This window comes from Rhodoferax sp. ZS1R25 (genome assembly GCF_056521335.1).
The window spans coordinates 561,858-618,848 of record NZ_JBWMAZ010000001.1 but is presented as its reverse complement, the minus strand read 5'-3'; the positions used below and the strand labels follow the sequence as shown (position 1 = coordinate 618,848).

Sequence of the window (56,991 nt, the reverse complement as noted above, 5' to 3'; positions counted from 1 at the left end):
GTTGTATCTCGGCAAGAACCGGGCAAGTATTTTGGATTAACACCGGCCGTACCTGTTGCACTAACGGCAGTTGCGACAGTGGCGGAAGCAGGGCCACACAACCAAGCCGTCACATTTGTACCAATCGCCGTGAGCGGCGTACTTGGGGCCAGAATGATAGCGCCCGGACCCGTCGCCAGGTTGCTATTCACCCGAATGGCGCCAGTGGCGCTGGTCTGAATACGCGCCACATTGCCGGCCGCGGTAGATGTCTCACAGCCCCAATTTCCGGCAACAAATTGCGACGCAGCGCTGGTAGCAGTTTGAGCAATTTCAGAAATACTGGTCCGGCATTGCGATGCCGCCAAGATAACCTCAGAAAGCTTGGCTCGCACTGTGTAATCTTGGTACGCAGGCAAGGCCACAGCAGCCAAAATACCAATGATTGCAACCACAATCATCAATTCGATCAGGGTGAAACCCTTTTGCAATGCACGTTTCATATTGAACTCCAAAGGTAAGAATAGAGTTAAGCATGAGCATACTTCATGCCAATCTAAAAAGCCGACCCAAACAAGAAAACAGGAACAATATTGTCAATTAAAATCTAGCCTCAAAGGCATGAGAAGCCTGAATCGACCTCAACACGACATTTTTGTCTCCATTTGTGTGGCAATTACTTGATGCAGACCTGTCGAACCATCTTCAAGTCCGTCAGACCCATCATGATCTTCTCCATGCCATCCATCTTGAGGGTGCGCATGCCGCCCTCTACCGCTGCGGAGAACAGTTCTGCCACGCGCGAGCGCTCCTGGATGAGCTTTTTCACCAAATCGTCTGCCACCATCAACTCATGCAGGCCCACGCGCCCCTTGTACCCGGTCTTGTTGCATTTGTCGCACCCTACGGCTTTGTAGAGTTTGAGCTGACCGCCTTCGCCATAGGTTTGCAGCCACTTATCGACCATTTTCTTGCTCTCACCCGCGTAGTCCTGTTTCCAAGTTTGCGTGTGGCGTAACTCTTCGGCGTACTCAGCAGCGAAAAGGCGCATCTCTTCGGCATCCGGCACATAGGCAACTTTGCAATCACAGAGTTTCTTGGCCAAGCGCTGCGCCAAAATTCCCAATAGGGCATCTGCAAAGTTGAACGGGTCCATACCCATATCCAGTAAGCGGGTAATGGACTCGGGTGCAGAGTTAGTGTGCAGTGTAGAAAACACCATGTGGCCTGTGAGCGAGGCCTCCACGCCCATTGACACCGTTTCCTTGTCACGCGACTCGCCAACCATGATGATGTCTGGGTCGGCGCGCAAAAAGGCGCGCATCACTAGCGCGAAGTCAATTCCGGCTTTCTTGTTGATCTGAACCTGCCGCAAACCTTTTTGGGTAATTTCCACAGGGTCTTCAGCTGTCCAGATTTTGGTATCCGGTGTATTGAGAAACTTCAGGATGGAATGCAGTGTGGTCGTTTTACCTGAGCCTGTAGGCCCGCAGACATAAAACAAGCCGTAGGGTTTGCTCACGGTGGCTTCCAATCGAGACTTGTTGTGCGGCGTGAGGCCCAGCTTTTCCAGCGGAATCGGCTCGCCCGCGGCCAAAATCCGCATGACCACGTCTTCTACGCCACCGGAAGAGGGAATGGTCGCGACGCGCAACTCAATGTCTAGTGGCCCGTATTTCTTGAACTTGATTTTCCCGTCCTGCGGCTTGCGGCGCTCGGAGATATCCAGATCACACATGATCTTCAGACGGGTCACCATGGCCTGTCTGAAATGTGCAGGTACTTCCACGTAGGGCACTAGACTCCCGTCAATACGAAAACGTATGCCGGTCTTGAACTTGCCTGGCATGGGTTCGATGTGAATATCCGACACCTTTTGGTTGTACGCGTCGATAATGACCTTGTTAACAAACTTCACCAGCTCGTTATCCGCCGCGGCCGACTCCAGGGACTCATCATTGCTCCCATCGTCTATGGGCGCGCCGTCCATGTCGGCAAGCAACTGGTCAATCGTGCTGCTGTCAGACGCGGCACCAAACAACTGCGCCAACGTTTCGCGAAACTCGACAAGTGTCGTCACCCGGTAGGCAAACTTGGTAACGCGTGGAAACACCTGCGGAACGACCCGGGAGCCTTTGACCGCCTCTGGGTCCACACACATGATGACCAAACCATCCGGGGACTCCTCCAGCGGCATCCATTCTTGCTCTTCGATGAACTCACGCTTGAGAGCCCCTTGCAACATCTCCGATCGAATGCGCCCAGGATTGAAAGGCTCGTAGGGAACACCAAAGAATTTGGCAAGTGCACTCCCCAGTTGCGCTGGTTTGATGCTGTAGTCCGCCATCAGCCGTTGTTCCACTGACTGACCTTCGTGGCGGGCATCTTGCACGCACTGGGCGAGCTCATCTTCCGTGAGAATGCCGTCGGAAATTAAGCCGTCGTATTTGGTAGTCTTGCGCCGCACAGCACTCTCTGCGCCTTTGACACGCTGGCGAATCGCTGTGGCTAGCGTTTTGCACAACTCAGTAACACCGTCTACCTCAAGCTCTCCAAAGGGCTCATCACTTTTGTTGTTAATGACCTGCAAAACCCCATGCAGGGTTCCACCGTCCATGATCGGAGCCACCAACATTTGTTTCGTGCGATAGCCAGAGCGTTTGTCGACCTCCTTCAAGAACGTCAACGAAGGATGGATTCGCTTAAGCGCATCCTCGTCATAAACGTCAGGTAGGTTCAGCGCGGTTCGGCTGTATGCGGCGTAGCCTGCTAGGCTTTGCGGGGAGATAGGCAGCTTCAAATCACGGCTGCTGTTCAATCCCGTTTTGATTTTGGAAATAATCGCAGTTTGATCTTCTGTGACCGCGTACAAGGTCAATCGATCGGCGTTGAGCAGCTTGCAAATTTCCTGGCTGGTTTCCAGCATGATTTGCTCAAGCTGCTCTGTATCGTGAATGCGTGCTGTGACCTGGTGCAGTTGCCGGTAAAAAAGCGCCTCAAAGGTCATGCCTCTTTTTTTGGAAGGCAGCTTCTGCGACTCAAAAAAAGCCTGTTCGGACGATCGCTCGGCTCCACTGGGCTGAATAACCACGCTCATATCTCAAACTCCTGCCCCGCACGCAACCACCGTATGTCATGCGTCACATCCGGGCCGAAAGGCAGGGTCTGGTCGAATCGCTGTATCTCAGCCATGATCAATTCGGTTTCTGCTGGCTTGGTGTGGGTGATGTAAATGGGGAAACTTTTGCCCTTGCGAATGCAGTCCAGCTCCTTCGCCAGTGCACTCGGCGACAAATGCAGACTCTTGCGAGCCAATTCTTTTTCGCGGTTGCTGAAGGCCGTTTCAATGACCAACATGGCCACGTCCAGTTGGTTGATGCGCGTCCACAGGGCCGGGTTGCGCTCTGTGTCCCCCGTAAAGACCCAATGTCCAGCCCCCGCGGAGACTGCGAACCCCACCGCTGGCACCGTGTGCACGGCTGGCAGCACCTCAATGCGGCTCCCCGCTAACTCTAAAACCTGACCTACCTGTATTTCCACGAACCGAACAAACGGCGCTTGTACTGTTGGAATCCGTGAAAAATCGGGCCAAATCACATCGTTAAAAATGTGCGCTTTAAGGGCAGCAATCGTGCCAGGCAATGCGTAGATGGCAATTGGTGATTGCCGTTGCGATGCTACGGCATCGACCATCAACGGCAATGCCGCAATGTGATCCAAGTGAGAATGGGTCAAGAACACATGGTCAACCTGCCCCATTTCCTCCAGCGTCAGATCGCCCACACCGGTTCCTGCGTCCACCAAAATTTGGCGGCCCACAAGGAACGAGGTGGTCCGGCACTCTTGGGCGATGGCGCCCGAGCAGCCAAGTACGCGTACTTTCACAAAACGAGGCCCTATTTGGTTTCGAAGTTGGTGGCGCCGTCCCATTCAGGATCGAATGGGAGCAACCGCATAGAGGCTACTCGCTCAGAGTACAACTGGTAAAGGTATTTTTTGGCATTCATGCGCATCAGATTGATGAGCAGCACATCTGCCTGATCCCAATTTTGCGCCCTGTAGGCCTTCAGGAATTGCGCCCAAGTCTTGACCTCTTCCGCCACCTCGGCACTTACCCGCGCCAGCGGTGCCAGAGGCCAAAAGATCGCCACGGCTTGTTCCTTGCCCTTCACCCGAACCCGGTCCAGTTCCTGCCACGCGAAATCTGGCGCCAGTTTGCGCGTGGCTTCGCTCACCACGATATCCACACCATAAGCCTTGGACAGGCCCTCCAGCCGAGACCCCAGATTGACCGCATCACCAATCACGGTGTAGCTACGACGGATGTTGGATCCCATGTCTCCGACACACATGGTGCCTGTGTTCAAGCCAATGCCGATCCCAATCTCCGGCAGGCCCTTGGCCCGGTGTTCCAAGTTGATTTCCCGAATGGCGTTGGCCATTTCCATGGAAGACTTGACTGCCAAATGGGCGTGCTCAGCAGTTTCCACCGGAGCGCCCCAAAACGCCATGACGCAATCGCCCATGTATTTGTCGATCGTTCCGCGGTTTGCGCGAATCAAGCTCGTCAGCCGGCTGAATACCCCCGTGAGCAGCTCTTGCAGTTGTGTGGGCTCCATCCGCTCAGACATTTTGGTGAAGCCTCGCATATCGCAAAACATCACCGTGAGCTCACGGTTTGTCGCCTTCATGCTGTAACTGTCGGGGTCCTTCACCATTTCATCCACCAGCTCGGGCGGAACATAAGTACCAAACAAGTTGGCCAACTCGCGCTTGGAACGGCTCTCTACAAAGTAGCCGTAGCTCATATTGAGACCAAAAGCAGTGATGGCCATGGTCAACGCAGAGGCCAACGGCAGCACCAACCCATACGACAGGTAGAGCCATAGGTTGGTGAGCACCAGTACGCTCACCACCGCCACGCTTAACAGCACCGCACGGGGCGCCGACAACAACGGAAGTCCTATGGACAACAACAAACCAGCCAAAGTGAGAATGACAACCTCGTAGCCCACTGCATAGTCCGGCTTCACCAATACGCTGCCATCCAACAGTGCAGAAATGATGTTCGCATGGGTCTCCACCCCTGGGTAGGTCTCCCCCACAGGGGTGACACGTAAATCCAACAGGCCCGGAGCCGTTGTCCCCAGCAAAATGATTTTGTCCTTCAGGCTATGCAGCGGCAGCTTCTTAGACAACACATCGGATGCGGACACATACCGGAACGACCCGCCTTGCACACCACCCCGCCCCCGATAAGGCACCAGCGTAGCCACACGCTCATCCACCGGAATAGCCAGCGCCTTTTCTCCCTGTTTTAGCAATACACGGTCCATGCCTTGGTAGCTGCGGGCCAAGAATTTCTCATTGGAAAACCCCGGTGCGACTTTGGGCATGCCTGCAATGGCGCGAAACATCGCCAAAGAGATGGACTCGTAATACTGCCCCTTGTATTCAGCCAGCAAGGGCAAGGACCGAACAACCCCATCCCCGTCGGTAATCGAATTGAAGAATCCCGCCAATGGCGCCGCCTTGGCAAGTTGATCAATATTCGAACCGAATCCATTCCAAGAGGTAGCCTTGATGGGGCGCCCCTGTAACACGTCTGGAGTCAATACCGGGGCCGGCAAAGTCCCGTTAGATCGACCCTCGCCATCGCTCGTCAGGTAGTACCCCATGACGACCGGGCGGTTGGCGATAGCGCGCGCAAAGGCCGCGTCGAAGTCGAGTTCGGGTTGCAGTTGGCGCAGGCGCTCGGAGAACCCGGCTTGGTCGCGAAATTCGTTGCGCGCCAGCTCATTGAGCCGCGTGAGCCCAGAGCTCTCGTCCGCCTCGGCAAAAACAACGTCAAAGCCGATGAGTGCGATCTGCTGCTCATCGAATAACGTGGTAATCAGCTGAGCGAGCTTGTTTCTGCCCCAAGGCCAGCGCCCCACCTCGGCCAGGCTTTTTTCGTCAATATTGACGACGACAATCCGGTCATCCTGTGTATTGGGCATGGTTGCCCGCAGACGAGCGTCATAAATGATGTCGTCCAGACGCTGCAAAACACCAATACGCACCGCACCAACCGCATGCAGCAGTGCCAAAATCACGGGGATCAAGGTCACCGCAATGCGGGGCCAATGCCTAGTTAGCGACCGCATTTCAAACCAGGCTGAATTCCAATCTGCATGTGATCAGGCCAGATTTTGGCCAGCTCAGGTTTGGACAAATTGCATTTGTGTGCCCGCCAACTCCACCAAATCGCCATTCTTCAGCGAAATGGGGTCAGAACCTATTGGGGAACCATTCAAAGTAGGGTTACCCGCACCCTCGACATGGTGCACCACATAGCCATGCTGTCGCCGCGTGATGGCAGCCACCGCAACACCGGGCTTGCCGATGGTGGTCACAACCTTGGTCAAAGGCACTTCACGCCCCGAAGCGGCGCCCGAAAGCACTTTGATCGCGGCATGGAATGCACCGATACCGGTGGAGTCACCCGCCGACGTGGGATAGCCGGAAGCAGGAGCTGCTTGTGGTGTCACTGCAGGACGCGCGCGAACGACCATGGTTTTGTCAAAGTTGTCGGCAACACCGTCACCCACGAACTTGATTTTGTATTTCCCAATCTCGATACCGTCACCGTTGTGCAGCTGCTGCTTTTTCACAGCCTTGCCGTTCACATAAGTTCCGTTGGTGCTGTTCAAGTCTTCCAGGAAAACTTCGCTGCCAGTCATTTGGAGCACTGCGTGCTCACCGCTGACCGCCAAGTTGTCTATCACGATGTCGTTGTAAGGGCGGCGTCCCAACGTTGTGCGCTCTTTGGTGAGCTGAACTTCCTTGATCACGACCTCATCGATCGAAACGATCATTTTCGGCATGATCGACTCCTTTTCCTGTAATTGGTTTTTGGAAAATGTAACAACTCTACTTCCCTAGCAGCCGAGCGATCAAACCACGCTTTTCTGCTGCTTCACTAGCAGAGACTATCAGCACAGAAATATTGTCTCGCCCACCATTGTCGTTGGCCGCGTCGATCAACAAACCCGCCTTTTGATCCAGACTGGAGTCGCCAATGGCAATTCTAGCGATTAGTTCATCGTCAACCATATCGGACAAGCCGTCCGAACACATCAAATACAGGTCGCCGGGTTCGACCACGTGCTCGTTGACATCCAGCATCACCACCTCTTCAACCCCCAAAGCCCGTGTCACCAGGTTTTTGATGGATGAGGTGGCTGCCTGCTCCTGGGTAATCAAGCCCGCATCAATTTGCTCTTGCAACAGGGAATGGTCTTTGGTGATTTGGGTCAATTGCCCTCCCCGCAGCCGGTAGCAACGGGAGTCGCCGATATGGCCCAACAACAGACGGTCGTCGCGAAAAACGCCCACCACCAGGGTGGTTCCCATGCCCGAGTACGCCGCATTGGAATTGGCAGAATTGAAAATTGCCAGGTTAGCGTTGTCCACGCAAATCTCCATGGCCCGGCGCACCTCCTTGGCCTGCGCGGTAGCACCTGCCTCCAGCACCCACCGGCTCAATTCTGATTTGATGAAAGCGGTGGCCATACCGCTGGCAATTTCGCCCGCGTTGTACCCGCCCATGCCGTCCGCCAGAACCGCTACCCGGGCAGACTCCTCGAAAGCGACAGAGTCTTCGTTGTTATCGCGAGCGCGGCCAGGGTCAGTTTGCGCACAAAAGTGGTACATCATTGTTGTTTTAGATCTGAATATCCGTGTCAGCACCCGAGGCCGTTGGCCCGGATGCTCCCGTTGCAGGCTGCGCAACCGTCTGATCGAAATTGGTTTGAGCCTTGGGATTGGCGGCGACAAACGCTTGCGTTTTTTCTTCCGCCCCTGCCGCCACAACAGGTCCTGTAGGCCGCGCCACCTCTGCGCTGGAGGAAGTATCCAACCCTCCAATCGCTCCACGCAAATCGGCAGCAAATTGATCGCCATCCTGGTAACGCAACTCAGGACGCTTGCTCAGAGACAGGGTCACCACATTCGCCAGAGACACTGGCAAGTCTGGCCGCACGATGCGTATATCTGGCGCCTCTTCGTTGGCAATCTTGAACATCAATTCGGCCATGGAATCACCGCGGAAGGGCAACACACCCGTCAGCAATTGAAACAGCATGACGCCCAACGAATACAAGTCAGAGCGTCCATCCACTTTTTTACCGGCCAACTGCTCGGGCGACATGAAACTAGGCGTGCCCAACACCAACCCGGTTTTGGTCTTGCTGGAGTCGGTAATGCGCGCAATCCCGAAATCGGTGACCTTGACCGTATCGGTCTCGCGCTCATACATGATGTTGGCGGGCTTGATGTCGCGGTGCACCACCGACTGCTTGTGCGCATACGCCAGCGCCTCAGCGACTCGAGCCACCAGACTCAGCACCAACGGAACGGGCAACAAGTTGTCGCCTTTGCAGAACTCAACCAGATCTCGCCCCTTGAGAAACTCCATGGCGATGTATGCCAAGTCATGCTCTTCACCTGCATCGAAAATGGTCACGATGTTTTGGTGCTGCAGGCGGCCGGCGGTCTCGGCCTCTCGGAAGAAACGCTCCCGCGCATCCGTCAGCTCTTCGCCGGCAAACTCTTGGCTCAACGCCATGGTTTTAATGGCCACAACCCGACCAATCTTGGGATCTTTGCCCAAATACACCACGCCCATCGCGCCCTTGCCAAGCTCTTTTTCCACCTGGTAGCGACCCAACATGGGTTTTTCGACAGCGCCACCATCCAACAGCATGGTGCCACCGGGATGTCCACCCCCACCGCCCAAGATCACGGTTTCTGAGAGGTTTTTGGCACGGCTCAGTTTGGTCTGAATGTCTTTGTAGTTCTTGTCGAACGCAGCCATGTGCTCATAGACGGACTCAGCCTTGTTGAACTGACGCTTGCGCTCAAAGTCCAGTGCCAAACTGTACAAATTGCCCATCACCGCTTCGGCCAAAGGCACCCGACGGAAACGGTCAAAAGCCATGTCCAACTGCCCTTGGCCTTGTAAGGCCAGGCCCATCATGCGGTTGGTCTCTGCGGACTCTTCATCGGCCTTGACCTTGCCCGCTTCGGTAACAAGGAAGCGCTTGGTGGTCAATGCCAAGTGACCCAAGACCAGCACCGTGGCAGGAAACACCAGCTTCAACCAGGTGGCAGCAGCCGACAGTAAGCCAAACTCCACTACCAGCAGGGCGACGAACAATCCCAAAGTCACCGCCGCGGCCGTAGCGGCGGACAAACGCGGCAAGCCGGCTACAACGTAGGCAACCACCACCAGGAAGGCCAGCAGGCTAACCCACACGCCCCAACTTGGTTGCACGATAAAGTGCTCGTTCAAAATGCTGGATGTGATGTGGGCAATGGTTTCCGCCGGAGACAGCGCTGCGTTGCCAGGAACCGGAAATTGAACTCCCACGCCTGCAGCCGTGGCCCCAATGATGACAATCTTGTCCGCATATTTGCTGGCAGGGATTTTCCCGGTCAGCACATCGTAAAAAGAATCCACTGCGAAAGCTGGTTTGCCGTCGCGGGCTTTGTAAAACTGCGGCAGCATCAATGCCGCCTCATCGGTTTTGACCTTCAGCTTGCCAATCTGGACCGAATCGCCAGGGTTGAGCTTCACGTCCGCAGGGGACAGATTCAAGCTCTTGAAGGCGGCCAACAAGGCCATCGAGGGAACAGCTTTGCCGTAGTAGTTCACTAGCAAGGGCTCCAGCCGCACGGCGCCGTCCACATCCGGAAACTGGTTCAAGTGCCCGATCCCGGCCGCAGCGTTACCTATGCTTTCAATGGGCTGCTGCCCCCGGACGGCAGGAATGGAAAATCCGTTGGCATCATCCAGAGCGCTTTTCAGCGCGTAAGAGGGAAGGGGGTTGTCGGGTCGGCCTTGGGGTTCACCCAAGGTGAACACTGATGGGATCAGCACGTTTCCGGCATTCTGCAGGCTGGTGGCCAATTTGGCATCGGTATCCAGTGCGGTCTCTGCCTCCGCAATGAGCTTCACCACCGACTCATTGGCCCCAGCGCCATCGGCAGGCGCCTCCAACGCGGCCTTCATCTTGCGAATGAAAACCAAGCCTGGATCCACCTGTGGTTCAAAGAAGAACGCGGTATGCACGATGGTCTTGGCTTTGGCCGCAGCCAGCGTGTCGATCAGCTTGGCATGGATGTCTCTGGGCCAGGGCCAGCGCCCCAGGTTGGCGACGCTTTGGTCATCAATGGCAATGACCGCGATGCGGTCGGAGGGCTGCCGCGAGGTGCTGGTGCTTGCAAAATCGTAAAAACGGCGCTCCAAAGTTCCAATGAAGTCGGTGGACAGGTGCAGCACCACGGCCGCCACCACGATCGCCAAACCGGCAAGCCAGTCCGCACGCCAGAATGATTGCGTCTTTGAAGAAGATTTCGCCAATTGCTACCCCCAACACCATGCCTTATCGGCGCCCATTGATCTGCCCACACCCATACCCGCCTCACGAGAGGAGGAGTCAAGGTAGGGACGTTAGCAGACGATCCCCCGGCCGACAAGCGACTTCTTCACTGGACTTCCCGCTTTTGCGACAAGTGGGGGCCCTTGGCGACAGGCGGAGTCTGGCCTAGCCCGCTGCGCGCGCCTTGCGCTTCTCCAGTGCCATACCCAAGCCCAGCACCAAACCGGCGCCCATGACCGCCGCTGCATAGTGCACCCAGCCATGGGTCACCATCCAACCGCTGAACGCGCCATCGCTGGCAATGGTTTCGCCCCCCACCCAGCCAATCAATGCCGCGCCCAGAGTGACGATCACCGGGAAGCGCTCCATCAGGCGAATCATCAGAGTGCTGCCGAAGATGACCAGCGGAATGCTAATAGCCAGCCCCAGGATCAGCAGCAACATGCTGCCCTTGGCGGCGGCAGCCACCGCGATGACGTTGTCCAGACTCATGACCAGATCGGCGATCAGGATGGTTCGCACCGCGGCCATCATGCTTCCTGTGTTCTTGCCATGGCCCTCTTCACCGTCATCGTCGCTCATCAGCTGCACACCGATCCACAGCAGCAAGATGCCCCCGATGACCTGCAAGAAGGAGATCTCCAGCAACTTGGCAGCCACCACCGTCAAGGCAATCCGCAGCACCACCGCCGCACCGGAACCGAAAAGCACGGCTTTTCTTTGCTGCTCCGGCGGCAGGGAACGCGCCGCGAGGGCGATCACTACGGCGTTGTCCCCGGACAAAATGATGTTGATCCAGACGATCTTGATCAGACCAATCCAGAAGTCAGCGCTTTGAAGAATTTCCATGATTGCACTCCACACTACAAACGAAAAAGTGCCCAGACACGATGTGTGGGCACTTTGCTCTGAGAGGAAAACCCCTCGTTCCGGCTATCGAACCAACGCTGAAATTACAGCATGGCCTTGAGCAGCTTCGCCATTTCGGACGGATTGCGTGTGACTTTGAAGCCGCACTCTTCCATCACCGCCAGCTTGGCATCGGCGGTATCTGCACCACCAGAAATCAAAGCACCGGCGTGGCCCATGCGTTTTCCGGGAGGGGCGGTCACGCCAGCGATGAAGCCGACGATGGGTTTCTTCATGTTCAGCTTGCACCAGCGTGCGGCTTCGGCTTCGTCGGGTCCGCCGATTTCGCCGATCATGATGACCGCGTCGGTATCCGGATCGTCATTGAACGCCTGCATCACGTCGATGTGCTTCAAGCCGTTGATGGGGTCCCCACCGATACCGACGGCGCTGGATTGACCCAGACCGATTTCGGTCAGTTGTGCCACTGCTTCGTACGTCAGCGTACCGGAGCGGCTCACCACACCGATGCGACCCTTGCGGTGGATGTGGCCGGGCATGATGCCGATCTTGATTTCGTCAGGTGTGATCAGGCCCGGGCAGTTGGGGCCCAGCAGCAGGGTCCTCTTGCCGCCAGCAGCTTCCTTGGCCTTCATGCGGTTGCGCACTTCCAGCATGTCGCGCACAGGAATGCCTTCGGTAATGCAGATCGCCAGGTCCAGGTCAGCTTCCACGGCTTCCCAGATGGCAGCAGCAGCGCCAGATGGAGGCACATAGATCACCGACACCGTGGCACCAGTTTCCGATGCAGCTTCCTTCACGGAGGCATAAATTGGAATGTTGAAGATCGACTCACCGGCCTTCTTGGGGTTCACACCCGCCACAAACGCGTTTTTGCCGTTTGCGTATTCCTGGCACTTTTCCGTGTGGAATTGGCCGGTCTTGCCGGTGATACCCTGGGTGATGACTTTGGTGTCTTTGTTGATAAAGATCGACATATTGGTTCCTTAGCGGGCGGTCTTTAACGTGCTTTTACGGCTGCAACAACTTTTTCGGCCGCTTCGGCCATGCTGTCGGCGCTGATGATAGGCAAGCCGGACTCGGCCAGCATCTTTTTACCCAGGTCTTCGTTGGTGCCCTTCATGCGCACCACCAATGGCACGGACAGGTTCACGGCCTTGCAGGCGGTGATCACGCCGGTAGCGATGGTGTCGCACTTCATGATGCCGCCGAAGATGTTGACCATGATGGCCTCGACCTTGGGGTTCTTCAGCATGATCTTGAAGGCTTCGGTGACCTTCTCGGGGGTAGCACCGCCGCCCACGTCCAGGAAGTTGGCTGGCTCAGCGCCATACAACTTGATGGTGTCCATGGTGGCCATGGCCAAGCCAGCGCCATTCACCAGGCAGCCGATGTTGCCGTCCAGGCTGATGTAGGCCAGGTCGAACTTGGAGGCTTCCACTTCGGCCGCGTCTTCTTCGTCCAGATCGCGGTAAGCCACGATTTCGGGGTGACGGAACAGCGCGTTGGGGTCAAAGTTGAACTTGGCGTCCAGGGCAATCACGTTACCCTTGCCGTCGCGGTTCAGGGGGTTGATTTCCACCAGGGACGCGTCGGTGTCCATGTAGCACTTGTAGAGCTTCTGGAAGATGTCCACGGCTTGGGCAGTGGAGCCAGCGGGCATGCCGATGGCATCCGCAATCTTCTTGGCTTGGGGTTCCAGCAGTCCGGTCAAAGGATCGATGAACTCGGTGACGATCTTCTCGGGGGTGGAGTGGGCCACTTCCTCGATATCCATGCCGCCTTCGCTGGAGGCAATGAAGGCCAGCTTTTGCGTCGCACGGTCGGTCACGATGGACACGTAGTATTCTTTTTGGATGTCGGCGCCATCTTCGATGTAGAGGCGGCGGACTTTTTGGCCTTCAGGGCCGGTTTGGTGTGTTTTGAGCTGCATGCCCAGAATTTCACCGGCCAGACGTTTGACGTCGTCGATGGACTTGGCCACCTTCACGCCACCGCCCTTGCCGCGGCCACCTGCGTGAATCTGCGCCTTGACAACCCAGACAGGGCCACCAAGCTTCTGGGCGGCTTCCACCGCTTCTTGCACTGTGAAAGCGGGGATGCCGCGAGGCACCGGCACACCGAATTGGCGCAAGATTTCCTTGCCTTGGTACTCGTGAATCTTCATGACGTCTCTCTCTGGACTGGACAATTTTCACCATGCCGCAACATGAAATTGCAAGCGCATGGCACTGGACACATCAGCCTCCGACTGTATCATGGTGCGATGCACAATCCTTGTGCGAGGCTTACGGCTGCTGTATACAGCCCCGGTTTTGGCCTCTGCCAATGCACTGATTTTCTGACCTCTCTGACCATGAAAAAAATCTTTATCGACGGCGAAGCCGGTACCACCGGGCTGCAAATTCGTGAGCGCCTGCAAGCCATGCCCCAGGTCGAACTCATCAGCATTGACCCCGCCCTGCGCAAAGACCCACAGGCCAAACGCGCACTGGTCGCGCAAGCCGACATGGTCGTGCTGTGTCTGCATGACGATGCCGCGCTGGAAACCGTGGCCATGGTCGATGGACTGGAAAAAGAGACGGGACGCCCCGGCCCCCGGATCATCGACGCTTCCACCGCGCACCGCACCGCGCCAGGTTGGGTCTACGGCTTTCCCGAATTGGCAGCGGGCCAACGCGACGCGGTCGCCAACGCCCGCCGTGTCAGCAACCCGGGTTGCTACGCGACCGGTGCCATTGCGCTGATCCGCCCCTTGGTGGATGCTGGCCTGCTGCCGGCCGACTTCCCCGTGTGCCTGCCGTCGGTAAGCGGTTACTCGGGTGGCGGACGCACCATGATCGAGGCCTATGAGCAAGGCACTGCTGCCCCCTATGAGCTGTACGCTCTGGGCCTTAAGCACAAGCACATCCCCGAAATCATGAAGTACACGGGCCTGACACGCCGCCCGCTGTTTGTGCCTTCGGTGGGCAACTTCAAGCAGGGCATGCTGGTCCAGTTGCCGCTGCACCTGGACACTTTACCGGGCAAGCCATCGGCACAGGACCTCCACAACGCGCTGGCCAAGCACTACGCAGGCAGCGCTTGGGTGACCGTAGAGCCGGTCACACCTGACCTCAAACTGGATGCCGTGGCGTTGGTCGACACCAACAAGCTGGAGTTGCGCGTATTTGGGAATGACGCTACCAAAGACGGCTTTGCCCATGCGGTGCTCGTTGCCCGCCTGGACAACCTGGGCAAGGGTGCCAGCGGCGCAGCGGTGCAAAACCTGGAACTGATGCTAGGGCTGTAAGCCCTAATCTTCGTCCGCGCCCGACACCACCTTGTGGATGGTGTCGCCGCCAAAACCGCGGCTGGCCAGAAAGCGCATTTGCTTGCCGCGCTCGGCCGCATCCGCGGGCTGGCGGCCAAACTTCTTGCGCCAGATGTCCCGAGCACGGTCCAGTTCGCTGGCACGCAAGGCCTGGACCGCCTCGGCCACCGCCTCCGGCTCCAGCCCCTTGGCCTGCAGTTCTTGCTTGATACGCGAGGCGCCCAGCTTGCTGGCCCGCCGGTGCACCACCGATTCCAGCACCCGCGCCTCGTTGATAAAGCCCTTGGCTTGCAAGGCGTCCAGCACCTTGGCCAAGGTGCCTGGCTCTTCCTCGTACTGCGCCAGCTTGCGCTCCAGCTCCGCCCGGGAATGCTCCCGGGCACTGAGCAGGCGCAAGGCCCGGCCGGTCAATGACAACGCCGGTTTTGCTCCTGTATTCATAGCTGCTTGCGCAATATCCATGGGGGCTAGAGGCTGATTTACTCTATTTTCTCGGCTTTATCGGCCTTGTCCGCCTTCTTGGCCTTGGCCTTGACCTCAGGCTCGGCCACGGGCAGCAAAGGGATGCCCAGAGATTCGCGCACCTTGTTTTCGATCTCCACCGACAGCACAGGGTTCTCGCGCAGGAACTCACGCGCGTTGTCACGGCCTTGGCCGATCTTCTCGCCCTGGTAGGCATACCAAGCACCAGACTTCTCCAGAATGCCGGCGGTCACGCCCATATCGATGATTTCACCGTGGCGGCTGATGCCCTCGCCAAACAGAATGTCGAATTCCGCCGTCTTGAACGGGGGGCTGACCTTGTTCTTCACCACCTTCACTTTGGTTTCGTTGCCAATCGCGTCGTCACCCTTCTTGATGGTGCCGGTGCGGCGAATGTCCAGGCGCACGGAGGCGTAGAACTTCAGCGCGTTACCGCCGGTGGTGGTCTCGGGGCTGCCGAACATCACGCCAATCTTCATGCGGATCTGGTTGATGAAGATGACCATGCAATTGGTCTTCTTGATGTGGGCAGTGAGCTTACGCAAGGCCTGGCTCATCAGACGGGCTTGCAGGCCGGGCAATGAATCGCCCATTTCGCCTTCCAGCTCGGCCTTGGGGGTCAGCGCCGCTACCGAGTCGACCACGATCAGGTCGACCGCGCCGGAACGCACCAGGCTGTCGACAATTTCCAGGGCCTGTTCGCCGGTGTCGGGCTGGCTGATCAGCAGGTCTTGCAGGTTGACGCCCAGTTTTTGCGCGTACTGGATGTCCAACGCGTGCTCGGCATCGACAAAGGCGCATTGGCCGCCTTGCTTTTGCATCTCGGCAATGACTTGCAGCGTCAGCGTCGTTTTACCGGACGACTCTGGGCCGTAGATTTCAACCACGCGGCCACGGGGCAGGCCGCCCACGCCCAGCGCAATGTCCAGCCCCAGGGAACCGGTGGAGACCACCTGGATGTCTTCAATCACCTCGCCTTCGCCCAGACGCATGATGGTGCCCTTGCCGAACTGCTTTTCGATCTGGGCCAGCGCCACTTGCAAAGCTTTGGCTTTTTCAGCGTTGCCGCCATTCGTGTTGTTAGGGTTCTTGACGGGTGCGTCCATGAGAAATCTCCTTGAAAATCAATGGGTTGGCGCACCACAGCAATCTGGTTTTAACAACAGGCTGGATGCTTGAACAGTAGTTTAATCGGGCTTGTTGCATTGCGTAAATACATTTTTTAGTCAGTTTGCATTACCATTTGATGGTGCTTGATTTCCCCCCTGCCCGCAACGACACCTGGCGCCAGAACCACCTGGGCCACTGGCTGCGCCTGGCGCTGGAGCGCTTTGATGCGCGGGTAATGGAACTCATGGCCGACCACCCCGGTGTGCCCCTGGGCCTGTCCAACCTGGCCGAACGCGGACAGGTGGGGGCCGCGCACATCCACATCACACGGCACCTGGCGGTGGAGGGCTTGCGCCTGACGGAGCTGGCCCAGCGCGCCGGCATGACCAAACAGGCCATGGGCACGCTGGTGAACCAGTGCGAGGCCTGGGGCATGGTGCGCCGCGAAGACGACCCCGCCGACGCACGTGCGCGCCGCGTGCACTTCACTGCCACCGGCCTGGCCTGGCTGGGCGCCTACCAGGACGCCGTGGCCCAGGCCGAAGACGAATTGCGCCAGGCCGTCAGCCCCGAGGTGGCCACCGTGGTGGCGCTGGGCCTGGAGGCCTACAGCGGACAGTAAGCATCCCCCACGCTCCGCCGCTACGCGGTTCGCAGGCAAGCCAGGCGCAAGGGTCGCCGCCTAGAATGGCACGCAGAACAGAACGCGCGCCGCCCCAAGCGAGGAGACACCCCATGCGAATACTCATAGCCGAAGACGACCAGGTGCTGGCCGATGGCCTGTTGCGCGCCCTGCGCAGCGCGGGCGCCGCGGTGGACCACGTGGCCAGCGGCACCGAAGCCGATGCCGCGCTGATGACCAACACCGAGTTCGACCTGCTGATCCTGGACCTGGGTCTGCCCAAGATGCACGGGCTGGAGGTGCTGAAAAAACTGCGCGCCCGCGGCTCCTCGCTGCCCGTGCTCATCCTCACGGCTGCCGACAGCGTGGACGAGCGCGTCAAAGGCCTGGACTACGGCGCCGACGACTACATGGCCAAGCCCTTCAGCCTGCAGGAGCTGGAAGCCCGCGTGCGCGCCCTGGTGCGCCGCGGCATGGGCGCCACCTCGGCCAGCATCAAGCACGGTCCGCTGACCTACGACCAGGCGGGCCGCGTAGCCACCATCGACGGCAAGATGGTCGAGCTCTCCGCCCGCGAATTGGGCCTGCTGGAGGTGCTGCTGCAGCGCGCCGGCCGCCTGGTCAGCAAGGACCAGCTGGTGGAGCGCCTGTGCGAATGGGGCGAAGAGGTGAGCAACAACGCCATCGAGGTCTACATCCACCGCCTGCGCAAGAAGATTGAGAAAGGCCCGATCCGCATTGCTACCGTGCGCGGCCTGGGCTACTGTCTGGAAAAAATAGCGCCCTAGTCAGAGCAGCGCCGCTTTGAAAATCTTTCAGCGCGAGCAACGCAGCCTGTTCGGGGAGATCCTGGACTGGATGCTCACGCCGCTGTTGCTGCTGTGGCCCGTCAGCCTGGTGCTGACCTGGTTGGTGGCCCAGGGCATTGCAGGCAAGCCGTTTGACCGCGCGCTGGAATACAACGTGGGCGCGCTGGCCCAGCTCATCACCGTCAACAAAAACCACGCCCAGTTTGTGCTGCCGCTGCCCGCGCGCGAACTGCTGCGCGCCGACGATGCCGACACCGTGTACTACCAAGTGCTGGGCGCCAATGGCGAATTTCTCAGTGGCGAAAAAGACCTGCCCCTGCCGCCCGACGACGAGCGACTGCCGCCTGGCGAAGTGCGCATGCGCGATGCCGAGTTCAAGGGCCTGGACCTCAAAGTCGCCTACATGTGGGTCAAGCTGGACGTGGCCGAAGGCCGGCCCGCGCTGGTGCAGGTGGCTGAGACCATGGAAAAGCGCTCGGTGCTGGCCACTGAAATCGTCAAAGGCGTGATGCTGCCGCAGTTCGTCATCCTGCCGCTGGCGGTACTGCTGGTCTGGTTGGCACTGGTGCAGGCCATCAAGCCGCTCAACAGCCTGGAAGAGCGCATCCGCGCGCGCAGCCCCGACGACTTGAGCCCGCTGGATGTGGAGGCCGTGCCGCTCGAGGTGGTGCCGCTGGTGTCCTCCGTGAACGACCTGCTGATGCGGCTCAAGGATTCGATCTCCACACAAAAGCGCTTTCTGGCCGATGCGGCGCACCAGCTCAAGACCCCGCTGGCAGGGCTGCGCATGCAGGCCGACCTGGCCCAACGCGAAGGTGCGAACGCCGAAGACCTGAAGCAGTCACTGCGGCAGATCGGCCGCTCCAGCATCCGCGCCACCCACACGGTGAACCAGCTGCTGGCCCTGGCGCGCGCCGAGAGCAGCGGCGCCGTGCTCAGCCACCAGCCCTGCGACCTGGCGCGCCTGACCATGGACGTGGTGCGCGACTGCGTACCGCGCGCCATGGACAAACACATCGACCTGGGCTTTGAAGGCGTGCAGCCCGGCACCGAGGGCGCCACACTGCAGGGCAACCCCACGCTACTCAAAGAGATGGTGCGCAACCTGGTGGACAACGCCATCAACTACACCCCGTCCACCGCTGAGAAACCCGGTGTGATCACAGCCCGTGTGCTGGTGGACCCGTTCAGCAAGGCGCTGGTGCTGCAGGTGGAGGATTCAGGCCCCGGCATTCCGGCCGCCGAGCGCGAGCTGGTGTTCCAGCCCTTTTACCGGGCGCTGGGCAACGAGGCCGATGGCTCAGGCCTGGGTCTGCCCATCGTGCTGGAGATTGCACGCCAGCACCATGCCACGATTTCGCTGGAAGACGCCAAGCCCGGCGCTGCCATGCCCGGTGCCAGCTTCACGCTGCGCTTCCAGCACACGCTGCACGCGGCCTAAACCGCTTCACCTGCCGGTTCAGCTGCAGGTCTTGAGTGACTTCCCGGCCAGGGCCGGTTTGACCTCGCCCAGCTTGGCCCGCACGGTGTCTGACACCGCCGGCAGCTTGAGCAGAGAGACCGTGGCCTCCTCCCGCTCCTGCACCACCTTGGCGGTGCGAATGCCCTTGGGCGCCAGCTTGGCCAGTTCGGCCTTGGCGGCGGCCTCGGTCTCAAAGCCACCCAGCGACAAGCCGATCTCCAGCGTGGGGTTGTTCACGGCTTCGGTCTTGATGTCCATACCGGCCAGTTCCGCACGCTTTTTGGTCAAGAGCTCGGGCGTGGCGTACTTGCCCATGTAGATGATCCAGCGGGCGGCTTCTTTGCCGGGCTCCAGCTGCCAACTTCCAGCGGGCAGGCTGGCGGCCTCCAGCGCCGTGCGCAGGGCGCTGGCCTGGGCCTCGTCAAACGGGCCGGCCTGCAGGCATTCCTTGGGCGCCAGATCAGCCTGCACCTGGGCCTCGACACGCTTGAGCTCGCCGGTGCTCAGCAGCTGGATGGCTTCGGGTTTGATTTGTTGCGCCACGCGCTGCGGTTCGTTGGGCGGCACCGGCGCAAACCCGTAGGCGCGCAACAGACCGTTGCTCCAAGCGAAAAACAGGCCATTGGCCAGCAGCAACATCAAAACAAGCAAGCGCAGCATAGGGTCAGGTCAGAGAGGGGCAGCGGGCGCGGGTCGCACACTGACCTCCGCGCTACTGATTTTGATCAATCCATTCTCAGTATGCACCAGCAGGGCGCCGCTGGCGTCCACCCCGCGGGCGGTGCCGGTGGTGCCATCGCTGCACACCACGGCCTGGCCGTAGAGCAGGTCGCGCGCATGGTAGGCCGTGCGCAGCGGGCCAAAGCCCTCGCCGGCAAAGCGCGGCACAGCCTGCGCCAGGGGCGCCACCACACGGCCCAATACCTCGGGCGCATCCACACCGGGCAGCAGCTCATGCAGGGCCGCGGGCGGGGTGCGCAGGTCAGCCGCGTCACGCGGGGCGATATTGATGCCAATGCCGATGACCGCGTAGCGCGTCTCTCCCACGCTGGCGGTCTCGATCAGGATACCGGCGAGCTTGCGCTGCTCCAGCCACACGTCGTTAGGCCACTTCAGGCGCAGAGCCGGGTGCAGGCTGTGGACCACCGACAAGCCCACGGCCAAGGAGAGCCCCGACCAATCGGCCGGTGCCAAGGGCACGCCCAGCGAAAACGTCAGCGTGCCGCCCAGGCCCTGGGTGTCACTCTTCCAGTCGCGGCCCAACCGGCCACGGCCGGCCGTCTGGCGCTCGGCCACCAGCAGGATGGGGTCCAGCTGGCCCGCGCGGGCGCGGCGCATAAGTTCGGTGTTGGTGGAGTCAATCTCGGGCAGGATCTCGACCGAGAAGGTCGGCCACAAGGGGCTGACCGCCTCCCAGATCGCTTCAGCCTGCCAGCGCAAGGTCAGCGCTTTCCGCGCTTGGGAGCCAGGAGCGTGCCGCGGCACTTCTTCGTGCCGCACCAGCAGGGGTATTCGGCCTTGAGCTTGGGGGTGTAGCGCTCGTCGATGATCAGGCCGTAGTCGTAGTTCAACTCTTCGCCGGCCTTGATGTTGCGCAGCGCCTTGATAAAGATGCGGCCGTCCACCTCGTCGGCTTCGCAGTTCGCGTCGCAGGCGTGGTTGATCCAGCGTGACGAGTTGCCTCCGTACAGCGCATCAATCACGCGTTCTTCGTCCACATGGAAGTAGAAGGTGTGGTTGGGGTCTTTGGGGTCGTGCGGGTGGCGGCGCTGTGCCTCGGCCCAGCTGATGATCTCGCCCACGTACTCGATGATGGTTTCACCCTCGGCAATGTCTTGCACCGCAAACACGCCCTTGCCGTGCACCCCGGAGCGACGGGTCTGGATACGTCGGTTGTCAGCGGGGACCGAGGAATTCACTGGGTTTTTTGCCACGGATCGAAAATTTGGTATGGTGAATCGTATGGGCGCGCATGTGTGCGTGCCTGCGTGTGCAAGTGCGCGCCTGCGCGCACGCGAGAACTGGATTGTAGTCAGATGAAAAACGACGTTTTCTATAAAACATTAGTTATTGCCGAAAAGCCATCGGTGGCCCAAGACATCGTGCGGGCGCTCACGCCCACGGCGGGCAAGTTCGAGAAACACGACGAATACTTCGAGAGCGACACCTACGTCGTCTCCAGCGCCGTGGGCCACCTGGTGGAGATCCAGGCGCCCGAGCAATACGACGTGAAACGCGGCAAGTGGAGCTTTGCCCACCTGCCCGTGATTCCGCCGCACTTTGACCTGAAGCCCGTGGACAAGACCAAGACTCGCCTGAACGCCGTGGTCAAGCTGGCCAAGCGCAAGGATGTGGACAAACTCGTGAACGCCTGTGACGCGGGCCGCGAGGGGGAGCTGATCTTCCGCCTGATCGAGCAGTACGCCGGGGGCGCCAAGCCGCTGGGCAAGCCGGTCAGCCGCCTGTGGCTGCAGTCGATGACGCCTCAGGCGATCCGCGATGGTTTTGACCACCTGCGCACCAATGCGCAGATGCAGCCCCTGGCGGATGCCGCGCGCTGCCGCTCCGAGGCCGATTGGCTGGTAGGCATCAACGGCACGCGCGCCATGACGGCGTTCAACAGCCGCGACGGCGGCTTCTTCCTGACCACCGTGGGCCGCGTGCAGACGCCCACGCTGTCGGTGGTGGTGGAGCGCGAAGAGCTGATCCGCAAGTTTGTGAGCCGCGACTACTGGGAAATCCACGCCAGCTTTGCAGCTGCTGCAGGCGACTACCCCGCCAAGTGGTTCAACCCCGCGCACAAGAAGGATGCCGACGACGCCGAGAAGAAGGCCGACCGCGTCTGGAGCCAGCGCGAGGCGCAAACCATTGCCGACGCCGTGCGCGGCCAGCAAGCCACGGTGACGGAAGAAAGCAAGCCCACCACGCAAGCATCGCCTTTGCTGTTCGACCTGACCAGTTTGCAGCGCGAGGCCAACGGCAAGTTTGGCTTCTCGGCCAAGACCACGTTGTCCATCGCACAAAGCCTGTACGAGCGCCACAAGGCCCTGACCTACCCGCGTACCGATTCGCGCGCCCTGCCGGAAGACTATGTGCCCGTGGTCAAGCAGACCTTCGAGATGCTGGCCGACAGCGGCATGAAGCACCTGGCACCGCACGCGCTGACCGCCCTGAACGGCAACTACATCAAGCCCACCAAGCGTGTGTTTGACAACGCCAAGGTGTCGGATCACTTTGCCATCATTCCCACGCTGCAAGCCCCCAGTGGCTTGTCGGAGGCCGAGCAAAAGGTCTACGACCTGGTGGTGCGCCGCTTCATGGCGGTGTTCTTCCCCAGCGCCGAATACCAGGTCACCACGCGCATCAGCACTGCCGCAGGCCACAGCTTCAAGACCGAGGGCAAGGTGCTGGTCAAGCCGGGCTGGCTGGCCATTTACGGCAAAGAGGCCGCGGCCGAGGTGGAAGACGCCAAGGACGGTGACAAGGGCCAGAGCCTGGTGCCGGTGGCGCCCGGTGAAAAGGTCAAGACCGACACCGTGGACCCCAAGGGCCTGAAAACCCGCCCCCCGGCCCGCTACTCCGAAGCCACGCTGCTGGGCGCCATGGAAGGCGCCGGCAAGACGGTGGAGGACGACGAACTGCGCGAAGCCATGCAAGAGAAGGGCCTGGGCACACCTGCTACGCGCTCCAGCATCATTGAAGGCTTGATTGCCGAGAAGTACATGCTGCGCGAAGGCCGCGAGCTGATCCCCACGGCCAAGGCCTTCCAGCTGATGACGCTGTTGCGTGGCTTGGGTGTGGAAGAACTCTCCAAGGCCGAACTGACCGGCGAATGGGAATACAAGCTGGCCCAGATGGAACAAGGCAAACTGAAGCGCGAGACCTTCATGGCCGAGATTGCCGCCATGACCGAGCGCATGGTCAAGAAGGCCAAGGAGTACGACCGCGACACCATCCCCGGCGACTACGCCACGCTGGCCGCGCCCTGCCCCAACTGCGGTGGCATCGTCAAGGAAAACTACCGCCGCTACACCTGCACCGGCAAGACGGGTACCGAGGAGGGTTGCGGCTTCTCCTTCGGCAAATCGCCCGCCGGGCGCACGTTTGAGCCTGCCGAGGTGGAGCAATTCCTGCGTGACAAACACATCGGCCCCTTGGACGGCTTCCGCTCCAAGGCGGGCTGGCCGTTCACTGCCGAGATGGTCATCAAGTTCGACGACGAGACCAAGAACTACAAGTTGGAATTCGACTTTGGCGACGACAAGGCCGGCGAGGAAAGCGGCGAGCTGATCGACTTCAGCGGCAAGGAATCGCTAGGTGTGTGCCCCAAGTGCGGCGGCAGCGTGTTTGAACACGGCAAGAACTACGTGTGCGACAAGTCGGTGCCCACCATGGCCCAGCCCACACCCACGTGCGACTTCAAGAGCGGCCAGATCATCCTGCAGCAGCCCATCGAGCGTGAGCAGATGCAAAAGCTGCTGGCCACCGGCAAGACCGACCTGCTGGACAAGTTTGTCTCCATGCGCACGCGCCGCGCCTTCAAGGCCATGCTGGCCTGGGACGCCGAGGCCGGCAAGGTGAACTTCGAGTTTGCACCCAGCAAGTTCCCGCCGCGCAAGCCCGCTTACAAAGCGGCTGCCAAAACCACGGTCGCTACCAAAACAGGAGCTTCTCGCGCAGCATCTACGGGGGCTGCAGCCAAGAAAGCACCTGCAAAGAAAGCTGCGGCGGCCAAAACCACCAAGCCCAAGGTGCCGCGCAAGACCACAGCCGCCAGCGGCAAACTGCCCAGCGCCGAACTCGCCGCGGTAATTGGCGCTGAGCCCGTGGCCCGCACCGAAGTGATCAAGAAGCTGTGGGACTACATCAAGGCCAACGGCCTGCAGGATGCGACCAACAAGCGCGCCATCAACGCCGATGCCAAGCTGCTCAAAGTGTTTGGCAAGGAACAGGTGACGATGTTTGAACTGGCAGGCATTGCGGGCAAACACTTGAGCTAAGGCCATGCGCTACTCCGAGCCGCGCGACGACAACGAGCACAGCACCCACTCTGCTGCGCAGCGCGCGGTGGCGTCGGCACGCAGCACCTGGGTCAGCGTCGCGGTCAACCTGGTGCTCTCCGGCCTGCAGATCGTCGTTGGCGTGCTGGCCCGGTCGCAAGGCTTGGTGGCCGACGGCCTGCACTCGTTGTCCGACTTGGTGGCCGACTTTGTGGTGCTGTTCGCCAGCCGCCACAGCCAGAAAGACGCCGACCAAGAGCACCCCTACGGCCACCAGCGCTTTGAGACTGCCGCCTCACTGGCGCTGGGCGCGCTGTTGCTGCTGGTCGGTGTGGGCATGGTCTGGAGCGCGGTGACCAAGCTGCAAACCCCGGAGACCATAGCCGTGGCCCATCCGGCAGCGCTGTGGGTGGCGCTGGCCGCCTTGGCGGCCAAGGAACTGCTGTTTCGCTACATGCTGGGCGTTGCCAAAGCGGTCAAATCCAGCATGCTGGTGGCCAATGCCTGGCATGCACGGTCAGACGCCGCCTCATCCCTCGTCGTCGGCCTGGGGCTGCTGGGCAATCTGGCGGGCTTTCCGCTGCTGGACCCGATCGCCGCGCTCATCGTGGGCCTGATGGTCAGTCGCATGGGCTGGATTTTTGGCTGGGACGCGCTGCACGACCTGGTGGACCACGCCATCGACCAGGAAGAGGTGCAGGCCATCCGTTCCACGCTGCTCTCCACCCCCGGTGTGCTGGGCGTACATGAGGTGCGCACCCGCAAGATGGGTGACATGGTGCTGGCCGACGCGCACATCGAGGTGGATGCCCAGCTCACCGTGGAGGCCGGCCACGCCATCGCGGTGCGCGCCCGGGCCGCCGTGCTGGAACGCCACCGCGTGCTCAACCTGTTCACCCATGTGGACCCGGCCCAGCGGCCGGACAAAGACCACGAACCCGTGGTCAGCTAGGCCAACCGTGGCTCAGTGCTGCTGCGCGTTGTGCGTGGCGGTCAGCAGCTTGTCGGTGTAGGCAATGGCCAGCGCGCTGAGCAAAAACACCACGTGGATGATGGTCTGCCACATGAGCACCTTCACGTCGTAGTTGGCGGCGTTGATAAAGGTCTTGAGCAGGTGGATGGAGCTGATGCCGATGATGGCCATGGCCAGCTTCACCTTGAGCACCGAGGCATTCACATGGCTGAGCCATTCGGGTTGGTCGGGGTGGCCTTCCAGGTCCATACGGCTCACAAAGGTTTCGTAGCCGCCCACGATCACCATGATCAGCAGGTTGGAGATCATCACCACATCAATCAGCGCCAGCACCACCAGCATGATGATGGTCTCGTTCAGCGCGGGCACCGTGATGTCGGACTTGTAGCCAATGCTGGTCACCAGCGCCTGCAGCGCGGTCTGGCTGCCAAACGCGGCCTCCAGCAAATGCACCAGCTCCACCCAAAAGTGGAAGACGTACACGCCCTGCGCGGCAATCAGCCCCAGGTACAGCGGCAACTGCAGCCAGCGGCTGGCAAAAATGAAGTTGGGGATGGGGCGCAGCGCGGTGGCTTTTTTGGGTGTAGGGGCGGTCATGGTGTGCGGGATCAAAAGTGGACAGCGCGCGCATTGTAAAAAATGCGCCTAAGCCCCTACAAACCGCTCAGCAGCGTCTGCGATCCCTGCCAGCGCGCACCGGGCAGCAGCACCACAGGTTGCATCACTGCCGCGGCTTCCACGCAGGCAAACTGGGTATGGCCCTGCGGCGGCAAATCGGCCAAGCCGGCGTCGGGCCCGGGGTTCCACACCACCACATCGCCAAAGCCCGCGTGCTCCAGCTGCAGCGGCCCCAGCGGGCTTTGCAGTTGCAAGGGGCCGGCCACGGCTTCAAAGATGTGGTCGATAGGCTCGCGCAGCGACAGCGTTGCGCCCTCGGGCAGCACGCCGGTCAACGTGGCCTGCGCCACATCGCCCACCGCCAGGTAGGTGTGCAAGGCTGCGTGAAAGGGAAAGGACGTAGGGCCCGTGTTCTCCACCGCCAGCGCCATGCGCAGGCCATTCGCCAGCAGGCTCACGGTGAGCGTGCAGACGCAGGCATGGGGCCACTGTGGGTCGTCGCCCACCGCGTTGTGCAGTTGCAGGGAGATGCGGGGTTCGGACTCAGATGCATCCCAGGGCAGCAGCGTCCACTCCCGCATGCGTGCCCAGCCATGGCGCATCAACGGGCCCCGCGCCGCAAATTGCGGAAAGATCACCGGCACGCCACCGCGCACGGCCTGCGGCCCTTTGAGGGGCGAGGCCGGGCTGCAATACAACCGCTCCACACTAGCGGCATCTACCCACGAGATCACTTGGGCACCGCGTAATAGCACAGTGACGGTATCGCCCGCGGGGCCCTGCAGGCGCACGGCGGGGGCTTCGTCGATCAACAGGGTCTGGCAGTTCATGCCCTGCAGTTTATCGGGTGGTCGTGACCTTGGAGAGATGGCGTGGCTGGTCGGGGTTGGCGCCGCGTGCGCGTGCCACGGCTTCCACCAGCAGGTAGAAACTCTGGATGGCCGTGATGGGGTCCAGGTCTTCTTGCGGTGCGGTAGTCAGCGTCAGGTCGCGGCCCGGCACATCGGCCGGTGCAGCCAGCAGCACCTGGGCGCCACGGCCACGCATCTCGGTGGCCAGGTCAATCAGGCTTTGCTGCGCGGGGCCCCGCAGCGCAAACACCAGCATGGGGTAGTTCTCGTCGACCAGCGCCATGGGGCCGTGCTTGACCTCGGCACCGCTGAAGGCCTCGGCCTGGATGGCACAGGTCTCCTTGAACTTGAGCGCCGCCTCCTGCGCAATCGCCAGGCCCGGGCCACGGCCAATCACCATCAGCTTGCTGGCCGTGCGCAGCGGCTCCACGGCACTGGACCAATCTTGCTTGCATGCATCCTCCAGCGCCGCAGGCAGCGTTTGCAGGCCCTGCAACAGGTCAGCATGTTCGCCCCAATGCGCAGCCAGGCGCGCGCCGGCCACCAGACCGCAGATAAAGCTCTTGGTGGCGGCCACGCTTTTCTCGGGGCCCGCGTGCAGCGGCAAGGCCCAGTCCACGGCCAGGGCCAGGGGCGACGTGGTGTCGTTCACCAGCGCCACCGTGGTGGCCCCCGCGGCCTCAAACAGCTGCATGGGTTCGATCAGGTCCGGGCTGCGACCCGACTGCGAGATGGACACCGCCAGCAGGCGTTGCTTGGCCAGCGGCGCCTTATAGAGTGTCAACAGCGACATGGGCAGCGAAGTGACCAGCTGCCCGGTACGCGACATCACCAGGTAGGCAAAGTAGGCGGCCGCGTGGTCCGAGCTGCCTCGCGCAATCGTCACCGCACCTTGGGGCGGCAGCGCGCGCAGCGCGGCGCCCAGGGCGGCGTAGCGGTCTTCGTCCGCGGCCAGTTGCAGCGCCACCTGGTGCGCCGAGGCCAGGGCCTCTTCCAACATCAAAGTACTCACAAACAATCCTTTATTGAAAACACAGGGCCAGCGCGCCATCCATGGCGTCACCCTGGGCGGGCACTACGCGCTGCGCAATGGCGGGCGAGAGCTGGGGCAGCAGGCGCTGGGCGATGCTGCCGGCCACGGCCAGCGGCAAGGTATGCGCCGGGTCCAGCGCGGTGGCCAAGGCCTCCAGGCTTTGCGCAGCACGTGCGAGCAGCTGGGCTGCTTCGGCATCGTGTTCTGCATGCGCAAAGACCTTGGGCGCCAGGCTGGCGTACTCAAACTGGCGTGCCACGCCGCACCAGGCCAGCAAGGCCTGCGGCGTGTTCCCCAGTGTGGCGTAAACATCGCGAGTCAGTGGCGTGTGGGCATGGCGCCCATCCACCGCGCGCTGCGTAAGGTTCACAGCCTGCAGTCCCAGGTCGGCACCGCTGCCCTCGTCACCACACGGAAAGCCCCAGCCACCCGAGGTGGTACGCGCACCAGTGGCTTGCAGGGCCAGACCAATCGCACCCGTGCCCATGATGACCAGCGCACCGGGCGCACCCTGGTGGGCGCCCAGCAGGGCGGTCACCGCATCGGACTCCAGTACCAGGCGCGTATAGCCGGGGTTGGCGGCCAGGCACTCGGCATTCCAGTCTGCGTTGTTGGCACCGGCCAGGCCCAGGCCCAGCGCGCAATTGGCGGGCTCAGGTTGGGGCCAGCCGGCCTGCAAACGGCCCTGCACCGCGAGTGCAATCGCTTCTGCAATATGGCGCCAGGCCTGGGGAGTGCCCTGCATCAACCCCGAAGCACCGGCCTTGCCCTCACCCACCACCCCACCGCTGCGGTGCACCACACGCGCCCGCGTGCTGGTGCCGCCGCCGTCCACGCCAATGGCGTAGTGGACGTGCGCGGGCAGAGAGCTGAAATTCCAGACAGCGCTCATCGGGCGTGGGCCGAGCGCATATTGCCCGGGTTCAGGCGCATGCAGGCCGAGCCATCGGCTTTGAACAGGTACAGCGCGGACGGCGCGGCGCGCACAATGACCGAGTCACCCAGGCGCACCTCGGCATTGCCATCGCCACGCACGATCAGCTCCTGTCCATCGTCCATCTTCAGGTACAGCAGGTTGGATTCGCCCAGGTGCTCCACCAGCGTGATCTCGGCATCCAGCGCGGTGTCATCCGCGCCCGGCGCCACACCCGCAGGCAACACTTCGCAGTGCTCGGGGCGCAGGCCCACTTCCACCGTCTCACCCACCTGCAGCTGCGAGGCATCCACCGTGGCCAGCACCTTGCTGCCATTGCCCAGTTGCAGGCGTGCGCCAACGTCAGACACTTCGATCACGCGCGCGGGCAACAGGTTGATGGTGGGCGAGCCAATGAAGGTCGCTACAAAGCGGTTGGCGGGCTGCTGGTACAGCGAGAGCGGTGTGCCCGCCTGCTGCACATGGCCTTCGTTCAGCACCACGATCTTGTCGCCCAGCGTCATGGCCTCGACCTGGTCGTGCGTCACATAGACCATGGTGGCGTCCAGGTCGCGGTGCAGGCGCGCCAGCTCGATGCGGGTCTTGGCGCGCAACGCGGCGTCCAGATTGGAGAGTGGCTCGTCGAACAGAAACAGGCGTGGCTCGCGCACGATGGCGCGGCCAATCGCCACGCGCTGGCGCTGCCCGCCGGACAGCTCGCGTGGCAGGCGGTCCAGCAGGTGGTCGATGTGCAGCACCTTGGCCGCGTCGCGCACCTTTTTGTCGATGTCGGCCTTGGTGGCGCCGTGGATCTTCAGGCCGAAAGACATGTTGCGGTACACGTCCATGTGCGGGTACAGCGCGTAGCTCTGGAACACCATGGCAATGCCGCGCTCGGCCGGCGGCAGGTGGTTCACCACATCGTCGCCAATGCGCAGCTCGCCGCTGCTGATGTCCTCCAGGCCACACAGCACGCGCAACAGCGTGGACTTGCCGCAACCACTGGGGCCGACCAGCACCACCAGCTCACCGTGTTCGATATCGAGGCTGATGTTGTGCAGCACCGGCTCGTTGCTGCCATAGGATTTGGAAATGTTTTTAAGGGAAACGCGTGCCATGGTGTGTGTGCTTTATTTGACGGCGCCCGCGGTGATACCGCGAATCAGTTGACGGGAGAACAGGGCATACAGCGTGACCACCGGCACGATGGCCAGGGACAGCGAGGCCAGCACGGCATTCCAGTCGGTGGCGTACTGCCCCACAAACTGCTGGATACCGAGCGTGATGGTTTGGGTCTTGTCCGACGGCGCCAGGATCAGCGGGAACCACAGGTCGTTCCAGATCGGCACCATGGTGAACACCGCCACCGTGGCAATGGCCGGGCGGATCAACGGCACCACCACCTGGAAGAAGATGCGGAACTCGTCAATGCCGTCGCAGCGCGCTGCGTCCTTCAGCTCGCTGGGCACCTGCCCCATGAACTCGGACAGGATCATGATGGCCAAAGGCAGGCCCTGCGCCACATAGACCAGCACCAGTGCGGTCAGCGTGTTCACCAGGTTCAGCTCCACCATGAGCTGCAGGATGGACACCGTGCCCAGGCGGATCGGCACCATGATGCCGAAGGCAAAGAAAAACTTGAGCCAGCGGTTGCCCTTGAAGCGGTACTCCGACAGGCCCCAGGCCGCCATGGCACCAAACAGCAGGATGAAGAACAGCGAGGCAATCGTGACGATAAAGCTGTTGCCGAAGTACATGAGCACGTCCGAGCGGCCCAGCACCTTGGTGTAGCCAATCAGCGAAAAGGTCTCGGGTGTGGGCCAGGCCAGCGGGTCGTTGAAGATGGCGTCGCGGCTCTTGAACGAGTTCATGAACACCAGCAGGATGGGCAAGAGCGCCAGCAGCAGGTAAGCGATCAGAGTGAGGTGCACAAACACGCGGCTGGGCGCCACGGGCAGGGCCTTACGCACTGTGGAGGGGGAAGACGAATGGGCCATGCGCAGTCTCACAAAGCAAAGCGCTGCAGCCGGCGCTGCACCACCAAAAGGTACAGGGCCACGCCCACCAGAATAACCAGGAACATGATGGTGGCCACGGCCGCACCCATGGTGGCGCTGGCCACTTGCGACTGGTAGCCGAAGAAGGTGCGGTAGAACAGCGTGCCCAGCAAGTCGGTGCTGTAGTTGGGCCCGGCCAGTGCGCCCTTGACCGTGTAGATCAGGTCAAACGCGTTGAAGTTGGCCACAAAGGTCAGGATGGTCACCAGCCCCAACGTGGGCAGAATCAGCGGCAGGCGGATCTGCCAAAAGATGCGCCAGGGCGATGCGCCCTCCACCACGGCAGCTTCAATGATGTCTTCGGGAATCGCGATCAGCGCGGCGTAGATCAGCATCATGGGCACGCCGATGAACTGCCACACCGACATCAGCGACACGGTGATCAGCGCGCTACCTTCCAGGCCCAGCCAGGGTGCGAACCAGTCCCCCAAACCGACAAAGCCCAACAAGCGCTCGGACACACCCCACAGCGGCGACAGGATGAGTTGCCATACAAAACCAATGATCACCACTGACAGCAGCGTGGGCAGGAAAAAGATGGTGCGGTAGGTGGCTGCAAAGCGCACATTGCGCAGCGACAGCAGCGCCGCCAGCAGCAGGCCCACAGGGTTTTGCACCGCCATGTGGATGCCAAAGAACTTGAGGTTGTTCCACATCGCATTCCAGAAGCTCGCCGACCACCGCGGGTCCGAGAGGATGGTGATGTAGTTAGCCAGCCCGGAGAAGGTGCGCACGCCCGTGTCGTCGGCGCTGTACAGGCCCAGACGCAGCGTGTCGATCAGCGGCAACGCGCTGAAGGTGGCGTAGATCAGCAGCGCCGGTGCCAGGAACACCAGCACCCGCCAGGAGAAACCTAATTTCATGGAAGACCTTGTTGGTCAGAGACAGATGCAGGGAGAAACAGGGGAAAGAAAACTGTGGCAACAAGGTGCGGGCCACCGGCCCGCACCTTGCTTAATCACACCCAGGCATTACTTGCCAGGCGTGTACCACTTGGCAAAGCCGGTCTGGATTTGCGTTGCTGCATCCTTGGCGGCCATCTTGCCGTTCAACACTTGCGAGCTCACGTTCCACAGCTCGTTTTCCATGCTCGGCGTACCGCGGTTCATGATCTGTGCGTTCAGGCGGATCGTGCTCTTGCACTGGTTGCGCCAGCCAATCATTTCCTTGGCCACAGGGTTCTTCACATCAATCGCGTGCTTGGACAGCGAGAAGAAGCCGGTCACCTTGTTGGTGTACAGGTCGGCAAACTCTTTGCTGGCCAGCCAGTTCAAGAACACCTGAGCGTCGGCCTTGTTCTTGCTCTTGCTGTTGATGCCCATGGCGATGTCGGTGTGGTCCGAGATGTAGCAAGGATCACCGGCTTTTTGCACGGGTGGCTTGAAGGCGCCGAATTCCACTTTGCTATTGCCTTCAAAGTAGGAGATGTCCCACGAACCAGCAGGGTAGATCGCAGCGCGGCCTGTGCCGAACAGGTTTTGCGAATCGCCATAGGTCTGGGCCTGGTAGCCCTTGGGCAGGTAGGCGGACCACTTGGCCATGGTGTCCCAGGTGCTTACGAATTCAGGATCGGTGAACTTCTTCTTGCCAGAGATGATGGCCTTGCGTCCTTCTTCACCCTTCCAGTGGTTCGGGCCAATGCCGGTGAACACGATCTGGTTGGTTTCCCATTGGTCAGCGGTACCCAGGGCAATGGGCGCCACCTTGCCTTGTGCCTTGATCTTGTCCAGCGCGGCAAAGAAGTCGGCTTCGGTCACGGGCACAGCCAGGCCGAGATCGGCAAACACCTTCTTGTTGTAGAAGAAGCCGTGGATCACCGAGGCGATGGGCATGCAGTAGGTGGCCTTGCCGTCATCGGTCTGCCAGGCGACTTGCGACGAGTCGGGGAAGTTCTTCAGACCGGGCGCGCCGTCCAATTTTTCCAGGTGGCCCTTTTTGAACAGGTCCAGCGACACGTCAAACGGGCGGCAGGTGATCAGGTCACCCGCAGTGCCGGCCGTCAGGCGGGTGTTCAGCGCCGAGTCGTACTCGGGTGGCGAGGTGGGGGCGAACTTGATGGTGATGCCGGGGTTGGCTTTGTAGAAGGCGGGCAGCAGCACGTCTTCCCACAGGCCTTTGTCGTCAACGCGCCAGCTTTCGATGGTGAGCGTGCCTGCACTGGCCAAACTGCTGCAAACCAGCGCTGCCGCAGCGGCGGCAAGGCGAAGGGTATGGGACATGGGGTCGGTTCTCCTGGACTTTGGTGAATGAAAACTGCCGTCACTGCCCTGTGGCAAGCGCGATCAGTGGCCCGGAGGTTATGCTGTGACCCCTGTAATATCAAACCGCCAAGCCAGGGCGGCCTTACACAGTTAAGTCGTTGATTTCATTCAGAATTTCCGCCATGTATTGCCGCTTTGCCTTACGCTTTATTACGCGCCAGCAGCCCTCACGGGCCAGGTCTGGCGGGCTGGACGGCGGCGCGCATACATAACATTACAAATCGACAGGAAATGAAAGCTTTCGCCTGGGTCGTGTGGGGTCTGTCGCTGTGGCTGGGGGCCGCGCTGCCCACCCACGCGCAAAGCCCCAGCGTGCCGCTGGACGTGCTGCACTGGTGGACCTCGGCCAGCGAGCGCCGCGCGGCTGACCAGCTCAGCGCCCACTTGGCCACGGCCGGCGTGCAGTGGAAGGACGCGGCCATCCCCGGCGGCGGCGGCATGGCGGCGGTCAAGGTGCTCAAGAGCCGCGTGCTGCTGGGTGATCCGCCCGACGTGGCCCAGCTCATCGGCACCACGCTGACCGACTGGGCCGACATTGGCCTGGTCATGCCACTCAACGCCGTGGCCCAGCGCCAGCGCTGGTCCCAGGTGCTGTTCCCCACCGTGCTGGACCTGATCACCTACAAGGGCGACGTGATTGCCGCGCCGCTGGGCATCCAGCGCATCAACACCCTGCTCTACAACCGCAAGGTGTTCAACAAGCTGGGCCTCACGCCCCCGCGCACCTGGGCCGAGTTTGAAATCATTGCGCGCAAGTTGCAGGCCCAGGGCGTGCGCCCACTGGCCTGGAGCGACGAACCCTGGCAAATGGCCACCGTGTTTGAAACCCTGCTGTTGGGCGACGCCGGCCCAGCGCTGTACCGCGAACTCATCGTGCAGCGCAAGAGCAGCGCCTGGATGGACCCGCGCGTGGAGCGCGCGCTGCAGCGCCTGCGCTGGCTGCGCACGCTGGCCAGCGACGCCCCCGTGGAACGCGCCTGGACCGAGAGCGCCCGCGAACTGCTGGCCGATGGCGCCGGCATGATGATCATGGGTGACTGGGCCAAGGGCGAACTGATGGCCTGGGGCGCCAGCCCGACGCGCGACTTTGGCTGTGTGGTGGTGCCCGGCACCGAGGGCATGCACCTCTACAGCATCGACACGCTGGCCATGCTCATCAGCGCCCGCCCACGCGAAGCCGCGCAGGAAAAAATGGCCGAGGTGGTCACTGGCATTCCGGCGCAAATGGCCTACAACCGCATCAAGGGCGCCGTGCCTGTGCGTCGCGATATAGATGTGACCCAGCTCGACGGCTGCGCGCGCGATTCGTGGGAAACCTTTGCCGCCCCGCGCAGCGCGCGCGTGCCCAGCCTTGCGCACCGCATGGCGGCCGACGAAGCCATCAAGGACGCCGTGGCGCAAACCCTGTGGCGCTACCTGACCGACCCGCGCATGGAGCCGCAAGAGGCCCAGCGCCGCCTGGCCGCCGTGATCCGCGCGCCCAGCGCCGAACGCTGAAGACACACGCCATGAACCGCACCCTGCTGGTCGTCGACGACGACCAAAAAACCCGCAACCTGCTCAAGACCTACCTGGAGAAACACCAGTACGAGGTGCGCGTGGCGCACGACGGCGCCAGCTTCATGGCCGAGTTCGACCGCTTCAAGGACGAGCTCAGCCTCGTCATTCTGGACGTGATGCTGCCCGACACCGATGGCTTCACGCTGTGCCGCAGCGTGCGCAGCCAGTCGCCCGTGCCCATCATCATGCTGACCGCCAGCGCCGACGATACCGACCGCATCGTCGGCCTGGAGCTGGGCGCCGACGACTACATTGCCAAGCCCTACAACCCGCGCGAACTGCTGGCCCGCATCAAGGCTATCCACCGCCGCATGCAGCTGGGTGCACCGGGCGCGCCGGTGCGCACGCTGCGCTTTGCAGGCTTCAGCATGGACGTGGTGGAGCGCGTGCTGACCGATGCCCAGGGCGCGCCCGTGGTGCTGACCAGCATGGACTTCAACCTGCTGCGCTTCTTTGCCGAGCACGCAGGCGAAACACTGGACCGCGCCCGCCTGATGGAGCAAACCCGCGGCCGGGACCTGGGCCCGCTGGACCGCTCGCTGGACGTACAGATCAGCCGCTTGCGCCAGCGCCTGCACGACGATGGCAAGCAGCCAGTGCTCATCAAGACCGTGCGCGGCAGTGGCTATGTGTTCTCGGCCGACGTCACCCAGCATGGCGACAGCTAACCGACGCCGCTGGACGCGCCGCTACCTGCCCGACAGCCTGCTGGGCCGCATCGTGGTGGTGATGGCGCTGGGCGTGGTGAGCGCCCAGCTGGTGGGCACGCTGCTGTGGGCGCGCCAGCTGCGCGAAAGCGCACGCACCGAGGCGCTGGGCGCCGGCAAGCACCTGGCGCTCAATGCGGCCGGCGCCATCCGCTTCTTCCGTGACCTGCCGCCTCAGTTCCGCCCCATCCTCATCGAGCAGCTGCGCACCATGGGTGGCACGCGGTTTTTTGTAAACGTGAACAAGGCCCGCGTACCCATCGCCCCGCTGAAGAACAACGCGCTGGTAGACGCCGTGGTGGATGTGGTGCGCGACGACCTGGTACGCAACCTGCACGCCACGCAGGCGCCCGATGTGGCTTTTTCCTGGCCCGACAACCTGCAGGTGTCCGACGACGGCCGCATGGTCAGCGACCTGCCCGAATCGTGGGTGGAGGCCACCCTGCTGCTGCGCCCGCGGCCCGCACCGGTGCTGGTCATCCAGGCCGAGTTTGAACCCGGGCGCTGGCTGTACTTGGCCGCGCCTATGCCCGACCCCTACTTTCTGGACAACGCCAACCCGCTGACCACCGACCGCATTGCGCTGCAGCTGGTCACGCTGGCCACGGTGCTGGTGCTCAGCGTGCTACTGGTGCGCGGGCTGATCCGCCCGCTGAACAAAATCGCCTCTGCTGCCAACGCCTTTGGCAGCGACACGGCTCCCGAGAGCGTGCCCGAGACCGGCACTGCCGAACTGCGCCGCACCGCGCGCGCCTTCAACGAAATGCAGGCCCGCATCCAGGGCTATCTGGTGGACCGCGAGCGGCTGTTCCTCGGCATTTCGCACGGTCTCAAGACACCCATCATGCGGCTCAAGCTGCGCACCGAGCTGCTGGACGACGAAACCCTGCGTGCCGAGTTCCACGAAGACCTGGACGACCTGGACGTGATGGTGAAAGCCGCGCTGCAAAGCGTGAAAGACACCGACATCCACGAAAACCTGACCCCCGTGCGGTTGGACACGCTGCTGGCCCGCCTGGCGCAGCGGCCCATCCACCCCGACGCGTCCATCGAATGCACGGCCGAGGCCATCAGCGTGCTGGGCAAGCCGCTTGCCTTGGAGCGCGCCTTCAGCAACCTGCTGGACAACGCAGTGCTGTATGGCGAACGCGTGCAGGTGCGGCTCAGCCACCAGGGCGCACGTGCGCTGGTGGAGGTCCGCGACTTCGGCCCTGGTATCGCGCAGGCCAGCATGTCGGCCGCGTTTGAACCGCATGTGCGCCTGTCCCACGGCCAGCAACAAAACCGCACCGGCACCGGCCTGGGCCTGGGCATCGCACGCAACATCATCCAGGCGCATGGCGGCGAGATCCGCCTGCACAACCACGCCGAGGGCGGGCTGGTGGTCACCGTGTTGCTGGCGGCCCTGCCATCGGAGTGAGCCAAACAGACGTAAAAAAGCCGGCTGCAAGCGCCGGCTTTTTTGGGGGCCTTACAGCTTAGTAGCTGCGTGCGCCGCGGTAGCCTTCAGAGCTGCCACGGTCTTCGCGCGGACGCGCCAGGTTCACCACAATGGATCGGCCATCCACCGATTGGCCATTCAAGCCGTCAATGGCTGCTTGGGCAAAAACTGGTGTGGTCATCTCGACAAACGCGAAGCCTTTGGAGCGGCCGGTGTCACGGTCCATCATCACCTTGGCGGAGGTCACATCACCGAATTCGGAGAAGTTGCTGTGCAGACTGGTGTCGTCGACGGAATAGGGCAGATTGCCCACATAAATTTTGGTACTCATAGTTTGCCTTTCAGAAAAAGTGTCTTCAGCAGGTTTGCGGACGCGGAATGCAGGTTTCTAACCAGCCCTGGGTAATGGCATACACACGGGCGGCTTCGCGAGATACGAACTCGCAGTCAAAGTTAAAAATTCGGCAGTAGGCGCCCTTGCTTTGGGTGCGCTGGACGGAAATGGAGGCACGGAAACGGCCATTGCTGGTGGCGTGCGTGGCGGGCGAAACAATGTAGTTGCCCATGGGTATGGCTAATTCAGAAATCTGGTTCATGTAAGAGGGGGGTGCGGGCCTGAATAAAGGGGCCGGCTTGAGCAAGGAGAGAATCGGTTGGCTGCAGCTCTGCAGATCAACGTGGTCGACAAGTGTCGAATAAACCGAGGCCCCACTACAAAAGACATCTTTTGTCGGGTCTCGTGGAACAGTGCGTTGGGAGCACACTGAGTTCCTGCCCTGCATTATATCTTTTAATAAATATAAGTCAACACTTATATTGCCAAAAGTTTATAAAAGTTTCGCCAGACGGGAAACTAGGCAGGTTCCTGTAGCGGCAGGAAGATGTCGGTCAGCAAATCGGCCGGCGCCGTATCGCGCGGGTTGTTCAGGTATTCCTCAAACACCGGCTGGTCCAGGGCTGCCTGGCCCGACTGCACCAGCCACTGCCCATACAACCAGTGGTAGGCCGCACCCATGGTGGCGTAGGGCCCGCGGTGGCGCAGCACGGCGCAGGTGCAGCCGACTAGCGTCATGGGCTGCAGGGGCGCGGTAGCGGTGGCACCTGCGGGCACCGACAAACCGGCCCACGACCGCAGCTGCGCCTCGGGCACGGCCGCGGGGTCGTCGTAGTACACGGCCAGCCAGCGCGTGTCCTCGCGCTGCAGGCCCTGCGCAGCCATGTGGGTGAAGGTGGTTTCAAACGCCTTGCCAATCCGCATATAGCCACCGCCATGCGGCAGGCCGGCCAGCGGCACCGCGGGCACAAAGCGGATGTCTACGGAATATCCCGCCGCGGTGGCCTGCGCCAGCCCCTGGCGGAACACCACATGCCCGCCCTGCGCGCGGTACTGCGTGGGGCCCATGCCATAGGCCGTGCCAAACGCACGGGTGAACGACTGCACATTGGGGTAGCCGCACTTGCGCGCCACCTGCGCCACCGGCAGCTGCGTGTTGGCCAGGTAGCCGGACGCACGGTGCAGCCGCAGCCGGCGTATGGTGGCCGCAATGGTCTCGCCGTTCATCGCGTGGTACACGCGGTGCCAGTGGTAGGGCGACAGGTGGGCCACCTCCGCCAGCTGGTCCAGGTCCAGCTCCTCGGCCAGATGGTCGTGGATGTAGGCGGTGACGCGGCTCAGCCGGTCTTGGTAGTCGGTCCAGCTGTGGCTGCGGTTCATGCGCGGTGGGCTCTTTCGTTACTGCAGGCCTATTGCAATCCAATAGAGATGGCAATCTTGCCATCGGCACTGTAATGCTCGTACTCGGCAATCACCGTTTTGGCCAGCTCGGTATGGCCCCAAATCTCCATCCACTTGGCGCCCACCAGGTCCATGCGGCCCGGCTCCACATCAAACACCGCGCGCTTGGACGCGGGGACGACCACACGCACCATGCCTGCGGGCACCTCGGCACTGGCCGGCACTGGGGCGCCGATCACCAGCGAATACAGGCCCGTGTTGTTGACGCCCGCGTTTTCAAAGTGGGTGTACACCGCAACCACATCGCCATTCAGCTTGGTGGGGATGTGGGCCAGCACTTCCTCCTGGCCAAAGCGCCGCCAGTGCGGGGGAATGGTCTGCATGGCCTCCAGGTTGGTGGTGCGCAGCTCGATGCCGATGACGTGGATGGCTTGGGACAATTGCTCTGTTTTCATCAAAAAACTCCGGTGGGTTTGAACACCGGGTCAGTCTAAAAACACCGAGCAGACATTTCTTGCGGAGTTGCACCGCCAAAGTTCAACAGCCGCTTTTACAGGGCGACCGCGTGGCCTTCCACCAGCACCGCCTGCAGCACCAAATCACGGTTCAGCACCACCACATCGCCCCAGGCGCCCGCTGCCAAGCGGCCGCGGTCTTGCAGGCCCATGTGGTCGGCCGCATAGGTGGACACGCGTTTGGAGGCATCCGCCAAATCCAGCCCCAGCGTGTCCACCAGGTTGCGCAGCGCCTGGTCCATGCTGAGCACCGAGCCGGCCAGCGTGCCGTCGGCCAGGCGCACGCCGCCCATGCACTTGGTCACTGTGTGGCGGCCCAGCTTGTAGTCGCCGTCGGGCATGCCGGCGGCGGATGTGGAGTCGGTCACGCAGTACAGCTTGGGGATGGCGCGCAGCGCGGTGTGAATGGCGCCGGGGTGCACATGCAGCAGGTCGGGGATGACCTCCGCAAACTCGGCGTGCGCCAGCGCGGCGCCCACCATGCCGGGCTCGCGGTGGTGCAAGGCCGACATGGCGTTGAACAAATGCGTGAAGCCCGTGGCGCCGCAGCGCATGGCGGCCACGCCCTGTTCGTAGCTGCCGGTGGTGTGGCCCAGCTGCACCTTGAAACCCTCGGCCACAAGTTGGGCGATCAGGTCGTGGTTGCCACCCACCTCGGGCGCCAGCGTGATCAGGCGGATGGGCGCCATGGCGTGCAGGCGGTGGATTTCGTCAAAGCTGGCGGGCCGCGCAAACGGCGGCTGCGCGCCCAGGCGGGCCTCGCTGATGTAGGGCCCCTCCAGGTGCACGCCCAGCACGCGCGCGGCGTTGGGCGCGCGCTGCTGGCACAGCGCCCCCATGGCGGCAAAGGCCGTGTCCAGGTCGCTCTGCGGCGCGGTCATGGTGGTGGCCAGCAATGACGTGGTGCCGTGGCGCGCATGCAGCGTGGCCACGTGCAGGGCCGCGTCGCCACCTTCCATGATGTCGTGGCCCGCGCCGCCGTGCACATGCAGGTCGATGAAGCCGGGCAGCACGATGGGCACGCCGCTGTCGCGCACCGCGGCGGTGGCCACCGGTGTACCGCTGATACCGGCAATGCGGCCCTGTGCATCCAGCGTGAGTGCGCCGTGTACAAAGCCCGTGGGCGTGAGGATGTGGCCTTCGATGCGGGTCTGCAATGTCGTCATGGCGATGTCCTTAAGTTTTCAGCTCGGCCACAAAGTCGTAGTAGTCGCTGCGGCAGTACGACTGGGTGCACTCCACGGCCACGCCGTCGGGCAAATAGGCGGTGCGGCTGACCCACAGCAGGGCCGCGCTGATGGCAATGCCCAGCTGCGCGGCCATGGCGGGTTCGGCATTCACGGCGCGGATGTGCTGCACCGCGCGCACCGGCGCCAAGCCGCTGCGCGCCAGGTGCAGGTAGAGCGAGCCGTCCAGGTCTTGCGGGCGCGGGCAGGCGCTCAGCAACACAGTGCTGCGCTCATACGCCATGGGCACGCCGTCGGCCAGGCGCAGGCGCTCCAGCCGCGCCACGCGGGCACCGCGCGCCAGGCCCAGGGCCTCGCGCTCGGCCACGCTGGCGGTGGCTACTTCACGGGTGATCCAGCTGCTGCTGGGCATGTAGCCGCGCTGGCGCAGCTCTTCTGAAAAACTTGCCAGCTTGGACAGCGGCTGCTCCAGACGCGGCGCGATGAAGTTGCCCGAGCCCTGGCGGCGCAGCACCAGGCCCTGGTCCACCAGCACTGCAATCGCCTTGCGCGCGGTGATGCGTGACACCCCCAGCGACTCAGACAGCATGCGCTCCGACGGCAGCGCCTGGTCCACCCGGTAGGTGCCCGCACGGATGCCCTGCTCCAGCTGGCGCGCCAGCTGGAGGTACAGCGGCGAACCGTCGGGCGGCGCGGTGGAGGACAGAGGAAGGGCGGACATGGGGGCGTGGGGGTGGCTTATGTGCATAGTACCACTTGAATACCACTCAAATGTAACGCTATGTTTTGTATAGCTGCTGGCGCAATGAACACGGGGGCTAGCGGCCAATCTGATAGAGTTTGCGCTCCTGCCACCCCTGGGACGCACCGCCATGGCCACGTTTGAAACCGAGTTCCTGAACCACTACCTGCAGCTGGGCCTGGGCTCCATGCCCAAGGCCGACATTGACGCGCTGGTGATGCACCTGCTGGACCAGCACGGCCTGGACGGCTCGGGTCCGCTGGCCCGGCTGAACAACCAAACCGTGAGCGAGCGCCTGAAGACCCCCGTGGCCAAGGTGAAGAAGCTGCGGTACGAGGCCGCGCTGAAGTTCGGCGGTCGAGTGGAAGACCAGGCCGCCGGGCGCCTGCTGGCCGCGCTGGCCAATGCATCGCTGGAGCCGCAGGGCGACAAGATCTGCCTCATCATCGAAGACACGCTGGCCAAAAACTGGCTGCAGGGCCAGCTGAAAATCTACCAGCACATCTTCGACCACCCCTTCAGCACCGAGATCATCCGCGTCTCGGCCGACGGGCTGTTCCAGGTGCTCGAATCGTTGTTTGGCAAGAAGGAACTGGCCGCCTTCCGCGCGGGCTACGACAAGGCCAAGGACACCAAAGACGCCGCCGCACGCAAAAAGCTGTTCAAAGACACGGCCCTGAGCTTTGCCAAGGACGCCGCCAAGGCCGCAGGCGGCACCGTGCTGGCCGTGGTGAAGGGACAGTTGGGCTTGTAGTTACTGCGGCGGCGCGTACTTGCGCAGCAGCTCTGGCATCTTCTCTTGCCGCAGCTTGCCCAACCGGGCCCAGAGGCGTTCGGCCCGCAGCGGGTCTTGGGCCACAAACTGGTGGCTCAGCACCAGGTAGTAGGCCTTGGTCTCCAGCGGTATGGCGATCTTCTCCACATCGTGCATGGGGTGCGCGCCCAGGTAGCTGTCACCCGCCTGCTCTTGCATGGCGTAGCCCTGGATGCGGCCCATCGCCAGCTTCTGAAAATTCTGCTCCGTGGTCTTGGCGTCTTCGGTCTTCAGGCCCCAGCGCGTCAGCTCGGCGCCGATGGAGAACGTGGAGTTGAACCCAATGGCGCCCTCGCCCAGGCCCGACACCGTGCGCCCATCCCAGGTGAAGGGCGAGCCCTTGAGCCGGTAGAACACATACGACTGGCTGAACACGCGCGCGCCTTCGTCAGGCTTGCCGTCCTTCATGGGATAGCGGCCATAGGGCAGGCGGTCGGCCGCGTAAGAGTAGGCAAACGCGGCGTCGATATCGCCGCTCTGCAGGCGCCGAAAGCTGCGCAGCTGGGGGGATCGCTCGTACACCACCTCCAGCCCCATCTCTTTGGCCACCAGGTTGACCAGCTCCACGATGGCACCGGGCGGGTCGGCCATGCGAAGGCCATCACCCATTTGGTAGGGCGAGACCTCGATGTCGGAAAAAGCCACGCGCAGTTTTTGTGCCTCCACCGGGCCACCCGCCAAGGCCAGCGCAGCGACCACCCAGAGCGCCCAACGTGTCATGCTTGTGTTCCCGCTGCGTACCGCGCGCAGCCGGTGCCCAGTATTGCGCGTGGGCAGACGGTGTCAAGCCTTTATCGAGGCCGTCCCATCTCGTCCGCCACCCGTGCCTGGTACGCCTCTATGAGCCCTTCGGCTTTCATTTTTTTCAATGTTTCCGACAGGCGTTGTGCCAGCTCCGCATGCCTGCGCTGCATATACAAGTAGATCGGGATCGTGCCCAAGCCCAAGACTCTGCGAACCCGCGCCGCACCTGTGAAGCCCGGCGCGCTCAATACATCGCGCACCGGGTAATCCAGATCGCAATACAGATCGGTGCGCCCCACCAACAGCTTGTTGATCCCCTGCTCTTCGTTGGAAATGTCGGACAGCCGGTCCGCAGGAAGCAAGGGTTTCAATATCGTCTCGCAAAACAAGATCCCGCGCCGGTATTCCACCTGCCAGTCGGACTTGCGCACATCGTCCAGCGAATGCAGGCGCAACGCCGCATTGGCCGTGTACAGGGCAAAGCTGTACTCAACAAAGGGCTCCTCCACGCGAACCAGGTTGGGGTGCGCTTCACCGTAGGCATGCACGCGCCCCCCATCGATGTCGATTTCTCCCGCATCCATCATCAGGGTACGGCGCGCCAGGGGGTAGTTGACGATTTGGACCGCAACACCCAGACGTCGGAATGCTTCCTGAAAAACCAGCTTGGACCAGCGGTTGGCATAGGTGGCGGGATCCGCAGCGCCCCCCAGGATCAAGGGGCCGGCGGGTTCGGCGGCAAGGGCTTGCATCCCGCACAGGCAGATGGGCAACAGCAGGCACACAGCCAATAAACGCCCCCAGAGAGCCCGCAGCATGGACTGGACCATCGCAGGGTGTGTCACACCTATCCTCCAATTCAGAAACACAGTTGTGCGCCGGCAAAGTATCGCACTGGGGTGCTGTATGCAGCAAATGGCACAGGTTTTGTTTGCGCAAAGCAGGCGAACCGGGCAATATCGTTGCCGTGCCTTTTTCTTTCACTGTGTCACCAGTTGATTGGAGTTGAACATGCCCCTGGCCAATATCAAGATCGGCGTCAAACTGAGCATTGCCTTTGTTGTCGCAGCCCTTCTCACCATCGTGCTGGGCATTGTGGCCCTGCTGCAGCTGGGCAAGGTGACACAAAACACCGAAGACCTGGCCACCAACTTTTTGCCCGGCGTAGAGGTCAGCTCTGCGGTGCGCGGCTACATCAACGACATCCGCCGGGCCGAGGCCCGACTGATGATCTCCGACACCCCCAAAGAGATTGACGACCAAGAGGCCCGCATAGCCACCGGCAAAAAGAAGCTGGCCGAGCTGGAGGCCAAGATGCTGCCGCTGATGGACTCGGAGGCCGAGAAGGCCTCCATGGTCAAGTACCAGGAACACCGCGCCGCCTGGTTGGCCGCCAACGAGAAGATAGTGGCATCCCTTCGCAGCGGCCCCGACGGCAAGGCCCCGGCTGTTGAGATGTACAAGAAAGAAAGCTCCGTGGCGTTTAACGCCGCGCTGGCCGACGTCACCGCCATCATCGACGACAACTCCAAGGTGGCCGCCGACGGCTGGGCCAGCGCCCAGGTGGTGGCGCGCAACGCGCGCATCACCGTCAGCACCACCATTGTGTTGGCCGTGCTGGCCTCTATCGTCATGGCCTACTCCATCACCCGTAGCATCACCCGGCCCCTGGCCCAGGGCGTAACGCTGGCCGAAGCCGTGGCCGCGGGCGACCTGACCGTGCAGGTGAACACCAGCGGCGGGGATGAGTTGGCCCAGCTGCTGCGCGCCATGGACAGTATGAAAAACGGCCTGCGCAGCGTGGTGAGCCGCGTGCGCCAGGGCTCAGAAGGCGTGGCCACCGCCAGCTCAGAGATCGCCCAGGGCAACCACGACCTGAGCGCCCGCACCGAACAGCAAGCCAGCGCGCTGGAAGAAACCGCCGCCAGCATGGAAGAACTCAGCTCCACCGTGAAGGCCAACGCCGACAACGCCAAGCAGGCCAACCAGCTGGCCAGCAGCGCGTCCACCGTGGCCGTGCGGGGTGGCGAGGTGGTAGGCCAGGTGGTGCAAACCATGCGCGGCATCAACGAGAGCAGCCGCAAGATCAGCGACATCATCAGCGTGATCGACGGCATCGCGTTTCAGACCAACATCCTGGCGCTGAACGCGGCGGTGGAGGCCGCACGCGCGGGCGAGCAGGGCCGCGGCTTTGCCGTGGTGGCCAGCGAGGTGCGCAGCCTGGCGGGCCGCAGCGCCGACGCCGCCAAAGAGATCAAGATGCTGATCAACACCAGTGTGGAGCGCGTGGAGCAAGGCAGCGCGCTGGTGGACAAGGCGGGCGAGACCATGACCGAGGTGGTGGCCAGCATCCGCCGGGTGACTGACATCATGGGTGAGATCAGCGCCGCCAGCAGCGAACAGTCTGCCGGGGTAAGCCAGGTGGGCGAGGCCGTGACGCAGATGGACCACGCCACCCAACAAAACGCCGCGCTGGTGGAGCAAATGGCCGCCGCAGCCAGCAGCCTCAAGAGCCAGGCGCAAGACCTGGTGCATGTGGTCGCCACCTTCAAGCTGGGTGGCTCCGAAGACCACCCTGCGCTGGCCTACGGCTAGGCGGCGCGGACCTTAGGCGCCCGCGTTATTTCATTGCTGCGCTTTGCTGAGAATCTCGCCGCTTTCGTTGCCCTCTTGCTTGCCATCAGGGGTGCGGCGGATGTAGTCAAAGACATCGCTTTGTTTGATTTCAACAATTTGGCCCACCTTGAGCGAAGGCACGTAGCGCGGTTCGTTGCGAAGCATTCCCGTGATCTGCTCACCAGGCCACTTGATGACCTCGACCCACATCCATTCAACGCCACCTTGTGTTGAGGTGAATGGCGCCTTCAGCATGATGATTTCCCCTGGCTGCAGACCCACCTGAAAAGCTGCCCTGAGTGCGGGCAATTTCTGCTTCGCCCGTTCGCTTGCTTCCAGCAATGCCGCATCGTTCTTCTTCCGAAGGATGACCTTGTCCTCTTGAGCGCCGAAAACGTTCGTAATGAAAGTAGTCTGGCGGCTGGTCACGTCTTTACCTGCGGAACCATCAAACCGCAGTTCTGCCAACGTGTTGTCTGGATCACCTTCCTGCGGTTCTGCCTTCTGCAACAAGACTTGTCCGCGTCCTGTCCCCTTGTTCAAGATGGTGCTTACTATCCTGGACCGCAGCGCCGCATGCCGGATGGAGGCGACCTGCACATCGAACTGTCCAGCATCAGTGGGCCTTGCACCTTCAACCAAGCTCTGCGCAACTGCGTTGATGGTGCTGCTCAGGGGGTTGCTCAGCGACCAGACCATTTCGGTGACAACAAGATCCGGCAGCGCAAACTTGCTCATACCCAAGGAAATGGCCCGTACCTTACCGCCGTCGTTGTAGGCGTGAATGGTGATGTGGCGCGTGACGTCTGGCAATTGCCCTTCCCATGTATCCAGCCGAATCTTCTTCCAGGCGTCTGGCGAGAACACTTCGCGCGTTTCCTCATCCCAGATCAGACCGTCCGTCTCGTTGGCCAAACGAAGAACCAATTCACTTGCCTTACGCAGACCAGCAAGCACATCACGCGTGGGAACGGCAAACACCAGAACCAAAACTTGGGGTGACTTTTGCAATGCCTCCGCCTGCGCAACGTTTAGCCCCCTGCCAAAGTATTTCAAGTTCTCTACGGACGGAGGTTTGTACTCCGTTGCCACATTGCCCGCTATAGTTTTGAGCGTGAGGAACTTCCTGGGCTTTGCACCCGCTTCCACCTTGGCAACCACCTGAAAACCATACTGCGAGTTGCCCGCCAATTCACGCGCCAGCTTGTCCGGGCCCGCACCTTTCTTCTCGGAGAAATACAAGGCAAACGAATAGGCGGTGGCCGGGCGCTGCCACTCGGATGCCGGCAACGCCTGCCCAGTGGCCGCATGCACCACTGCAAACAGGCACTGATGCACAACGATGAGCGAAAGCACAAGAATGCGCCGGAGCGACAACAGCGAAGAGAGCATGGCGAAGACTGAAGTGGAAGAGTGGGCAGGATAGCAAAGCAACCTGGCACAGCCGACGACCACCCTGCGCTGGCCTACGGCTAAAGCGCTAGTACAGGTCCAGGTATTTCTTGGCGAGCGCTTTGCCGTGGGTTTTCCGTGCTTCGGCAATGTGCTTCCACAGCTGGGTGGCGCTGGCGGGTGACTTATCGAAAAACTGCTTGGAGAACGGCAGGTAGTAGTCTTTGGACGAAAACGGCACGGGCAGCTTTTGCACACCCGTGAGGTGCTTGTCCTCTATGACCAAATCCACCTGCAGGTCTTGCCCCACGTAGGCTGCGATGCGCCCCATCTGCAGCTTCTGCAGGTTGTTGGCGGTGCTGGGCGCTTCCTCCACGCTAAGGCCCAGTTTGCGCACCTCGTCCGCCGCCGAATATCCCGCATTGGTCCCCACCAGTGCCTGCGCCGGGCTGAACTGCCGGTTTTCCCATTTGAAGGTGGAGCCGGTTTTGACATACACGCTGTAGCTCAGCGTCGCCAGGCTGTAGGTCGGGTCGGGCGTGTCACCCACCATGGGGTAAGCGGCGTAGGCGGCGCGCTCGGGGCTGTAAGACAACAGCAGCATGGCATGGGCCGCGCCGCTTTCCAGCTCGCGCAGGGCGCGCCGGTTGGGCAGGCGCTTCCATTCAATCTTGCAACCCATCTTGGTGGCTGCCAGCGTGAGCAGCTCGACGGCGATGCCGGGGTTGGCGGGGATGGCCTCGCCCTCCCCCAGGTAGTAGGGCGGGGAGGCCTGGTCGCTATAGACAATGCTGAATGGGCAGGCTAGTGCCACCTGCGCACAGCAGCTCGCGAGCATGCAAACAACAAGACGCAAGAGGTGGTCCATGGGCCCAACGACATAGTTTTGGCGCAGTATAGCCACGCCCTATGACGAAGGTCCACCGTCGTGGCACACCACGCGGTTGCGGCCGCTGGACTTGGCCTGGTACATGGCTGCGTCGGCGCGCTGCAGCAGGGTGCCCAGGTGGCCGCCGTGGGTAGCCACGCCGATGCTGATGGTGACCTGCAGCACACGCCCCTCCCAAGGGATGGACACGTGGGCCACCGCCTGGCGCAGCTTCTCGGCCAGGGCGGCGGCGGCGGCAGTGTCTGTGTCGGCCAGCAGTGCGGCAAACTCTTCGCCGCCTATGCGCCCGCACACATCGGCCGCACGAAACTGATGCGCCAGCAGCGCGCCAATCTGATTCAGCACTGCATCGCCCGCGCTGTGGCCGTGGGTGTCGTTGATCTTCTTGAAGTGGTCCACATCGATCAGCAACGCGCTCAGCGGGTTGCCCTGGCGGTGGCACAGGCGGCTGGTCTGCTCGCCCAGCTCCATGAAGGCGCGGCGGTTGTTGATGCCGGTCAACTCGTCGGTGCGGGCCATGCGGTCGGCCACCTCGTTGGCCTGGCGCAGCTCGTAGCTCAGGTGCAGGCGGGTTTGCATGGCGGTGGACAGCACGTGGGTGCCGCGCAGCGCGCCCAGCATGAAGGTGGTGGCCGCCACGGCCAGGCCCAGCGCAATCTGGCTGGGCTGGAAAAACAGCCACACCGTGCTGGGCACCAGCACAGCCGCCATGGCGGCAATGGTCATGCCGCGGTGCGCGGAGTAGGCCACGATGGCGCCGCCCATCAGCCCCGCCACAAAAAAGAGAATGACAAACTGCCCCGCCACATCGTCCGGCGGCATCAGCCACAGCATGCCCACCCCCCAGATGAGCGACGACACCATGAGCGTGACCGCATAGGTTGGCTCCCAGGCCAGCACAGCCGGACCGGTGGGCTTGGCGCGAAAGTACAGCACGTACATGCCCAGGCGCAGCAATGAGCTCGCGCAAAGCAGGCCCATCCAGACCAGCAGCTTCTGGCCTTCCACATGGCCCCACAGCGTCCAACACAGCACAGTGCCCATGAAGAGGCTCTGGAACAGCGCCGGAAACGACTGCTCAAACAACAGCACCAGCGTATCGATGCGTGCGCGGTCGCGGTGGGTAGCGGCCTGGGCCTGGTCAGAAACGGCGTCTTCGCGCATGTGGGCTCCCCTGAATCACTATGGTTTTGATAGCTGCTGGCGCACATTCCACGGGGGCTACAGGCCACTTTCGTTTGTAAAAAGCCCACACCCCGCGAAAATCCCCTAGCCGCACGCCGGCTTTGTTGGCATTATGGTTACATAAAGATACAAGTCACTCAGGGGGGTGAACCGGAATGGCAACGCTTATTCCTTCATTAGGTTCGTGCGTTTCGCGCATGACCAGCGGCGAACAGTCGCTATATCGCAGCGCTCGTTTTGGCCTCAGCTGGTCGTGGATTTTCTCGCCACAAAGACTCCCCCCATTGTGCGCGACCAGACAATTGCAACGCACTGACGCTCACTCAAACTAAATACACTTCGTTATGGCGAAAAGAAAATTCACAGCTATCGATTTATTTTGTGGGGCAGGTGGGCTAACACTTGGACTGAAGAATGCTGGATTCAAAGTACTCGCGGGCGTCGAAATTAATCCGACTGCCGCGGAAACCTATCGTGCAAATCACCCCACTATCAAGCTATATGAACGTGATATCAAAAAACTAACAGCCAAGGAAATACTGTCTGGTTTGAAAATCAAACCAGGGGATTTAGACCTTTTGGCTGGATGTCCACCATGCCAGGGCTTTTCGACGCAACGCACCAGAAATAAAGTAGCGTCAATCACCGACGATCGAAACGAGCTGATCTTTGAATTTTTAAGAATTGTTGAGATCACTCTACCGAAAACTATCATGTTGGAGAATGTTCCAGGTTTAGCTAAAGATTGGCGCATTTCCAAACTACGCGAAAAACTCGCTGAACTAGGTTATGTAATCAATGAGCAGTTTGCTCAAGTGAAGGATGCTGCCAACTACGGTGTACCCCAGCGCCGTCGTAGGCTAATAGTGAAGGCCTCACGCTTTGGTGACATAGCCAATCCGCAATCAGCTGTAGCAAGAACTACCGTAAGAGCTGCAATTTCCAAACTCTTGCCCGTAGGCACTAGCGGTGATCGTCTACATGATATTGGCGAGCAGCGCAGCGAAAAAGTTAGAAAAATAATGTCGTTGGTGCCAAAGAATGGTGGATCCAGATCAGACATCCCAAGAGAATACTGGCTTGAATGTCATAAAAAAAGCGAAGGTAGCTATAAGGACGTCTACGGGCGAATGTCTTGGGATGATGTTTCACCAACAATTACGGGAGGATGTCACAACCCATCAAAGGGACGCTTTATCCATCCCGATCAAGACCGTGCAATTACGCTCAGAGAAGCAGCTGTTCTTCAGACGTTTCCTACTGATTACATTTTCTCCTTGGCAAAGGGAAAAGACGCGGTAGCTTTGATGATTGGAAATGCACTCCCGCCTGAGTTCATCAAACAACACGCAACCGAGTATTTGAATCATCTCCGGGAGGTTACTAGTGAGTCTGTCGCTTAAATTTGATCCCAAAACCATTGAGCATCTTGGGGTCAAGATGTACTCGACCCTTCCCCCCGCTTTGGCCGAGCTAATTTCCAATGCCTACGATGCAGACGCCAGTGAAGTCCTCATCGATTTTTTTGAACAAAATGGCACACCCAAAGCCATCACCATTCAAGACAATGGAACGGGGATGTCTTTACAAGACATTCAAGAAAAATTCTTAGTCATTGGTAGAAACAGACGCAAAGATGAAGGAGATAACCCGTCCTCTAAGTTTGGTAGGCTGGCTACAGGAAAAAAGGGGCTGGGCAAGTTGGCTTTGTTCGGACTTGCCAAAGAGATCAGTGTTGAGACAGTCAAAAACGGGCTTAGAAATAGATTTCGGCTGAACTGGGAAGCACTCTTGGCATCCTCTGACACGTACAACCCTCAGGTTGATGAGACCGACAAGGAAGTGGTGCAAGGTTCCAAAACCATCATCCAATTGTCAGATCTGAACCGTCGCAGCCCTTTTGATCTGGAAGCTATTGCTGACAGTCTCTCTCGCATTTTCATAGTTGACTCTAATTTCAGTATCAAACTCAGAAATGGCAAAGATCGCGAAACAACCGTTTCGAACGAGAGGCGGTACTCCAACATCGAGCAGCAATTTACATGGAGTGAAGAGGATCTAGTACCTACCGACAGCGAATACTTCGGAAAAGTGAAAGTATTTCTTACAACCGGAAAAACTCCAATTCCACCAAATTCTGGCTTACGTGGCATTGCGCTTTTTTCACGAGGCAAATTGGTGAATGCCCCAGAGTATTTTTCAGAAAGTACCTCAAGTCATTTTTATCAATACTTGACTGGGTGGATTAAAGCGGACTTCATTGATTTGCTTAACGAGGATGTAATTTCCACAAATAGGCAGGCGCTTAACTGGGATCAGCCTGAAATGAGTCAATTTCGAGGATTTCTCACCACACTCATTTCCGAAGTTGGTCAGGATTGGAGAAAGCGCCGAGCTAGTAAAAAAGACAGCGCTGTTGAAGAAGTAATTGGCATCAACAAGGAGTTGTGGTTTAGCACTCTGCCCAATGACGTCAAAAGTTCCGTGGAGGCGATTGTAAAAAAAATGGGGGAAAGTGAAGAGGTCTCCGAAACGTTTGCCCCCGTTGTGCGAGCACTTTATGCAATTGTTCCGGAATACCCTTTATTGCACTGGCGTCATTTACACACATCTATCAAGGATGGGGTTCTTGACTACTACAAGAATCAACAATACGGACATGCGGCTGATCAAGGTACCAAGCTGTACGCCGAACTAATTCGACAGCTATCCGCCACGGATAAAGATGGGCAGGATTTGGGTAGCACTTTCAATTTCAATTTCGACAAGACGTCGAAGACCTTGGTGACCCCTCCCATCATCCCTGTGAACGATCTAAGCACCGAATCTCTGCGCAACATACAGGAAGGGCAGAGCACTCTGACGCGCGGCCTTATGCAAGGCTTCCGCAATCCAATTAACCATGGGCCGATGTCTGCGATCGTACCGAACTTGATTTCGGAGCTTGACTGCTTAAACATCTTGAGCCTGGTTTCTTATTTAGCCAACAAACTCGAATACTCGAAGAATTCACCCAAACCCTAAGCTCGACTTAGATCGCCAAACGAATGACATTTGCAATGCGGCCAAAGCTAATGGAGTACCCGTGTAGCCATCGCTCCTCCGTTCCTACTGGCGCCTCCTCCGCGGTTAGACAACATGGTTGACGAATGAGCAAGGAAACGTATGTCGAAAGTGGGCATCAGCAAGTTCTTTGAAGTGCTCGGATTTCAGTTGCGCAACAACAGGACGTCTTGGGGCGCTGCTAACAACAAGGCTGTGATGCTGCGTTCCTGGAGCGATCAAATGAAAGACGAGCCGCATCGAGTGACTGTCTTCAAACCCCAGTGGGAGTCAAGTAGGCGAGCCGGAGGGAATGAGCGTAAGGATCACTTACGAACAATATGGCGCGGTGGAATTTCCGCGTACACCGTAATTGCTGACCCGGCTCCAACTGGAAAAAACAGTTCGCGCAGCATTGGCAAATTCCGCTCCGACGTTGTTTTCCCGATAGAAGATCTCATAGAAGAGGACGGCATGCTCTACGCCGTTTTGAGCACACCAATTGCTGTGGCAATGTTAGATAAACATATGGTGGCCCACAAAACAGTGAAAAACACTAGGCCAGTGCCAAGTATGCTGAAAAACTTTGACGTCAAAGAACTCAAAGAAACGGAGGAAGGCCCTGGGTGGACAGACGAAGAACTCCTTGCTTCGATCCAAAGCTACACGGAAATGATGCGGCTTGACGCGGCCAGGAAGCGCTACGTCAAATCCCATTACTACACTCAACTCGCTGAGCGTTTTGGTCGTTCAGAGGGCGCCTTTCAGCGCCGCATGCAAAACATCTCATTTTTACTTGACTCGCGTGGACTCAATTGGTTGAGCGGATTGAAGCCTCAACAGAACATCGGTGCAAATGTCACACCTAGATTGACTGCGTTTCTCAAAGAGCTGTTCACTGAGTTGACTCCAACCGTTGAAATCGCGGAGGAAGTGACTGACGCTTCAAACGTGGTTGAAGGCGCAAAAAAGCAGATCGTTGTGAACGCATATGAGCGCGACCCAACTGCGAAACCAAGATGTATCAAGCGATGGGGAACAAAGTGCGTGGTGTGCTTTTTTGATTTTCAAATGGTGTACGGCAAATTGGGCCAGGGGTTTATCCATGTTCACCATCTGCGTCCTATACATTCAGTAGGAGAGTCCTACGAATTAGATCCAGAAAATGACCTACGCCCCGTCTGTCCGAATTGCCATTCGATGTTGCATCGCAAGAAGGAGGTGCTGACAATTGAAGAGCTAATTCGTCGCTTGAATTGGAAGTTCGATAAAGGCTTTCTAAAGAACTAAATGATGGGCTCGAAGCACCGCCTACATTGAAGTACACATTTAGCGCTAGCGTTTGCAGGCCCCTCGCGTTGGCCGCAAATTTCAAGGACTCTCGCCCCGCCCCAACTTCGCCAACAACTCCGCCATGCGCCTCTCTCGGGTTTCCGGCCGCTTGGCGCTGTGCAGCCGGTGGTAGATCGAGAACAGGTGCTGCCGCTTGAGGGTCGCGTAGAAGGCGTGGGCTGCGGGGTCTTGTTGCAGCGCCGCCAAAAAGTCTTCGGGTATCTCCATGGTGGCGCTGCCGGCGTAGGCGGCAGCCCAGCGCCCATCGGCGCGGGCGGCTTCCACCTGCGCCAGGCCGGCGGGCTGCATGTGCCCTTGCGCTATCAGCCGCTCGGCATGCTGCACGTTTTTCTGCGACCAGTTGGAGCGCGCGCGGCGCGGCGTCAGGCGTTGCACAAACGAGGTGTCGTCGAAGGATTTGCGAATCCCGTCGATCCAGCCCCAGGCAAGGGCGGCCACCACACAGTCGTCCCAGGTGACGGAGGCCTTGTCCGTGCCCTTTTTGAACATGCGCACCCACAGCTCCGTCTCGCTGGCGTGGTTGGCCCGCAACCAGGCGTGCAGTTGCTCGGGTGTTTCAAACGTGTGGTGGGTTGGTTTGCTCATGAATTGATAGCTGCTAGCGCATATTCCACGGGGGCTACAGCCAGATTTATCTTATGAATCCTATTTTTGATTCAAAACGATTTAGGCTGGCTGATGAAATTTACGCCGGTGCGGATGCGCTGTTTGCAGTAGTGGATGTTTTGCCAAACGCATTCTGTCCAAAAGTGTTCCTCACCCGTATGGATCGCATGAAGTAGGGGATCCAGATGGCAGCTATCAAGACTGCTTTGATGGCATCACTCGTCAGTTGCGCGTCTACGCTTGTTCTTGAGACGGCGAAGTCGGTCAGGATGATGTCAAGGACATGTATGGCAGCTGAGACTGCGTACCAAATCGCCATGAGTGTGGGAGCGCTGGCCTGTTTTTTGAAAAACTTGGGAATGATTGCCAAGGTGAAAAGGAGGAAGGCAATGTTGACGAGTAATTCCAGTCCCACCACGGGGAGCAGTCTGGGGTTATGGCTGGGCAGTTGTGTGTTGGCGAGCAGCGCCAGGGTTTGCGTACTCATGAGGGGGGAGTAGGCGTCATAGACTGATTTCGCCATGAGCAGCGGGCTCACCAGCAGGCCCATGCTGGGCAGTATCAACCAGCCCCCCAATCCACTGGGTTGCAGGGTGCCCAAATTGATGTCGAGGTGGTTGGCGTCTTGCATTTTTTGTACTCCCTGAAGTTGCCTGGTTTTTTGATTAGCGATTATTGGCCCGGCTGTGCTGGCGATGGCGGAATGCTGCCAATTCGCTATGTATTTCATAGCTGCTGGCACATATTCCACGGGGGCTACAGCCCAATTTCTCTTATAAACCTATTTAAGCGGAATAGGCTGCTCCGCCGGCACCGGCACTGCGGTCACGGTGTTTTTGGGGCTGCCGTCGATGATCTTGTCGGAGTACGACATATAGACCAGGGTGTTGCGCTTCACATCCACCATGCGCACCACGCGCACATGCTTGAACAGGAAGGAGGCGCTGGCCTTGAACACCTCGTCTTGCTTGTCGATCTTCTCTTTGAAGCTGATGGGGCCCACCTGGCGGCAGGCCACCGAGGCGTCTGACGTGTCTTCTGCCAGCCCCAGCGCACCGGCGTAGCCGCCGGTTTTGGCGTGCGACAAGTAGCAGGCCACGCCGTCCACCGCCGGGTCGTCAAACACGTCGACCACCACTTTGTCGTTGGGGCTGAGCAGTTTGAAGGTGGTGCTGACGCTGCCAATGGTCTCGGCGCTAGCGGCCAGCGCGGCGCTGGTCAGCAGCAAGGAAGCAATTAGTTTCTGCATGGCGAACTCTCTGGGTTGTCTGGGTTGAAAAGGGCGACTGGAAGAAGATTAGCAGGAGCGCGGATGACCGTGGAAAGGGCTTGGCGTACCATCCCGACGAATCAAAAAAAGGAGACTGCTATGTTCAGCCACGTGATGCTAGGTGTCAGCGATATTGAAAAGTCCAAGCTGTTTTACGACGCCCTGCTGGGCACGCTGGGCATTGGGCCCGGCCTTGGCAACCACAACGGCATCGTGCAGCGCTATTTCTACCGCAGCCCCACGGGCAATTTCTGCATCACCGAGCCGCTGAATGGCGAGGCCGCCACCTATGGCAATGGCAGCACCATTGGCTTCAAGATGGAATCGGCCGCGCAGGCCGAGGCCTTCCACGCGGCGGGCGTGGCCCATGGCGGCACCAGTTGCGAAGAGCCGCCCGGCTGGCGCGACAACGGCGTGGGCACGCTGTACCTGGCCTACCTGCGTGACCCCGATGGCAACAAGATCTGCGCGCTACACCGCCCGCCCAAGCCTGCCGCCTGAGCCGGGCACGGTTTAATGGGGCCATGTCCGTCCCGTCCTCACGATTCCCCCGCGCCCTGGGCGCCTTTCTGATGTTGACCTTTTTCAGCTCTCTGCTGGGTGCCAAGCCGCCCGAGCCCTACCCCCACCTGTACGAGAACCTGGCCGCCTCACAAACGCTGGAGGCGCGCAAGGTGCTGCAGGGCGAGGTGGAGGGGCTGTTTGCCATTCCGCGCACCAAGCAGGTGGTGGCTGCGGCGGGGGGCTACCTGTGGAAGTTCAGCGCGCAGGGCGAGCTGGTGGATTCGCTGCGCACGCCGTCGGACCTGTTCACCTCCGGCGTGGCGTTCACGCCGCTGTTCTATACCGACTGGGTGTTCACCGGTGAGCGGCAGCGCAAGGCCTATGGCGCGCCCCTGAATGGCAATGCGCTGAGCCCCGCTGAGCTGCGGGCCACGCTGGACAAGGCGGATGTGGTGGAGTTTGGCAACACCAACACCACGGCCTGGGCCTATATCTGGAAGGCGGGCAAGGCGCAGATCATGGACATCACCGCGCACCACGACGATGTGGACGACTACTGCAACCAGCGCACCCACTCGGCCGAGGCGCTGCGCTGGAAGGCCACCTGCCTGAAGGACCACCGCACCCGGCCCCAGGCCTGGCAAGAGGTAGAGCCCGAGCAGTTTCAGGGCTACAGCGACAGCCCGCCCCCACGCGCCAAGGTGACGGGCTTTGACCGGCGCAAGTACCACCTGGAAGAGGGCCTGGGCGGGCAGGTGTTTGGCGCCACCATCGGCTTGGCGCTGAAGGCCTGGGGGGTGCCGGGCTCGCTGCCAGACCGCTACTGGTTTGGCGATGCCCACACCGATTTGTATGTGGGCAAAGAGGTGATCAAGTTCAAGACCTTTGTGGCCAATGCGCGGGGCGATTACCGCTTCTCCGACATGCGCTGGTGGGACCCCGCACCCATAGCGCCGGGCACCAGCCCCTGGTTCACTCAGCACATGCGCACCTACATGGAGCGATCGGGCGAATCGGCGCTGCTGCCGTTTTACGAGAAAGACATTGGCCTGTATGTGGTGCGCCCCAAGGGCACGGGCCAGCCGGCCGCCACGCAGGGGCTGATGCCCGAGTGGCGCCCCGTGTTTGAAGGCCCCGAGACGCGCAATGCGGCGGTGACGGGCATGGTGGAGTTTGCCCCCGCCACCGCACCCGCGCACTACTGGCTGCGCGCGCCCAAGGTGAAGCACTATGCCGACCAAGGCCCCACGGTGGACGTGCTGGCGCTGTGGCCCGCCCTGCGCCAGCTGCCCGCGGCGCTGCTGGTGCAGTGGAGCACCTCGTACGAGCTGGAAGGCACGGCGCTGCGCGTGACGCTGGATGCGGAGGAGACCGCCATCGCCTTCAACACGCTGCGCACCAACAAGGTACAAACCACGCCGCTGGACCTGGTGGTGCAGGTGCCCAACCTGGGCACGATGGACGGCATGCAGGTGCTGCTGCGCAGCGGCAGCACCGCACTGCCGCTGACCAAGGCGCGCTTTACCTACGTGATGAAGCCGCCGGCAGAGAAGGTGTCAGACCACGCCCTGCGCGGCGTACTGCAAACCGCCACGGCGGCGGCCAAGGTGCCGGGTGCTGCGGGCCTGCCCGCGTTCTTGAAGCAGGCGCAGACATTTGCCCAAGACAAGGAGCACGCCGAGGCACTGGCGCCCAACGTGACCGCGGCCTACGCAGAGCTGATCAACGCCTACAACGGGCAGAAGGATTTCAAGGCGGCGGGCATGCTGGTGCGCCACTACCTGGCAGAGGTGCACCCCTACATTGGCCACTACAGCAAAGACCCCGGCCAGCCCTACAACATCACCGTCATCGCCAGCCAGACGCTGGCCATCTACGGCCAGCTGCTGCCGCAAGACAAGGACCTGGTGC

53 protein-coding genes (2 of these 53 running past the window's edge) are annotated in these 56,991 nt (G+C 60.8%); 16 read left to right on the top strand and 37 right to left on the bottom strand.

The genetic code is table 11. The features are described from left to right. The 10 genes from AC097R_RS02925 to sucC form a co-directional block, all read right to left on the bottom strand. Positions 1-482, bottom strand: the 5' portion of a protein-coding gene (locus tag AC097R_RS02925) for a pilin (protein WP_479596102.1). It extends 40 nt beyond the left edge of the window; the window shows 482 of its 522 coding nt (coding positions 1-482); its start codon is at positions 480-482; the stop codon falls past the left edge of the window. A 173-nt stretch (positions 483-655) separates the two neighbouring features. Then, positions 656-3,076, bottom strand: a complete 2,421-nt coding sequence (locus tag AC097R_RS02920; protein WP_479596101.1) for a GspE/PulE family protein — start codon at positions 3,074-3,076, stop codon at positions 656-658. Continuing rightward, complete coding sequence (locus AC097R_RS02915; RefSeq protein WP_477886013.1) at positions 3,073-3,864, bottom strand: 3',5'-cyclic-nucleotide phosphodiesterase; 792 nt, start codon at positions 3,862-3,864, stop codon at positions 3,073-3,075. The genes AC097R_RS02920 and AC097R_RS02915 overlap by 4 nt, the downstream gene beginning before the upstream one ends. Before the next feature lie 11 nt (positions 3,865-3,875). After that, positions 3,876-6,125, bottom strand: coding sequence for a CHASE2 domain-containing protein (locus AC097R_RS02910; RefSeq protein WP_479596100.1), 2,250 nt, complete (start codon positions 6,123-6,125; stop codon positions 3,876-3,878). A gap of 54 nt (positions 6,126-6,179) precedes the next feature. After that, positions 6,180-6,845: an FHA domain-containing protein gene (locus AC097R_RS02905; RefSeq protein ID WP_479596099.1), complete on the bottom strand. Its 666-nt coding sequence runs from the start codon at positions 6,843-6,845 to the stop codon at positions 6,180-6,182. Between the two features lie 46 nt (positions 6,846-6,891). Then, on the bottom strand, positions 6,892-7,677 hold the full coding sequence (locus AC097R_RS02900) for a Stp1/IreP family PP2C-type Ser/Thr phosphatase (RefSeq protein WP_479596098.1): 786 nt from the start codon (positions 7,675-7,677) through the stop codon (positions 6,892-6,894). Between the two features lie 7 nt (positions 7,678-7,684). After that, the gene (locus AC097R_RS02895; protein WP_479598083.1) at positions 7,685-10,318 is read right to left on the bottom strand and encodes a CHASE2 domain-containing serine/threonine-protein kinase; all 2,634 of its coding nucleotides are present in this window, start codon (positions 10,316-10,318) and stop codon (positions 7,685-7,687) included. Between the two features lie 250 nt (positions 10,319-10,568). Further along, positions 10,569-11,252: a TerC family protein gene (locus AC097R_RS02890; RefSeq protein ID WP_479596097.1), complete on the bottom strand. Its 684-nt coding sequence runs from the start codon at positions 11,250-11,252 to the stop codon at positions 10,569-10,571. Between the two features lie 104 nt (positions 11,253-11,356). Then, complete coding sequence (gene sucD, locus AC097R_RS02885; protein WP_479596096.1) at positions 11,357-12,250, bottom strand: succinate--CoA ligase subunit alpha; 894 nt, start codon at positions 12,248-12,250, stop codon at positions 11,357-11,359. A 23-nt stretch (positions 12,251-12,273) separates the two neighbouring features. Then, positions 12,274-13,440: an ADP-forming succinate--CoA ligase subunit beta gene (gene sucC / locus AC097R_RS02880; RefSeq protein WP_479596095.1), complete on the bottom strand. Its 1,167-nt coding sequence runs from the start codon at positions 13,438-13,440 to the stop codon at positions 12,274-12,276. 189 nt (positions 13,441-13,629) lie between these two features. On the opposite strand from sucC, the gene argC reads away from it, so the two are divergent. Further along, the gene (gene argC, locus AC097R_RS02875) at positions 13,630-14,565 is read left to right on the top strand and encodes an N-acetyl-gamma-glutamyl-phosphate reductase (protein ID WP_479596094.1); all 936 of its coding nucleotides are present in this window, start codon (positions 13,630-13,632) and stop codon (positions 14,563-14,565) included. Between the two features lie 3 nt (positions 14,566-14,568). Here the strand turns inward: argC and recX are convergent, their stop codons facing one another. After that, positions 14,569-15,048, bottom strand: a complete 480-nt coding sequence (gene recX, locus AC097R_RS02870; protein WP_479596093.1) for a recombination regulator RecX — start codon at positions 15,046-15,048, stop codon at positions 14,569-14,571. A gap of 17 nt (positions 15,049-15,065) precedes the next feature. Further along, on the bottom strand, positions 15,066-16,175 hold the full coding sequence (gene recA, locus AC097R_RS02865) for a recombinase RecA (RefSeq protein WP_479596092.1): 1,110 nt from the start codon (positions 16,173-16,175) through the stop codon (positions 15,066-15,068). Between the two features lie 143 nt (positions 16,176-16,318). On the opposite strand from recA, the gene AC097R_RS02860 reads away from it, so the two are divergent. The 3 genes from AC097R_RS02860 to AC097R_RS02850 all read left to right on the top strand — a co-directional run bounded on the left by AC097R_RS02860 (position 16,319) and on the right by AC097R_RS02850 (position 19,051). Then, positions 16,319-16,801 (top strand): MarR family winged helix-turn-helix transcriptional regulator, encoded by a 483-nt coding sequence (locus tag AC097R_RS02860; RefSeq protein WP_479596091.1) that lies wholly within the window; start codon positions 16,319-16,321, stop codon positions 16,799-16,801. A gap of 113 nt (positions 16,802-16,914) precedes the next feature. After that, the gene (locus AC097R_RS02855) at positions 16,915-17,589 is read left to right on the top strand and encodes a response regulator (protein ID WP_094481361.1); all 675 of its coding nucleotides are present in this window, start codon (positions 16,915-16,917) and stop codon (positions 17,587-17,589) included. A 16-nt stretch (positions 17,590-17,605) separates the two neighbouring features. Then, positions 17,606-19,051, top strand: a complete 1,446-nt coding sequence (locus tag AC097R_RS02850) for a sensor histidine kinase N-terminal domain-containing protein (protein ID WP_479596090.1) — start codon at positions 17,606-17,608, stop codon at positions 19,049-19,051. Between the two features lie 18 nt (positions 19,052-19,069). Here the strand turns inward: AC097R_RS02850 and AC097R_RS02845 are convergent, their stop codons facing one another. The 3 genes from AC097R_RS02845 to AC097R_RS02835 are packed head-to-tail and all read right to left on the bottom strand — an operon-like array spanning position 19,070 to position 21,006. Continuing rightward, on the bottom strand, positions 19,070-19,732 hold the full coding sequence (locus AC097R_RS02845; RefSeq protein ID WP_479596089.1) for an SPOR domain-containing protein: 663 nt from the start codon (positions 19,730-19,732) through the stop codon (positions 19,070-19,072). Positions 19,733-19,741: 9 nt separating this feature from the next. Then, positions 19,742-20,512, bottom strand: coding sequence for a biotin--[acetyl-CoA-carboxylase] ligase (locus AC097R_RS02840; RefSeq protein WP_479596088.1), 771 nt, complete (start codon positions 20,510-20,512; stop codon positions 19,742-19,744). Positions 20,513-20,514: 2 nt separating this feature from the next. Then, entirely contained in the window at positions 20,515-21,006 is a 492-nt protein-coding gene (locus tag AC097R_RS02835) for an SET domain-containing protein (RefSeq protein WP_479596087.1), read from the bottom strand. Between the two features lie 102 nt (positions 21,007-21,108). On the opposite strand from AC097R_RS02835, the gene AC097R_RS02830 reads away from it, so the two are divergent. After that, positions 21,109-24,072, top strand: coding sequence for a DNA topoisomerase III (locus AC097R_RS02830; protein ID WP_479596086.1), 2,964 nt, complete (start codon positions 21,109-21,111; stop codon positions 24,070-24,072). 4 nt (positions 24,073-24,076) lie between these two features. Beyond that, the gene (locus AC097R_RS02825) at positions 24,077-25,024 is read left to right on the top strand and encodes a cation diffusion facilitator family transporter (RefSeq protein WP_479596085.1); all 948 of its coding nucleotides are present in this window, start codon (positions 24,077-24,079) and stop codon (positions 25,022-25,024) included. Between the two features lie 12 nt (positions 25,025-25,036). Here the strand turns inward: AC097R_RS02825 and AC097R_RS02820 are convergent, their stop codons facing one another. The 8 genes from AC097R_RS02820 to AC097R_RS02785 all read right to left on the bottom strand — a co-directional run bounded on the left by AC097R_RS02820 (position 25,037) and on the right by AC097R_RS02785 (position 32,736). Next, positions 25,037-25,642, bottom strand: coding sequence for a TIGR00645 family protein (locus AC097R_RS02820; RefSeq protein WP_479596084.1), 606 nt, complete (start codon positions 25,640-25,642; stop codon positions 25,037-25,039). Positions 25,643-25,698: 56 nt separating this feature from the next. Continuing rightward, the gene (locus AC097R_RS02815; RefSeq protein WP_479596083.1) at positions 25,699-26,493 is read right to left on the bottom strand and encodes a D-hexose-6-phosphate mutarotase; all 795 of its coding nucleotides are present in this window, start codon (positions 26,491-26,493) and stop codon (positions 25,699-25,701) included. 10 nt (positions 26,494-26,503) lie between these two features. Further along, on the bottom strand, positions 26,504-27,526 hold the full coding sequence (locus AC097R_RS02810) for an SIS domain-containing protein (protein WP_479596082.1): 1,023 nt from the start codon (positions 27,524-27,526) through the stop codon (positions 26,504-26,506). 10 nt (positions 27,527-27,536) lie between these two features. Beyond that, complete coding sequence (locus AC097R_RS02805) at positions 27,537-28,439, bottom strand: glucosamine kinase nucleotide-binding domain-containing protein (protein WP_479596081.1); 903 nt, start codon at positions 28,437-28,439, stop codon at positions 27,537-27,539. Then, on the bottom strand, positions 28,436-29,578 hold the full coding sequence (locus AC097R_RS02800) for an ABC transporter ATP-binding protein (RefSeq protein WP_479596080.1): 1,143 nt from the start codon (positions 29,576-29,578) through the stop codon (positions 28,436-28,438). The genes AC097R_RS02805 and AC097R_RS02800 overlap by 4 nt, the downstream gene beginning before the upstream one ends. Before the next feature lie 12 nt (positions 29,579-29,590). After that, positions 29,591-30,457 carry a carbohydrate ABC transporter permease gene (locus AC097R_RS02795; RefSeq protein ID WP_479596079.1) on the bottom strand — a complete coding sequence of 289 codons (867 nt, stop codon included), beginning with the start codon at positions 30,455-30,457 and terminating at the stop codon, positions 29,591-29,593. An 8-nt stretch (positions 30,458-30,465) separates the two neighbouring features. After that, the gene (locus AC097R_RS02790) at positions 30,466-31,380 is read right to left on the bottom strand and encodes a carbohydrate ABC transporter permease (RefSeq protein ID WP_479596078.1); all 915 of its coding nucleotides are present in this window, start codon (positions 31,378-31,380) and stop codon (positions 30,466-30,468) included. A 108-nt stretch (positions 31,381-31,488) separates the two neighbouring features. Beyond that, positions 31,489-32,736, bottom strand: coding sequence for an ABC transporter substrate-binding protein (locus tag AC097R_RS02785; RefSeq protein ID WP_479596077.1), 1,248 nt, complete (start codon positions 32,734-32,736; stop codon positions 31,489-31,491). A gap of 273 nt (positions 32,737-33,009) precedes the next feature. On the opposite strand from AC097R_RS02785, the gene AC097R_RS02780 reads away from it, so the two are divergent. The 3 genes from AC097R_RS02780 to AC097R_RS02770 are packed head-to-tail and all read left to right on the top strand — an operon-like array spanning position 33,010 to position 36,465. Then, on the top strand, positions 33,010-34,275 hold the full coding sequence (locus tag AC097R_RS02780; protein ID WP_479596076.1) for an ABC transporter substrate-binding protein: 1,266 nt from the start codon (positions 33,010-33,012) through the stop codon (positions 34,273-34,275). A gap of 11 nt (positions 34,276-34,286) precedes the next feature. After that, positions 34,287-35,006: a response regulator gene (locus AC097R_RS02775; protein ID WP_479596075.1), complete on the top strand. Its 720-nt coding sequence runs from the start codon at positions 34,287-34,289 to the stop codon at positions 35,004-35,006. Next, positions 34,993-36,465: an ATP-binding protein gene (locus AC097R_RS02770; protein ID WP_479596074.1), complete on the top strand. Its 1,473-nt coding sequence runs from the start codon at positions 34,993-34,995 to the stop codon at positions 36,463-36,465. Before AC097R_RS02775 ends, AC097R_RS02770 begins: the two co-directional genes overlap by 14 nt. A gap of 58 nt (positions 36,466-36,523) precedes the next feature. Here the strand turns inward: AC097R_RS02770 and AC097R_RS02765 are convergent, their stop codons facing one another. The 6 genes from AC097R_RS02765 to AC097R_RS02740 form a co-directional block, all read right to left on the bottom strand. Further along, positions 36,524-36,817, bottom strand: coding sequence for an RNA recognition motif domain-containing protein (locus AC097R_RS02765; RefSeq protein WP_479596073.1), 294 nt, complete (start codon positions 36,815-36,817; stop codon positions 36,524-36,526). A gap of 25 nt (positions 36,818-36,842) precedes the next feature. Continuing rightward, complete coding sequence (locus tag AC097R_RS02760) at positions 36,843-37,082, bottom strand: hypothetical protein (RefSeq protein ID WP_479596072.1); 240 nt, start codon at positions 37,080-37,082, stop codon at positions 36,843-36,845. A 257-nt stretch (positions 37,083-37,339) separates the two neighbouring features. Further along, positions 37,340-38,200: an AraC family transcriptional regulator gene (locus AC097R_RS02755; RefSeq protein ID WP_479596071.1), complete on the bottom strand. Its 861-nt coding sequence runs from the start codon at positions 38,198-38,200 to the stop codon at positions 37,340-37,342. Between the two features lie 29 nt (positions 38,201-38,229). Continuing rightward, entirely contained in the window at positions 38,230-38,676 is a 447-nt protein-coding gene (locus AC097R_RS02750; RefSeq protein WP_479596070.1) for a GyrI-like domain-containing protein, read from the bottom strand. 95 nt (positions 38,677-38,771) lie between these two features. Next, positions 38,772-39,902, bottom strand: a complete 1,131-nt coding sequence (nagA, locus tag AC097R_RS02745) for an N-acetylglucosamine-6-phosphate deacetylase (RefSeq protein ID WP_479596069.1) — start codon at positions 39,900-39,902, stop codon at positions 38,772-38,774. Positions 39,903-39,912: 10 nt separating this feature from the next. Continuing rightward, positions 39,913-40,644 carry a GntR family transcriptional regulator gene (locus AC097R_RS02740; RefSeq protein ID WP_479596068.1) on the bottom strand — a complete coding sequence of 244 codons (732 nt, stop codon included), beginning with the start codon at positions 40,642-40,644 and terminating at the stop codon, positions 39,913-39,915. 151 nt (positions 40,645-40,795) lie between these two features. Between AC097R_RS02740 and AC097R_RS02735 the strand changes: the two genes are divergently transcribed. Continuing rightward, positions 40,796-41,419 (top strand): hypothetical protein, encoded by a 624-nt coding sequence (locus AC097R_RS02735; protein ID WP_479596067.1) that lies wholly within the window; start codon positions 40,796-40,798, stop codon positions 41,417-41,419. Here the strand turns inward: AC097R_RS02735 and AC097R_RS02730 are convergent, their stop codons facing one another. Both AC097R_RS02730 and AC097R_RS02725 read right to left on the bottom strand, forming a co-directional pair. Next, positions 41,420-42,199: a substrate-binding periplasmic protein gene (locus tag AC097R_RS02730; RefSeq protein WP_479596066.1), complete on the bottom strand. Its 780-nt coding sequence runs from the start codon at positions 42,197-42,199 to the stop codon at positions 41,420-41,422. 71 nt (positions 42,200-42,270) lie between these two features. Then, the gene (locus AC097R_RS02725) at positions 42,271-43,068 is read right to left on the bottom strand and encodes a substrate-binding periplasmic protein (RefSeq protein ID WP_479596065.1); all 798 of its coding nucleotides are present in this window, start codon (positions 43,066-43,068) and stop codon (positions 42,271-42,273) included. 166 nt (positions 43,069-43,234) lie between these two features. Here AC097R_RS02725 and AC097R_RS02720 point away from each other — a divergent pair, with 166 nt between their 5' ends. Next, positions 43,235-44,818 carry a methyl-accepting chemotaxis protein gene (locus AC097R_RS02720; RefSeq protein ID WP_479596064.1) on the top strand — a complete coding sequence of 528 codons (1,584 nt, stop codon included), beginning with the start codon at positions 43,235-43,237 and terminating at the stop codon, positions 44,816-44,818. Between the two features lie 30 nt (positions 44,819-44,848). On the opposite strand, the gene AC097R_RS02715 is transcribed toward AC097R_RS02720, so the two are convergent. The 3 genes from AC097R_RS02715 to AC097R_RS02705 all read right to left on the bottom strand — a co-directional run bounded on the left by AC097R_RS02715 (position 44,849) and on the right by AC097R_RS02705 (position 48,284). Continuing rightward, complete coding sequence (locus AC097R_RS02715) at positions 44,849-46,231, bottom strand: DUF2314 domain-containing protein (RefSeq protein ID WP_479596063.1); 1,383 nt, start codon at positions 46,229-46,231, stop codon at positions 44,849-44,851. A gap of 88 nt (positions 46,232-46,319) precedes the next feature. Continuing rightward, positions 46,320-47,099 (bottom strand): substrate-binding periplasmic protein, encoded by a 780-nt coding sequence (locus tag AC097R_RS02710; protein WP_479596062.1) that lies wholly within the window; start codon positions 47,097-47,099, stop codon positions 46,320-46,322. A gap of 39 nt (positions 47,100-47,138) precedes the next feature. Continuing rightward, a complete protein-coding gene (locus AC097R_RS02705; RefSeq protein ID WP_479596061.1) occupies positions 47,139-48,284 on the bottom strand; it encodes a GGDEF domain-containing protein in 1,146 nt (381 codons plus the stop codon). A gap of 365 nt (positions 48,285-48,649) precedes the next feature. Here AC097R_RS02705 and AC097R_RS02700 point away from each other — a divergent pair, with 365 nt between their 5' ends. From AC097R_RS02700 to AC097R_RS02690, 3 genes are all read left to right on the top strand, one after another. Further along, on the top strand, positions 48,650-49,708 hold the full coding sequence (locus AC097R_RS02700) for a DNA cytosine methyltransferase (protein ID WP_479596060.1): 1,059 nt from the start codon (positions 48,650-48,652) through the stop codon (positions 49,706-49,708). Continuing rightward, positions 49,692-51,329 (top strand): TIGR02391 family protein, encoded by a 1,638-nt coding sequence (locus AC097R_RS02695; protein WP_479596059.1) that lies wholly within the window; start codon positions 49,692-49,694, stop codon positions 51,327-51,329. Before AC097R_RS02700 ends, AC097R_RS02695 begins: the two co-directional genes overlap by 17 nt. Positions 51,330-51,470: 141 nt before the next feature. After that, positions 51,471-52,637 carry an HNH endonuclease gene (locus AC097R_RS02690; protein WP_479596058.1) on the top strand — a complete coding sequence of 389 codons (1,167 nt, stop codon included), beginning with the start codon at positions 51,471-51,473 and terminating at the stop codon, positions 52,635-52,637. Positions 52,638-52,718: 81 nt separating this feature from the next. On the opposite strand, the gene AC097R_RS02685 is transcribed toward AC097R_RS02690, so the two are convergent. The 3 genes from AC097R_RS02685 to AC097R_RS02675 all read right to left on the bottom strand — a co-directional run bounded on the left by AC097R_RS02685 (position 52,719) and on the right by AC097R_RS02675 (position 54,555). Beyond that, the gene (locus AC097R_RS02685) at positions 52,719-53,285 is read right to left on the bottom strand and encodes a YdeI/OmpD-associated family protein (protein ID WP_479596057.1); all 567 of its coding nucleotides are present in this window, start codon (positions 53,283-53,285) and stop codon (positions 52,719-52,721) included. 100 nt (positions 53,286-53,385) lie between these two features. Further along, the gene (locus tag AC097R_RS02680; RefSeq protein WP_479596056.1) at positions 53,386-53,937 is read right to left on the bottom strand and encodes a DUF2569 domain-containing protein; all 552 of its coding nucleotides are present in this window, start codon (positions 53,935-53,937) and stop codon (positions 53,386-53,388) included. Positions 53,938-54,087: 150 nt separating this feature from the next. Next, on the bottom strand, positions 54,088-54,555 hold the full coding sequence (locus AC097R_RS02675; protein ID WP_479596055.1) for a CreA family protein: 468 nt from the start codon (positions 54,553-54,555) through the stop codon (positions 54,088-54,090). A gap of 120 nt (positions 54,556-54,675) precedes the next feature. Between AC097R_RS02675 and AC097R_RS02670 the strand changes: the two genes are divergently transcribed. Beyond that, on the top strand, positions 54,676-55,077 hold the full coding sequence (locus AC097R_RS02670) for a VOC family protein (protein ID WP_479596054.1): 402 nt from the start codon (positions 54,676-54,678) through the stop codon (positions 55,075-55,077). Between the two features lie 23 nt (positions 55,078-55,100). Then, positions 55,101-56,991: the 5' portion of a TPR end-of-group domain-containing protein gene (locus AC097R_RS02665; protein WP_479596053.1), read on the top strand. Its footprint extends 248 nt past the window's final position; 1,891 of the gene's 2,139 nt are visible here — the first part of the coding sequence; it begins with the start codon at positions 55,101-55,103; its stop codon lies off the right edge, out of view.

Excerpts from the sequence above, each read along its gene's own strand:
- AC097R_RS02920 (WP_479596101.1), bottom strand. The coding sequence starts at position 3,076 with ATGAGCGTGGTTATTCAGCCCAGTGGAGCCGAGCGATCGTCCGAACAG.
- AC097R_RS02910 (WP_479596100.1), bottom strand. The coding sequence starts at position 6,125 with ATGCGGTCGCTAACTAGGCATTGGCCCCGCATTGCGGTGACCTTGATC.
- AC097R_RS02905 (WP_479596099.1), bottom strand. The coding sequence starts at position 6,845 with ATGCCGAAAATGATCGTTTCGATCGATGAGGTCGTGATCAAGGAAGTT.
- AC097R_RS02900 (WP_479596098.1), bottom strand. The coding sequence starts at position 7,677 with ATGATGTACCACTTTTGTGCGCAAACTGACCCTGGCCGCGCTCGCGAT.
- AC097R_RS02890 (WP_479596097.1), bottom strand. The coding sequence starts at position 11,252 with ATGGAAATTCTTCAAAGCGCTGACTTCTGGATTGGTCTGATCAAGATC.
- sucD (WP_479596096.1), bottom strand. The coding sequence starts at position 12,250 with ATGTCGATCTTTATCAACAAAGACACCAAAGTCATCACCCAGGGTATC.
- sucC (WP_479596095.1), bottom strand. The coding sequence starts at position 13,440 with ATGAAGATTCACGAGTACCAAGGCAAGGAAATCTTGCGCCAATTCGGT.
- argC (WP_479596094.1), top strand. The coding sequence starts at position 13,630 with ATGAAAAAAATCTTTATCGACGGCGAAGCCGGTACCACCGGGCTGCAA.
- recX (WP_479596093.1), bottom strand. The coding sequence starts at position 15,048 with ATGGATATTGCGCAAGCAGCTATGAATACAGGAGCAAAACCGGCGTTG.
- recA (WP_479596092.1), bottom strand. The coding sequence starts at position 16,175 with ATGGACGCACCCGTCAAGAACCCTAACAACACGAATGGCGGCAACGCT.
- AC097R_RS02855 (WP_094481361.1), top strand. The coding sequence starts at position 16,915 with ATGCGAATACTCATAGCCGAAGACGACCAGGTGCTGGCCGATGGCCTG.
- AC097R_RS02845 (WP_479596089.1), bottom strand. The coding sequence starts at position 19,732 with ATGCTGCGCTTGCTTGTTTTGATGTTGCTGCTGGCCAATGGCCTGTTT.
- AC097R_RS02830 (WP_479596086.1), top strand. The coding sequence starts at position 21,109 with ATGAAAAACGACGTTTTCTATAAAACATTAGTTATTGCCGAAAAGCCA.
- AC097R_RS02825 (WP_479596085.1), top strand. The coding sequence starts at position 24,077 with ATGCGCTACTCCGAGCCGCGCGACGACAACGAGCACAGCACCCACTCT.
- AC097R_RS02820 (WP_479596084.1), bottom strand. The coding sequence starts at position 25,642 with ATGACCGCCCCTACACCCAAAAAAGCCACCGCGCTGCGCCCCATCCCC.
- AC097R_RS02815 (WP_479596083.1), bottom strand. The coding sequence starts at position 26,493 with ATGAACTGCCAGACCCTGTTGATCGACGAAGCCCCCGCCGTGCGCCTG.
- AC097R_RS02805 (WP_479596081.1), bottom strand. The coding sequence starts at position 28,439 with ATGAGCGCTGTCTGGAATTTCAGCTCTCTGCCCGCGCACGTCCACTAC.
- AC097R_RS02800 (WP_479596080.1), bottom strand. The coding sequence starts at position 29,578 with ATGGCACGCGTTTCCCTTAAAAACATTTCCAAATCCTATGGCAGCAAC.
- AC097R_RS02795 (WP_479596079.1), bottom strand. The coding sequence starts at position 30,457 with ATGGCCCATTCGTCTTCCCCCTCCACAGTGCGTAAGGCCCTGCCCGTG.
- AC097R_RS02790 (WP_479596078.1), bottom strand. The coding sequence starts at position 31,380 with ATGAAATTAGGTTTCTCCTGGCGGGTGCTGGTGTTCCTGGCACCGGCG.
- AC097R_RS02785 (WP_479596077.1), bottom strand. The coding sequence starts at position 32,736 with ATGTCCCATACCCTTCGCCTTGCCGCCGCTGCGGCAGCGCTGGTTTGC.
- AC097R_RS02780 (WP_479596076.1), top strand. The coding sequence starts at position 33,010 with ATGAAAGCTTTCGCCTGGGTCGTGTGGGGTCTGTCGCTGTGGCTGGGG.
- AC097R_RS02775 (WP_479596075.1), top strand. The coding sequence starts at position 34,287 with ATGAACCGCACCCTGCTGGTCGTCGACGACGACCAAAAAACCCGCAAC.
- AC097R_RS02770 (WP_479596074.1), top strand. The coding sequence starts at position 34,993 with ATGGCGACAGCTAACCGACGCCGCTGGACGCGCCGCTACCTGCCCGAC.
- AC097R_RS02765 (WP_479596073.1), bottom strand. The coding sequence starts at position 36,817 with ATGAGTACCAAAATTTATGTGGGCAATCTGCCCTATTCCGTCGACGAC.
- AC097R_RS02760 (WP_479596072.1), bottom strand. The coding sequence starts at position 37,082 with ATGAACCAGATTTCTGAATTAGCCATACCCATGGGCAACTACATTGTT.
- AC097R_RS02755 (WP_479596071.1), bottom strand. The coding sequence starts at position 38,200 with ATGAACCGCAGCCACAGCTGGACCGACTACCAAGACCGGCTGAGCCGC.
- AC097R_RS02750 (WP_479596070.1), bottom strand. The coding sequence starts at position 38,676 with ATGAAAACAGAGCAATTGTCCCAAGCCATCCACGTCATCGGCATCGAG.
- nagA (WP_479596069.1), bottom strand. The coding sequence starts at position 39,902 with ATGACGACATTGCAGACCCGCATCGAAGGCCACATCCTCACGCCCACG.
- AC097R_RS02740 (WP_479596068.1), bottom strand. The coding sequence starts at position 40,644 with ATGTCCGCCCTTCCTCTGTCCTCCACCGCGCCGCCCGACGGTTCGCCG.
- AC097R_RS02735 (WP_479596067.1), top strand. The coding sequence starts at position 40,796 with ATGGCCACGTTTGAAACCGAGTTCCTGAACCACTACCTGCAGCTGGGC.
- AC097R_RS02730 (WP_479596066.1), bottom strand. The coding sequence starts at position 42,199 with ATGACACGTTGGGCGCTCTGGGTGGTCGCTGCGCTGGCCTTGGCGGGT.
- AC097R_RS02720 (WP_479596064.1), top strand. The coding sequence starts at position 43,235 with ATGCCCCTGGCCAATATCAAGATCGGCGTCAAACTGAGCATTGCCTTT.
- AC097R_RS02715 (WP_479596063.1), bottom strand. The coding sequence starts at position 46,231 with ATGCTCTCTTCGCTGTTGTCGCTCCGGCGCATTCTTGTGCTTTCGCTC.
- AC097R_RS02710 (WP_479596062.1), bottom strand. The coding sequence starts at position 47,099 with ATGGACCACCTCTTGCGTCTTGTTGTTTGCATGCTCGCGAGCTGCTGT.
- AC097R_RS02705 (WP_479596061.1), bottom strand. The coding sequence starts at position 48,284 with ATGCGCGAAGACGCCGTTTCTGACCAGGCCCAGGCCGCTACCCACCGC.
- AC097R_RS02700 (WP_479596060.1), top strand. The coding sequence starts at position 48,650 with ATGGCGAAAAGAAAATTCACAGCTATCGATTTATTTTGTGGGGCAGGT.
- AC097R_RS02690 (WP_479596058.1), top strand. The coding sequence starts at position 51,471 with ATGTCGAAAGTGGGCATCAGCAAGTTCTTTGAAGTGCTCGGATTTCAG.
- AC097R_RS02685 (WP_479596057.1), bottom strand. The coding sequence starts at position 53,285 with ATGAGCAAACCAACCCACCACACGTTTGAAACACCCGAGCAACTGCAC.
- AC097R_RS02680 (WP_479596056.1), bottom strand. The coding sequence starts at position 53,937 with ATGCAAGACGCCAACCACCTCGACATCAATTTGGGCACCCTGCAACCC.
- AC097R_RS02675 (WP_479596055.1), bottom strand. The coding sequence starts at position 54,555 with ATGCAGAAACTAATTGCTTCCTTGCTGCTGACCAGCGCCGCGCTGGCC.
- AC097R_RS02670 (WP_479596054.1), top strand. The coding sequence starts at position 54,676 with ATGTTCAGCCACGTGATGCTAGGTGTCAGCGATATTGAAAAGTCCAAG.